At 68.1% G+C, this 56,189-nt stretch carries 48 protein-coding genes (2 of these 48 cut by a window edge); 29 read left to right on the top strand and 19 right to left on the bottom strand.

Going from position 1 to position 56,189, the window contains the following annotated elements:
* Positions 1 to 287, bottom strand: the 5' portion of a protein-coding gene (locus ACTJLF_RS09365; RefSeq protein WP_019655182.1) for a LysR family transcriptional regulator. The gene continues 736 nt to the left of window position 1, outside the view; only the first 287 of its 1,023 coding nucleotides appear in the window; its start codon is at positions 285 to 287; its stop codon lies beyond the left edge, outside the window.
* 340 nt (positions 288 to 627) lie between these two features.
* Here ACTJLF_RS09365 and ACTJLF_RS09360 point away from each other — a divergent pair, with 340 nt between their 5' ends.
* On the top strand, positions 628 to 816 hold the full coding sequence (locus tag ACTJLF_RS09360) for a hypothetical protein (protein ID WP_019655183.1): 189 nt from the start codon (positions 628 to 630) through the stop codon (positions 814 to 816).
* Here ACTJLF_RS09360 and ACTJLF_RS09355 read toward each other — a convergent pair.
* Positions 809 to 2,284, bottom strand: a complete 1,476-nt coding sequence (locus ACTJLF_RS09355) for an HD domain-containing phosphohydrolase (protein ID WP_019655184.1) — start codon at positions 2,282 to 2,284, stop codon at positions 809 to 811. The genes ACTJLF_RS09360 and ACTJLF_RS09355 overlap by 8 nt on opposite strands.
* Positions 2,285 to 2,493: 209 nt before the next feature.
* Between ACTJLF_RS09355 and ACTJLF_RS09350 the strand changes: the two genes are divergently transcribed.
* Entirely contained in the window at positions 2,494 to 3,069 is a 576-nt protein-coding gene (locus ACTJLF_RS09350) for a DUF308 domain-containing protein (protein ID WP_019655185.1), read from the top strand.
* A gap of 370 nt (positions 3,070 to 3,439) precedes the next feature.
* Here the strand turns inward: ACTJLF_RS09350 and ACTJLF_RS09345 are convergent, their stop codons facing one another.
* A complete protein-coding gene (locus tag ACTJLF_RS09345) occupies positions 3,440 to 3,673 on the bottom strand; it encodes a hypothetical protein (protein ID WP_019655186.1) in 234 nt (77 codons plus the stop codon).
* A gap of 59 nt (positions 3,674 to 3,732) precedes the next feature.
* The gene (locus ACTJLF_RS09340) at positions 3,733 to 4,299 is read right to left on the bottom strand and encodes a TetR/AcrR family transcriptional regulator (protein WP_019655187.1); all 567 of its coding nucleotides are present in this window, start codon (positions 4,297 to 4,299) and stop codon (positions 3,733 to 3,735) included.
* A 208-nt stretch (positions 4,300 to 4,507) separates the two neighbouring features.
* On the opposite strand from ACTJLF_RS09340, the gene ACTJLF_RS09335 reads away from it, so the two are divergent.
* Together ACTJLF_RS09335 and rrtA are read left to right on the top strand one after the other, a co-directional pair.
* Positions 4,508 to 5,074, top strand: a complete 567-nt coding sequence (locus ACTJLF_RS09335; protein WP_019655188.1) for a hypothetical protein — start codon at positions 4,508 to 4,510, stop codon at positions 5,072 to 5,074.
* Between the two features lie 152 nt (positions 5,075 to 5,226).
* Complete coding sequence (gene rrtA / locus ACTJLF_RS09330; RefSeq protein ID WP_020723112.1) at positions 5,227 to 5,820, top strand: rhombosortase; 594 nt, start codon at positions 5,227 to 5,229, stop codon at positions 5,818 to 5,820.
* A gap of 104 nt (positions 5,821 to 5,924) precedes the next feature.
* On the opposite strand, the gene ACTJLF_RS09325 is transcribed toward rrtA, so the two are convergent.
* Positions 5,925 to 8,819 (bottom strand): endo-1,4-beta-xylanase, encoded by a 2,895-nt coding sequence (locus ACTJLF_RS09325; RefSeq protein ID WP_080647847.1) that lies wholly within the window; start codon positions 8,817 to 8,819, stop codon positions 5,925 to 5,927.
* Positions 8,820 to 9,000: 181 nt separating this feature from the next.
* Here ACTJLF_RS09325 and ACTJLF_RS09320 point away from each other — a divergent pair, with 181 nt between their 5' ends.
* Positions 9,001 to 9,963 (top strand): LysR family transcriptional regulator, encoded by a 963-nt coding sequence (locus tag ACTJLF_RS09320; RefSeq protein ID WP_019655192.1) that lies wholly within the window; start codon positions 9,001 to 9,003, stop codon positions 9,961 to 9,963.
* A 179-nt stretch (positions 9,964 to 10,142) separates the two neighbouring features.
* Here the strand turns inward: ACTJLF_RS09320 and ACTJLF_RS09315 are convergent, their stop codons facing one another.
* The 5 genes from ACTJLF_RS09315 to ACTJLF_RS09295 form a co-directional block, all read right to left on the bottom strand.
* Positions 10,143 to 10,850, bottom strand: coding sequence for a VIT1/CCC1 transporter family protein (locus ACTJLF_RS09315; RefSeq protein ID WP_019655193.1), 708 nt, complete (start codon positions 10,848 to 10,850; stop codon positions 10,143 to 10,145).
* 32 nt (positions 10,851 to 10,882) lie between these two features.
* Positions 10,883 to 11,440, bottom strand: coding sequence for a cytochrome b (locus tag ACTJLF_RS09310; protein WP_019655194.1), 558 nt, complete (start codon positions 11,438 to 11,440; stop codon positions 10,883 to 10,885).
* Positions 11,441 to 11,714: 274 nt separating this feature from the next.
* Complete coding sequence (locus tag ACTJLF_RS09305) at positions 11,715 to 12,176, bottom strand: hypothetical protein (protein WP_019655195.1); 462 nt, start codon at positions 12,174 to 12,176, stop codon at positions 11,715 to 11,717.
* A 32-nt stretch (positions 12,177 to 12,208) separates the two neighbouring features.
* Positions 12,209 to 12,331 (bottom strand): hypothetical protein, encoded by a 123-nt coding sequence (locus ACTJLF_RS09300; RefSeq protein ID WP_279615605.1) that lies wholly within the window; start codon positions 12,329 to 12,331, stop codon positions 12,209 to 12,211.
* Between the two features lie 342 nt (positions 12,332 to 12,673).
* Positions 12,674 to 14,818: a glycoside hydrolase family 3 N-terminal domain-containing protein gene (locus ACTJLF_RS09295; RefSeq protein WP_019655196.1), complete on the bottom strand. Its 2,145-nt coding sequence runs from the start codon at positions 14,816 to 14,818 to the stop codon at positions 12,674 to 12,676.
* 132 nt (positions 14,819 to 14,950) lie between these two features.
* On the opposite strand from ACTJLF_RS09295, the gene ACTJLF_RS09290 reads away from it, so the two are divergent.
* From ACTJLF_RS09290 to ACTJLF_RS09275, 4 genes are read left to right on the top strand one after another with little or no spacing between them, the layout of a single operon-like run.
* Positions 14,951 to 16,246, top strand: a complete 1,296-nt coding sequence (locus ACTJLF_RS09290; protein WP_157773707.1) for a glucoamylase family protein — start codon at positions 14,951 to 14,953, stop codon at positions 16,244 to 16,246.
* On the top strand, positions 16,243 to 17,655 hold the full coding sequence (locus ACTJLF_RS09285) for a glycoside hydrolase family 15 protein (protein ID WP_440882944.1): 1,413 nt from the start codon (positions 16,243 to 16,245) through the stop codon (positions 17,653 to 17,655). The genes ACTJLF_RS09290 and ACTJLF_RS09285 overlap by 4 nt, the downstream gene beginning before the upstream one ends.
* Positions 17,652 to 19,412: an ABC transporter ATP-binding protein/permease gene (locus ACTJLF_RS09280; RefSeq protein ID WP_019655199.1), complete on the top strand. Its 1,761-nt coding sequence runs from the start codon at positions 17,652 to 17,654 to the stop codon at positions 19,410 to 19,412. The genes ACTJLF_RS09285 and ACTJLF_RS09280 overlap by 4 nt, the downstream gene beginning before the upstream one ends.
* The gene (locus ACTJLF_RS09275) at positions 19,409 to 21,712 is read left to right on the top strand and encodes a CocE/NonD family hydrolase (protein ID WP_019655200.1); all 2,304 of its coding nucleotides are present in this window, start codon (positions 19,409 to 19,411) and stop codon (positions 21,710 to 21,712) included. Before ACTJLF_RS09280 ends, ACTJLF_RS09275 begins: the two co-directional genes overlap by 4 nt.
* Here the strand turns inward: ACTJLF_RS09275 and ACTJLF_RS09270 are convergent.
* Both ACTJLF_RS09270 and ACTJLF_RS09265 read right to left on the bottom strand, forming a co-directional pair.
* The gene (locus ACTJLF_RS09270) at positions 21,694 to 23,337 is read right to left on the bottom strand and encodes an alpha-amylase family glycosyl hydrolase (RefSeq protein WP_132752668.1); all 1,644 of its coding nucleotides are present in this window, start codon (positions 23,335 to 23,337) and stop codon (positions 21,694 to 21,696) included. The genes ACTJLF_RS09275 and ACTJLF_RS09270 overlap by 19 nt on opposite strands.
* An 87-nt stretch (positions 23,338 to 23,424) precedes the next feature.
* Positions 23,425 to 24,015 carry an NADPH-dependent FMN reductase gene (locus ACTJLF_RS09265; protein WP_019655202.1) on the bottom strand — a complete coding sequence of 197 codons (591 nt, stop codon included), beginning with the start codon at positions 24,013 to 24,015 and terminating at the stop codon, positions 23,425 to 23,427.
* Positions 24,016 to 24,049: 34 nt separating this feature from the next.
* Here ACTJLF_RS09265 and ACTJLF_RS09260 point away from each other — a divergent pair, with 34 nt between their 5' ends.
* A complete protein-coding gene (locus tag ACTJLF_RS09260) occupies positions 24,050 to 24,775 on the top strand; it encodes a GntR family transcriptional regulator (RefSeq protein WP_019655203.1) in 726 nt (241 codons plus the stop codon).
* 16 nt (positions 24,776 to 24,791) lie between these two features.
* On the opposite strand, the gene ACTJLF_RS09255 is transcribed toward ACTJLF_RS09260, so the two are convergent.
* A complete protein-coding gene (locus ACTJLF_RS09255; protein ID WP_019655204.1) occupies positions 24,792 to 25,826 on the bottom strand; it encodes an alpha/beta fold hydrolase in 1,035 nt (344 codons plus the stop codon).
* Positions 25,827 to 26,084: 258 nt separating this feature from the next.
* Between ACTJLF_RS09255 and ACTJLF_RS09250 the strand changes: the two genes are divergently transcribed.
* The 5 genes from ACTJLF_RS09250 (at position 26,085) to ACTJLF_RS09230 (ending at position 30,248) form a co-directional block, all read left to right on the top strand.
* Positions 26,085 to 26,945: a fumarylacetoacetate hydrolase family protein gene (locus ACTJLF_RS09250; protein WP_019655205.1), complete on the top strand. Its 861-nt coding sequence runs from the start codon at positions 26,085 to 26,087 to the stop codon at positions 26,943 to 26,945.
* Positions 26,946 to 27,020: 75 nt separating this feature from the next.
* The gene (locus ACTJLF_RS09245; protein WP_026346438.1) at positions 27,021 to 27,992 is read left to right on the top strand and encodes a tripartite tricarboxylate transporter substrate binding protein; all 972 of its coding nucleotides are present in this window, start codon (positions 27,021 to 27,023) and stop codon (positions 27,990 to 27,992) included.
* Positions 27,993 to 28,060: 68 nt separating this feature from the next.
* Positions 28,061 to 28,639 carry an amino acid synthesis family protein gene (locus ACTJLF_RS09240; RefSeq protein ID WP_019655207.1) on the top strand — a complete coding sequence of 193 codons (579 nt, stop codon included), beginning with the start codon at positions 28,061 to 28,063 and terminating at the stop codon, positions 28,637 to 28,639.
* 20 nt (positions 28,640 to 28,659) lie between these two features.
* Complete coding sequence (locus ACTJLF_RS09235) at positions 28,660 to 29,649, top strand: zinc-dependent alcohol dehydrogenase family protein (RefSeq protein WP_026346439.1); 990 nt, start codon at positions 28,660 to 28,662, stop codon at positions 29,647 to 29,649.
* Positions 29,650 to 29,687: 38 nt separating this feature from the next.
* Positions 29,688 to 30,248 carry a VOC family protein gene (locus ACTJLF_RS09230; RefSeq protein WP_019655209.1) on the top strand — a complete coding sequence of 187 codons (561 nt, stop codon included), beginning with the start codon at positions 29,688 to 29,690 and terminating at the stop codon, positions 30,246 to 30,248.
* A 161-nt stretch (positions 30,249 to 30,409) separates the two neighbouring features.
* Here ACTJLF_RS09230 and ACTJLF_RS09225 read toward each other — a convergent pair whose 3' ends face one another.
* Complete coding sequence (locus ACTJLF_RS09225; protein ID WP_020723113.1) at positions 30,410 to 31,132, bottom strand: TetR/AcrR family transcriptional regulator; 723 nt, start codon at positions 31,130 to 31,132, stop codon at positions 30,410 to 30,412.
* Between the two features lie 138 nt (positions 31,133 to 31,270).
* On the opposite strand from ACTJLF_RS09225, the gene ACTJLF_RS09220 reads away from it, so the two are divergent.
* Genes ACTJLF_RS09220 through ACTJLF_RS09210 form a run of 3 tightly spaced genes read left to right on the top strand, consistent with a single transcriptional unit; the run spans position 31,271 to position 34,786 of the window.
* Positions 31,271 to 32,290 carry a tripartite tricarboxylate transporter substrate binding protein gene (locus tag ACTJLF_RS09220; RefSeq protein ID WP_157773708.1) on the top strand — a complete coding sequence of 340 codons (1,020 nt, stop codon included), beginning with the start codon at positions 31,271 to 31,273 and terminating at the stop codon, positions 32,288 to 32,290.
* Entirely contained in the window at positions 32,290 to 33,063 is a 774-nt protein-coding gene (locus ACTJLF_RS09215; protein ID WP_019655212.1) for a cyclase family protein, read from the top strand. Before ACTJLF_RS09220 ends, ACTJLF_RS09215 begins: the two co-directional genes overlap by 1 nt.
* Before the next feature lie 19 nt (positions 33,064 to 33,082).
* Positions 33,083 to 34,786 carry a CocE/NonD family hydrolase gene (locus ACTJLF_RS09210; protein ID WP_440882943.1) on the top strand — a complete coding sequence of 568 codons (1,704 nt, stop codon included), beginning with the start codon at positions 33,083 to 33,085 and terminating at the stop codon, positions 34,784 to 34,786.
* Between the two features lie 130 nt (positions 34,787 to 34,916).
* Here the strand turns inward: ACTJLF_RS09210 and ACTJLF_RS09205 are convergent, their stop codons facing one another.
* The 3 genes from ACTJLF_RS09205 to ACTJLF_RS09195 form a co-directional block, all read right to left on the bottom strand.
* Positions 34,917 to 36,125, bottom strand: coding sequence for a CaiB/BaiF CoA transferase family protein (locus ACTJLF_RS09205; RefSeq protein ID WP_440882942.1), 1,209 nt, complete (start codon positions 36,123 to 36,125; stop codon positions 34,917 to 34,919).
* A gap of 73 nt (positions 36,126 to 36,198) precedes the next feature.
* Positions 36,199 to 37,155, bottom strand: coding sequence for a Bug family tripartite tricarboxylate transporter substrate binding protein (locus ACTJLF_RS09200; protein ID WP_184606796.1), 957 nt, complete (start codon positions 37,153 to 37,155; stop codon positions 36,199 to 36,201).
* A gap of 152 nt (positions 37,156 to 37,307) precedes the next feature.
* Positions 37,308 to 38,219 (bottom strand): LysR family transcriptional regulator, encoded by a 912-nt coding sequence (locus tag ACTJLF_RS09195; RefSeq protein WP_019655217.1) that lies wholly within the window; start codon positions 38,217 to 38,219, stop codon positions 37,308 to 37,310.
* Between the two features lie 414 nt (positions 38,220 to 38,633).
* Between ACTJLF_RS09195 and ACTJLF_RS09190 the strand changes: the two genes are divergently transcribed.
* Entirely contained in the window at positions 38,634 to 39,998 is a 1,365-nt protein-coding gene (locus ACTJLF_RS09190; RefSeq protein WP_440882941.1) for a M20 metallopeptidase family protein, read from the top strand.
* A 16-nt stretch (positions 39,999 to 40,014) separates the two neighbouring features.
* Here the strand turns inward: ACTJLF_RS09190 and ACTJLF_RS09185 are convergent, their stop codons facing one another.
* On the bottom strand, positions 40,015 to 41,892 hold the full coding sequence (locus ACTJLF_RS09185) for a LamG-like jellyroll fold domain-containing protein (protein WP_440882940.1): 1,878 nt from the start codon (positions 41,890 to 41,892) through the stop codon (positions 40,015 to 40,017).
* Positions 41,893 to 42,671: 779 nt separating this feature from the next.
* Here ACTJLF_RS09185 and ACTJLF_RS09180 point away from each other — a divergent pair.
* Complete coding sequence (locus ACTJLF_RS09180; protein WP_440882939.1) at positions 42,672 to 44,672, top strand: phosphatase PAP2 family protein; 2,001 nt, start codon at positions 42,672 to 42,674, stop codon at positions 44,670 to 44,672.
* Position 44,673: 1 nt separating this feature from the next.
* Here ACTJLF_RS09180 and ACTJLF_RS09175 read toward each other — a convergent pair whose 3' ends face one another.
* The gene (locus tag ACTJLF_RS09175; protein WP_019655221.1) at positions 44,674 to 46,083 is read right to left on the bottom strand and encodes an aminotransferase-like domain-containing protein; all 1,410 of its coding nucleotides are present in this window, start codon (positions 46,081 to 46,083) and stop codon (positions 44,674 to 44,676) included.
* A gap of 355 nt (positions 46,084 to 46,438) precedes the next feature.
* Here ACTJLF_RS09175 and ACTJLF_RS09170 point away from each other — a divergent pair, with 355 nt between their 5' ends.
* From ACTJLF_RS09170 to ACTJLF_RS09130, 9 genes are all read left to right on the top strand, one after another.
* Entirely contained in the window at positions 46,439 to 46,921 is a 483-nt protein-coding gene (locus ACTJLF_RS09170) for an MSMEG_0572/Sll0783 family nitrogen starvation response protein (protein WP_019655222.1), read from the top strand.
* Positions 46,922 to 47,066: 145 nt separating this feature from the next.
* On the top strand, positions 47,067 to 48,110 hold the full coding sequence (locus ACTJLF_RS09165) for a Nit6803 family nitrilase (RefSeq protein WP_019655223.1): 1,044 nt from the start codon (positions 47,067 to 47,069) through the stop codon (positions 48,108 to 48,110).
* On the top strand, positions 48,073 to 49,155 hold the full coding sequence (locus tag ACTJLF_RS09160) for an MSMEG_0568 family radical SAM protein (protein WP_126185349.1): 1,083 nt from the start codon (positions 48,073 to 48,075) through the stop codon (positions 49,153 to 49,155). The genes ACTJLF_RS09165 and ACTJLF_RS09160 overlap by 38 nt, the downstream gene beginning before the upstream one ends.
* 2 nt (positions 49,156 to 49,157) lie before the next feature.
* Positions 49,158 to 49,742 carry an MSMEG_0567/Sll0786 family nitrogen starvation N-acetyltransferase gene (locus ACTJLF_RS09155; protein WP_440882938.1) on the top strand — a complete coding sequence of 195 codons (585 nt, stop codon included), beginning with the start codon at positions 49,158 to 49,160 and terminating at the stop codon, positions 49,740 to 49,742.
* The gene (locus tag ACTJLF_RS09150) at positions 49,739 to 50,746 is read left to right on the top strand and encodes a sll0787 family AIR synthase-like protein (protein ID WP_440882937.1); all 1,008 of its coding nucleotides are present in this window, start codon (positions 49,739 to 49,741) and stop codon (positions 50,744 to 50,746) included. Before ACTJLF_RS09155 ends, ACTJLF_RS09150 begins: the two co-directional genes overlap by 4 nt.
* Complete coding sequence (locus ACTJLF_RS09145; RefSeq protein ID WP_440882936.1) at positions 50,739 to 51,920, top strand: MSMEG_0565 family glycosyltransferase; 1,182 nt, start codon at positions 50,739 to 50,741, stop codon at positions 51,918 to 51,920. The genes ACTJLF_RS09150 and ACTJLF_RS09145 overlap by 8 nt, the downstream gene beginning before the upstream one ends.
* Positions 51,911 to 52,195 carry an MSMEG_0570 family nitrogen starvation response protein gene (locus ACTJLF_RS09140; RefSeq protein ID WP_019655228.1) on the top strand — a complete coding sequence of 95 codons (285 nt, stop codon included), beginning with the start codon at positions 51,911 to 51,913 and terminating at the stop codon, positions 52,193 to 52,195. The genes ACTJLF_RS09145 and ACTJLF_RS09140 overlap by 10 nt, the downstream gene beginning before the upstream one ends.
* 39 nt (positions 52,196 to 52,234) lie before the next feature.
* On the top strand, positions 52,235 to 53,539 hold the full coding sequence (locus tag ACTJLF_RS09135) for an MSMEG_0569 family flavin-dependent oxidoreductase (protein WP_440882935.1): 1,305 nt from the start codon (positions 52,235 to 52,237) through the stop codon (positions 53,537 to 53,539).
* Between the two features lie 727 nt (positions 53,540 to 54,266).
* Positions 54,267 to 56,189, top strand: partial view of a LamG-like jellyroll fold domain-containing protein gene (locus ACTJLF_RS09130; RefSeq protein ID WP_019655230.1) — the 5' portion only. Its footprint extends 294 nt past the window's final position; the window shows 1,923 of its 2,217 coding nt (coding positions 1–1,923); its start codon is at positions 54,267 to 54,269; the stop codon falls past the right edge of the window.

Raw genomic sequence — 56,189 nt, 5'->3', positions numbered from 1 at the left:
ATGCGCAGGCGCCCGCGCGGGTGGGCGCCGTGCGCCTGCAGGTCGTTGAGCGTGTTCTCGGCCATCGTCACCAGCTCGGTGCTGCGCTCCAGCAGCACCTGGCCCGCGTCCGTGAGGCTCAGGGCGCGGGTGGAACGATTGAGCAGCCGCACGCCGCTGCGGGTTTCGAGCTCGGCCACGTAGCGGCTCACGGTGGCCTTGGACATGCCCAGCGAGATCGCCGCGCGGGAGAAGCTGCGGCGGAAGGCGACTTCGCGAAATGTTTTGATGAGATCCAGACCGTCCATGGTGGCCGGATTGTTCCAGCTTCCGGGATGAGGCCGTCGGAAGTAGGGGCATCGACGGTTTGGGCCCGCTGCTATGAATACCTCCGTAGCTATACTGCGCCCCGTCACGTCAAAAAAAGGCGTGACCGGGCTTGGTCTCCCGAATCACCTCTGCGACGCCGCCGCAAGCGCCTCTTGGCCAGCGGCATTGTTTTTAATAACTGAACGTCTTGGAGGCCAATTCATGGCTGCATCCGCTCGCGCGTCCGCGCGTGTCTCTTCATTCCCCGACTCTTACGAATCCACCAGCGCCGAATCGCTTGCGCTGCAGGCCTGCGACGACGTCTAGAGCCTGCACGAGGTGCGGCACGCCTACGCCGGCCTCGAAAGGCTCATCGGCCCCCAGCGCGTGAACGATGCGGAGGAGGTCTGCTCCAGCCGCTCCGAACTCAGTGCGCTGGTGCGCGTCGTCAACGAAGAACTGCGCCGGCGCATCGAGGCGGCCGAGGGCACGCTGCGTTCATTGCGCGCCGCCGTGGCCGCTAGATGAGCCCCCGGGTCGCGGCCTTCAGCGTCGCGGCCGCGCGGGTCGTGCATCCGAGCTTCTGGAACAGGCGCTCGACATGGGTGCGCACCGTGCTCGGGCTGATGCCGAGCACGCGAGCGACTTCCTTCGTGTTGTGGCCCTGGCTGATGCAGCGCAGCACCTCCAGCTCCCGCTGTGAGAGGGAGGCATCGCCTTGCGCCTGCACGGCTGGCTTCGGCGACGTGCCCGGCATCGCGCATGCGAGCAGCGCGGTGACGACTTCCGCGTCGAAGCGGCCTGCCGCGGCATCTTCCTGCATGCGGTCGAGCGCCTGCGTCTGAGTGAACTCTTCCCGCCACGGGCGGCGGGTGCGGTGCGATTGCCACTGCTGCGCCGCCGCGACGATCTGCCCCTCCAGCGGCATCGTCGAACCCGAGCGGCCGCGGAAGTAGCCCGACCCGTCGCGCCGCTCGAAGGCGAAGGACGCGATCTCAGCCTCCGCCACCAGGCCGGCGATCTGCCCTGCCGCGCGGGAAGTCCAGTACGGCACGAGCCGCACGCGCTCCAGCGACGAGGCCGGCAGCGGCTCGGGCGCATTCCATACGGCATTGGGAACCGCAGCGCGCCCGATGCCATGGATCAGTCCGGCCTTGTAGGTGCGATGGCACGCCGCCTCGTCCAGTCCGAGCTGCGCGGCACAGTCGCGCGCCAGCCGGGCCACGCTGCGCGAGTAGCCCGTCATCCAGGGCAGCTTGAGGTCGATCACGTCGCCGACCAGTTCCAGGCCCATGCGCCGGAGCATCGAGGCAGGCTGCTCGGTGGGCTCGGCCCATGGCGCGACGGGGGCATCCAGCTCCTTCATCCATGCAGCGGCATGGGGCGCGCTCGCGTCGACGAGCAAGGCCGGGTAGAGGCTGTCCGCACGCCCGCGCGAGATCGTGAGCGCCTCGTCGATGCCATAGAGCCGGCCGAAGATTTCGAGATCGCTCGCCAGCGCCACCACATAGGTCGCGAGCGGAACCTCGTTGCCTTGCAGCACGCCGGGAATGCCGCTGCCGTCGTACGCCTCGAATACCGCGCGCAAGGCTGCTTCGGTCTCGCGGCTCAACCCCAGCGTGTTCGCGATGTCGCCCGCGATCTCGCAGTGGATGTCCGCCATGGCCAGTACCGCGTCGGGCACCGGGCCGCCGATGGGCGGCTGGCGCACGCGCGGTGCCGGCGACGCGAGCAGGGCGCGCCGGCCCTGCACGTCGTCTTCGAGGAAGTCGGCGAACTCCTGGGCATTGGCGGTGCAGCCCGACCAGCGCAGCAGCGCGACATGCCGCACCGCCTCGATCTGGTCAGCGTCGCAGCCGGCTTCTTCCGCGATCTTCCCGGCAAGCCAGGCCGTGCGCAGCGAATGGTCGGTCGGCTGGCCCATGCTCAGGTCACCGATGAAGGCCAGCGCGCGGACCGCGTCGAAAACGGTGATGGTCGTCGTGTCGTCGGGCATGGGAAGTGGGTCGCTGCGGGCGCAGGCAGACAGGGACGCAGCATCGCACAGTTCATGGACCCGTGTCGGTCATCCGACGGATACCGCGTGCGGCGACGACGCGGAAGAATCGTCGCATCCGTGCCGCTCGCTCCTTTTCTCGACGAGCGGCAATCCTTCGATCCGTGGCTCCTGCAGCCGTTCCGCCACAACCGCCATACACCGACGCCATGAAAACCGAATCCCAGCAAGCCGCCTGGCTGCGCAAGTACTACCTCGTCCGTGCCGCCTTCTCATTCGCGTGGGTCGCGGCGGTCTTCACCCTCGCGAAACAGTCGCCCGCATTGGCGGCGGTGCTGCTGATCGCCTACCCCGCGTGGGACGCCCTCGCGAACCTGCTCGACGTCAGGATGTCCGGCGGCGCGAAGGCCAACCTAACCCAGCTCTTCAACATCTGGATCAGCGCCCTCGTCACGCTCGCGATTGCAGCCTCGCTCGCGATGAACCTGCAGATCGTCCTCGCGATCTTCGGCACCTGGGCCATCGCCTCGGGCCTGCTCCAGCTCGCCACCGCCATCCGCCGCCGCAAGGACAGCGGCGGACAGTGGGTGATGATGCTGAGCGGCGCGCAGTCCGCGCTGGCCGGCGGTTTCTTCGTCGCGCAGCAGGGCGGGAGCGCACCTGTGCTGCAGACGGTTGCCGGCTATGCGGCAGTGGGGGCGGTGTATTTTCTGATCTCGGGGGTGGTTGTTTGGGTTCGGGAGGGGAGGCGTGGGGTGAAGGGGTTGGTTGCTGGCAAGAGTTGAAGTGGGATTGCCTGCCGGGGAGGACGGCTTGAGGGTGGCCGGGCTTCCGTTGTCGGCCCATAAGACGCATTGCCGCCAGTCTGTAGCAGCCATTCAGGATGCGGGTGAGGCAGAACGCCGCATGATTTCTTGGATGGCGGCTTTCGCGCAAAGCTTCACGTCCCTTTTGCTCGATTCAAGCCCGGCTTGAAGCGCAGGAATCGATTTCAGCGTCCCGATTCGATTCAATACGGAGTGGCAATGGACCTTGTCGTGAGGGTCGGTTGATTCCACACTTCGGAGTTCATGACCTTCTCTCGCATCGCCATGCGCGAAATGAGGTCCTGCAGGTATCTGCCGCATCCGGATATCGGCCGGCCATCCATCGCCTTCATGGGAGGGCCAGGTCCAGACCAAGCACCTTGCCAAGCCCGAAGGCGAGGAGCGAGATACCAAGGAGCGACAGCACGAAGACTGCGGCCACCTTGCTGCCCGCACGTAGAGCAGTGCTCTGCTTCTCCTTTCCCTTTCTCCCTCGCTCATAGTGCCACTTGATGGCGAAGAACATGCCCGCGCCGAACACGAGGACCTTGAAGGTAACGAAGACTACGGGGATCCAATCCATCTTTTTCAGTATCTGCAGGCCATCTCCTGGCCATGGTTCCAGGCATCAGTGGGCCAGCGTCAAGCTGCACCGGCCGCCTGGCGCACCTGGGCCATCAGCTGTTGCGCGACCGTCTCGAAGGGTTCGAGGCTCTGGTCGGCCCGGCTCAGCACTACCGCGCCTTCCGCCGAGGCGATCAGCATCATGGCGAGAGAGCGGGCGCGTGCCGGCGGGAGGCCTCCCTTTCTCAGCAGGTCCGCCAAAAGGCCATGCCAGGCGCGGAACACGACGGTGGCATGCGAGAGGAGCTCGGCCGAGTCGGTGGCCACCGTGACGGCCAGCACGGCGCAGCCGGCCTCGCACTGCGAACGCGTGAGCACGGCGCGCCAGATCGCGAGGAAACGCTCGGCCACTGCCTCGGCCGAGGCGCCTGCGACGGAGGTCAGCGCATCGGCCAGCACGGCACCGGCGCGGTCGACGGCCGCGGCCACGAGCTGGTCCTTGCCATCCGGGAAGTGGTGATAGAGCGATCCGCGCGGCGCTCCCGTGGCCGCGATCACCTCGGAAAACGAGGTGGCCTGCAAGCCGCGCTGTGCCAGCAGCGCCATCGCTCCTTCGACCATGCGGTCGCGCACGTCACCCGCCATGCCGTTGTTTCCTCGTTCGAGCCGTTCCCAAAAAATATGACAACCATCATAATTGGCGCTACTATGACGATCGTCATAGTTTCGGTCCGAGGAACACACCGTGCCCGCTCGTCGCCATGCTCTCCTCTGCGTACCCCTGGCTCTGGCCCTTGCCGCCTGTGGTGGGATCCCTTCCACTTCCCCTTCATCCTTTGCAGGAGCTTCACCCATGACCGTTGAACAGACCAGGCAAGCCATCGCGGGCGACTGGATCAGCATCGCCCCCGAGATCCGTCCCAGTGCGCAGAAGGCCCCCGACGGCACGCTCAAGCCCTTCTATCTGAAGCGCGAGTTCAAGGCGTTGGCGGGCGATCGTTTCGAGCTGGCCATCGCCAACTCGGCCGATCCCTACGGCAAGGTGCTGCTGGCGAGGATCCTGATCAGGGGCCACATGCACTGGCAGGGCGAGCACCCCATCGCCCCCGGCGCGCAGAAGGTCGACTTCGTGGCCGACGAGGCTTACGAGGTCACGCCGCTGCTGCAGGCCTTTGCCGATGTGCTCAACCAGGTGGCCGCCCAGGGCTACGCCAAATGGGAGGTGGGGCAGACGCAGAGCGTCTTCGGCAAGAACTTCGCCCCCTTCGGGCTGAGTGCTGGCAAGAACTTCATGGAATACGACCTGGTGTACGTCTCGCACGGCCTGCTGTTCTGGGGGGCGCGCCACGTGGACGGCCGAGGCTTCGACACCGAGCAGAACCGGCCGACCAATCTGCAGATACCGCTGGCACGCAAATAGGGCCGCGTACGCGGCCATCGTCGACGCCCGCAGGGGCAGGTGCCATGCGCCAGCTTCGCCGCGCTCGACCGGAGCGCTGGCAGCCGGCGCAGGCCAAGGGCAGAATTCGGCCACAACAAGGTTTCACCGAATCCCCGACTGGGCTGCGCCCCGTGCAATCTCTCCCACAGCGGTCCTTCGCCAACTGGCTCGTCCCCATCGTCGTCGCCTGCCTGATGCTGGCCTTGCAGGCGGGCGGCGAGCCCGTGTACGAAGCGCTGCGCTACGAGCGCGCCGCTGTGCTCGGCGGTCAGCCTTGGCGCCTTGTCTCGGCGCACGTGGTGCATCTGGGCTGGGCGCACTGCCTGATGAACGCTGGCGGGCTGGCCCTGTGCGCCGCGTTCGCGGCCGGCACGCTCGGCTGGCGCGCCTGGGCCATCGCGATCGTCGTGCTGGCCCTCGGCGTGGGAATCCTGCTGGTGGTCGCATCGCCTCGAGCCACGAACTATGCGGGCCTCTCGGGCGTGCTCTACGGGCTCTTCGTCTGGGTGCTGGCGCCACGCGCCTGGCGCGGCGATCGCGTGGCCTTGATCGTCCTGCTTGCCGTCATCGCACGCATCGGCTGGCAGATGCTGCATCCGCCTTTGGAAGCACAGCGCGCGCTGATCGGCGGCGACGTGCTGGTCGAGGCGCACCTGTACGGCGCGCTGTGCGCATTGGTGCTATGCCTCTGCCAGTGGGCGTGGCCGCACTTGCGGAGGGCCTGAGCCGGCGGCCCTCCATCGAGATCCGGCTCACCTTGCTGTCGAGGCCGTCCATGAGGGCGCGCTTGCGATGTAGCCGCGGCCGAGGCCCGACCGCGGCGCCCGCTTTATCGCCGGCGGCGGCGGGCTACCGCGAGCGCGGCGAGGCCGGCCAGCGCCAGGATGAGGTCGCCCGCGTCCAGCGATCCGCCGCTCCTGCGGAACGGAAAGGCGATCGGCATTGCCGGTGGCGGCGAGGAGGGAGGCTGCGTCGTCGGCGGGGTCGTCGTCGGCGGCTGTTCGTCGTCCGGCGCGTAGGACTCGACGTCGTAGGCGTAGAGCCTGACGCTCGTGCCCTCCGTGGGGCTCTCCGCCTGCATGGCGACGAACCCGCCGACGGAGCCCTGCCGCTGGCTGATGGCGTTCCCGGCGTCCCTGTTGGGCGTCTCGCCATCGTTCACTTCCTTCAGAACATGATGCTGCTTGATGCCGTCCTTCTCGGTGTAGAGGAACATCTTCATCGCGCCGGTCTTCGGGTCGATGGGCGTGTTGAACCACACCGCCTGATCCAGCGCTCTTTCGGCTATCTGCGAGCCCTCCTGGCCGTTCGTCTGCCGCGTGATCAGCGAGTTCTGACCTGCCACGACGGTGCCTGTCGCACCGTTGCCTCTGAAGACGATGTGCGGGTAGGCGTTGGTGCCATGGATGAAGCTCTGCATCGTGTGCCCTTCCTGGACCGCGTACGGTCCTGCGGCAGGGCTCTTCGCCTCCTCGAAGACGAACTTGAGGTTGTCCTGGGCCAGCGCAGGCTCGCTCGCGGGCGCATTCGAATTGCGCAAGGGCACGAGGACATCGCCACGCAGCACGACGGGCGTGCGCGACAGCGATTCGGGTGAGGCCGTGGTCGCGGGCTTGCTCCTGTTGGTCAAAGCAGCGGCCTGCGTCTGTCCGTTGGAAGCCGACTCGCCGGACACGACCATGTACGTCCTGCCGGGCTCGAATCTGGTGACGAGTCGCCAGGCTTTCTCCGTCGACGCATCCTTCTGCAACCTCAGCCCGAACGGGCCGGCGATCGGGTCTTGCGGCTGCAGCACGAGCGTGGCGCGGCCATGTCTAGGCACAGCCTTCGTTTCCACGACGCCGGACGCTCTCGCCATCCCGTCGCTTCCATACGAGGTCTTGTACTGCTTGAACGCGGTCACGCCGTCGCTAAAGCGAACATCCGCATAGGAGAACGGTGCCTCCAGGGCGTTGGCGGCATCCATCCACCCGACGGTCATCTTGCCGAAGGACAGGACGAAGGTCGCCGTGTTCTCCACGGAGGCCGTTGCCGGTGCGGGTCCCCGCGCGGTCACCGTCACATGGCAAGGCTTTCCGGGCATCACGGCGCAGTCGGGCGGGTTGAACTTCATGCTCTCGACGGCAAACCCCGCGGGCAGCGAGACGTTGGCAGCGGTGAAGATGACGTTCTTCGTTCCGACCGGCACGTTGATGTCGAGCATCGCCTGGGCGTTCTTGCCGCCCCAGGTCCGGGCCTTGAAGCTTTCTCCGCCATAGCTGAAGGTCGCTGTGACCCCGTTCGGCGGCAGGCCCGCATCGATGAGGTACTGCTCGGGGTTCGTCGTGGCCCAGTACGCCTCCTTCGGCTGGCCGACGCCGGACCACGGATATCCGTTGGTGTGATAGCCCGGGTCCGTCATGCCCCACCAGGTCACCCGGTGCACGCCGCCCTTGTACTCGGGGTGACGACCTCCCGGTCCGGCGGCGTACTCCTTGAGCAGGCTGAAGAGCTTCGCGTACTGGATGCCCTGCTCCTTGAACAGGGCATCCATCTCGGGGCCGTTCTGGATCCGCTGGCCTTTGTCCAGGCCCAGGGTCGGTGCGAGATCCAGCTCTGTCAGGTCGACGTTCACCCCGGTCTCGAGATAGGTCCTGATGGTCCGCTCGAAGGCGTCGAGGTTGAGCCTCATGTCCCAGTGCCCCTGCGTGCCGATGACGTCGACCAGCGGCCTCGGATTTCCCTTGGCATCCAGCAGGACCCGCCCCTTGCCCGCGGCCGATTCGGCGGCGTACCGTTCATTGAACTCCTTGACCATCGAAGCGATCGCGGTGGCCTTCGAGGCTCGCTCGTTGTCGTTGAAGTCGTTGTAGTTCAGGATCGCGGTCGTGTTCTGGCGCGCGGCGTAGAAGGCGTCATACATGTAGTCCCAGCTCTTCCCGCCTTTGGCGTAGGCCTGGGCCCATCGGGAGGGACGCTCCTCCGGGCTGTAGCCCGTTCGCAGCGCGTTCCTCCAGTCGGCAGGGTTGTCGGGGTTGTCCTTGAACGCCTCGTTGACGACGTCCCAGGCGTAGGTCTTGAACGGTGCCTGATCGAAATGGCCGGCCACCGTCCGGATGTAGTACTCCAGGTTCGTCTTCGCCGTTGCGTAGTCCCACGGGGTTTCCCATCCGCCGTTCGCAGTCAGGACATTGGGGGCGGGCCATTGGGCCGACTGGTTGTGCCAGACCAGCACGTGCCCCGTGACCTTGACGTCGCGCGCATTGGCCGCGCTGATGTCGGCGTTGATGCCCGAGGTCAGGTTGGTGAGGAAGTTCGGGGTCGGATTGCTGATTCCCCCGTTCCAGAACTCCGGCTTCATCGCGTTGCCGGGCGTCACCACGTTGAAGTGTTTGACGGTCATGGCAGCGACCGAGTTCTCGCCCGGCACCACGTCGGCGCCGAAGTTGCGCGCGTCGAGATTGGTGCTTCCGATCAGGAAGTGGTTCTTGTAGACGTCCTTCAGCGCCGGCCAGTCGGCGGGATTCGTTGGCCGATCGGCCGCCAGAGCGGCGTTCGCGATCGCGAGTGCGCTCGGCAACGCAATCAGGAGGCTCTTGATGCGAGGCCTTGTGAACATGGTCCCGATCCTCCTGGCGGTCCTGAGGATCGGAGGGTTCGTGCTGCGCGTGTTCCTCGATCTGAAGGCGGGGCCGTTCGATGCGGCCGGCCGTGCGGCCGCCAGACCCGATGATCTGATTTGCATGATGTCTCCGGAATGGAATATGCGGGGTGCGGCGAAGTTGCCGCGACTCGCCGGCTCTCTGCGGAGCCCTGGTTGACCGACCCGAAGGCTAGGTGACGGCCCCCTGCCGGTCCACTGACTTTTTCGCTAGCATCCATTCCAAATGCTGATGAGTTCGGGCAAGACCTCTGGTAAACCCCTGATGCTGGCGCAAGTCTCGCGTCTGCGTTTCCGGCATCTGCAGTTCCTCGACATCCTCGGAAAGACGCGCAACCTGCGCCTGACTGCCGAGCAGATGTACATCACGCAGCCGGCGGCCACCAAGGTGTTGATGGACATCGAGGAGATGCTGGAGGCGCGCCTGTTCGACCGCCTGCCGCGCGACATGCAACCGAACGAGCTCGGACTCTTCACGTTGCGGTACGCGCACTCGGCACTCGACGGCTATCGCAAGTTCGTGGACGAGTTCAGCGCCCTGAAGCAGGGAGGACACGGCCATCTCTCGATCGGCGCCATCTCGGGTGCGGCGCACGTGCTGACTGCCGCCGTGGCCGAACTGCAGCGCCTGCGGCCGCTGCTGGTGGTGAAGGTGCTGGAGCAGAGCAGCGACCAGCTCATCGTGTGGCTCGCCGAGCGCAAGATCGACGTGATGATCGGCCGCTTCACCGACGAATCCCGGCGCGACCAGTTCCACTACGAGAACCTGACCGGTGAAAGGCTGCAGATCACCGCAGGCGTGCACCATCCGTTGCGCGGGCCGAACGCCCCCGGGCTGAGGGAGCTGTCGAACTGGCCTTGGATCCTGTATCCGGCATCCACCGCGCTGCGCAAGGTGTCGGACGACATCTTCCGCAGCACCGGCCTGTCGCTCACCTCGGGCATCGTCGAGACGCCATCGTTCCTGTTCGCGCTGGAGCTGTTGCAGAGCACGACCATGCTCTCGCTGCAGCCCGCTGCGCTGGTGGAAAAGTATGTGAGGCGCGGACTGCTGACGCGCATCGCCACCGAGCTTCCCACCCGCATGCCCGACTTCGGCCTGATCACGCTGCAGGGCGAGCCGCCCACCACGGCCGCGCTGGCGTTCATGGACGTGATCCGCAACATGGCGGACCACAAGCGAGAAGCGGCGTCATTGGAAAGAGCGACGCCCGGTCCGCTGGCCTAGACGGCAGGACGCACGATCACTCGTGGCGGCCCGATGCGAGGTCGGTCGATTCGCAAGCCGACATCGGGTGAACGCAAGGGGAATGCCGTTGATAGAACCCATCCCCAATCTGCATCCGCCTGCAAACGCAGTCATCCTCCGTCGCATGCGCCATGCCTTGCCGAGGCTTGCGTCGCCCCTCATGCAGACGCGCCGAAGAGAAGCCCCGCGCCAGCGGTGACACCCATCGCGAGCGTCCCCCAGAACACGATCCGCCAGACGCTCTTGCCCACGGAGGTGCCGCCGATCTTCGCGGCCGCAGCGCCCAGCAGTGCAAGGAAGCCCATGGCAGTCGAGACGGTCCATGGCAGCAGCGATGCGTGTGGAGCCAGTGCCACCACCGCCAGCGGCATCGCCGCGCCCGTGGCGAAGCTTGCGGCCGATGCCAGTGCAGCCTGCAGCGGGCGGGCACTGGATGCGTCGGAGATGCCAAGTTCATCGCGAGCGTGCGCGCCGAGCGCGTCGTGCGCCATGAGCGCAGCGGCGACATCGCTCGCGAGATGATGGTCCAGGCCGCGGCGCATGTAGATCGCGGTCAGCTCCCGGTGTTCAGCCTCAGGCTGCTTGTCCAGTTCGGCGCGCTCGCGTTCCAGGTCGGCCTGTTCGGTGTCCGCCTGCGAGTACACCGACACGAACTCGCCCGCGGCCATCGACATCGCGCCGGCCACGAGGCCGGCCGCCGCCGTGGTGAGGATGCTCGCGTGGCTGGCGTTGGCCGCGGCGACGCCCGCCACGAGGCTGGCCGTCGAGATGATGCCGTCGTTGGCACCGAGCACGGCGGCGCGCAGCCAGCCGACATGCTCGGTGCGGTGGCGTTCGGGGTGGGCGCGGTAGTGGAATGTCTTCATAGTCTCTCGTTGTGCGTCGGCTGTTCCTGCTCTCAGCGGGAAGCGCGTCCCGGCAGCATTCGCAGGAGTGTGTTGTCACGGGTGATGTAGTGGTGCGCGAGTGCGGCAGCAGCATGCAGGCCGATCAGGAAGTAGCCGGCCGTGGCCAGCGCCTCGTGCAGGTCCTTGAGCTGCCTCGAAAGCGCCTTGTCCGCGCCGACGAGCGCAGGCACGTGCAGGCCGAACAGCGTGATCGGTGCGCCTTGCGCGCTCAGCGTCAGCCAGCCCAGGACAGGGGTTGCGATCATGAACACGTAGAGGGCGAGGTGCATGAGTTGTGCGGTCCTGTCCTGCCACGTCGGCACTGGCGGTCGGATCGCAGGTGCCGCTCCCGCACTCCATCGCACGATCAAGCGAAGCATGACGAGCGCGAGCACGGCCAGCCCCAACAGAAAGTGCAAGGGCTTGAGGCTGGCGCGCAGATCGCTGCCCCTTGGAGCGAGTCCGCGCAGTTCCATGCAGGCGTACACGGCCGCGAGCAGCAGCAACATCAGCCAGTGCAGACCGATCACCCACGAGCCGTAACGGCTCTCGGAATTCTTGAATGCCATGGCGTTCCCCTTCAGAAATGCCCATCGGCAAACGGTGGGCCCGCCGCAAGGTCGGCCCGATGTGTCGGGCGCCTGCTTCGGTACTGCATGGAAGAGAAGACATGCGAGCGCTCGCGTGCCTCTAGCGGTGTGGACGCGCCCTGAAGACGAGCGCGTGCCTGAGTCGAGTCAATCATGTGTGACCTCCGGATCCGAAAAACGACTGGGAGCTGCCGCCCGCGCTCTGGGCGGACAGCAGACGGCCGCCGTCTGCGCTGAGCGGAGACGGCGCTTTTCAGGTCGCCGGAGGCGGGGCGGTTCGCGGCGGCGAGCGCCGCCAGGGTGAGGACAGGGGAGGCGCGCGGATCGCAGCGCGGCCCCGGCCGAGGGGCGCACACGTAGCGAGCCTGGGAAAGTTGCGCAGTGCCACCACGAGCGGCAGCATCGCAAGCACCATCGCCATCAGTCTTTCCAACCCGTGACGCAGGATGTCAGGCAGGTCGGTGCCTGCACTGGAGGGGACGAACAAGGTCGTTTCCCTGCTGCTGGCATGTTCCGGCCGCTCGTCGGGTTCGAACTGCACGATCGCGCTCGCTGCGCGGATACGCAAGCCCGGCTCGTCTTCCCAGCCGTCCTCGCGGAAGTGCACTGCGATGAACGGCTGCAACGCTGCGAGCAGCACGAAAGCGATGCACCACCATGCCACCTGCAGGTCGACGAGATGCCGGACGACGCGGCGAAGGTGGAGGGGCAGCATGTGGAGATGGAGGCGAACGTCTTATCCGGTGCTCAGGCCATGTCGAACCAGAAGACGAGCCATGCGCCCAGTGCCAGCAGCACTGCCGCCAGTGCAAGGTATTGGCGGCGATCTCGGGAAATCCAGTGTCGTTCTTGTTCGATGCTTCTTGACATGGAAAGCCTCGGCCTGAAGAGGGTGCATCGGGACGTATCGGCCGTCATGCTTGCCCGAGGGCGCAGCGTTGCAGCGTGGCGCGAGCTTAGGCAAGCTGGCCGCTCAACGCAACATCGTGGGCGATTTGAACCCGGCCTGAAAAAGAGAATTGTTGTCGTTCGCCATTCAGAGAAGCGAAGACACGAACCGCGGTCTTTGGATCGAGCCGAGGCGTCGACATGAAACATGCGTCTGCAGGGCCGCCTTCGTGCCCGGGCGTCGGTCGAGGCGAGAGGTTCTCAGCTACGGCGCCTTTCTCCAGCAATGCCTCCGCACCCGCCGCGCGGCGCGACTGCGAGTACTCAGCGCAGCTCGATGCTCTGGCGCAGCAGGCCTGACGGCTCCGCGCTCGGTCCCACCAGAATTTCCACCTCGCCCTCGTCGAACAAGGGCTCAAGGTCGGGTCCGAGATAACGCAGTTCGGACGCGGGTAGCGCCAGTTCGACGCGGCTTTCTTCACCAGGCTTCAATCGCAGCTTCGCAAAGCCCTTGAGCTCCAGGAGCGGCCGGGTGACGCGGCTCACCTTGCGGCGGGCGAACAGGAAGACCGTTTCCTCGGCCTCGCGCGCGCCGGTGTTGCGCAGGGCGACGCTGATCTTCAGCGTGTCCTGCGCCTGCACGCGGCGCGGCTCGACCTGAAGGTCGTCGTAGCCGAACCGGCCGTAGCCCAGGCCGTGGCCGAAGGCATACAGCGGCGAGTTGTCGACGTCCTGGTACCTGCTCGTGAAGTAGTCGCCGGGATTCATCGGCCGGCCGGAGGGGCGCTGGCCGAAGTAGATCGGTACCTGCCCGACCGCGCGCGGCCAGCTCATCGGCGTGCGGCCGCTGGGGCTCTCCCGGCCCGTGAGCACGTCGGCGATCGCATGGCCCGCCTCGACGCCGAGGAACCATGCGGCCAGCAGCGCGTCGCTGTGTTCGGCCAGCCAGGGGATGACGAGCGGGCGCCCGGAGAACACGATCGCGATGACGGGGATGCCCGCTGTCTTCGCGCGCGCGATCACGGCCTCTGCCAGGGCCTGCTGCCGGCCGGGCAGGGCGGGCGTCGCGCGGCTGGCGGCCTCGCCGCTCATCGTGGCGCGCTCGCCCAGGCACAGCACGACCGCATCGGCGCCATCGCACAGCGCCGCCGCCGCTTCGATGCCGCTGTCGTCGTCGCTCTCGATGGCGACACCCGGCGCGTGGCGCACGTCGGCCTGCGGCAGCGCGGCGCGCAGGCCGGCCAGCACGGTGACGGCCGGCTCGTGCTCGCCCGCACCCCACCACGGGCCTTTCATCTCGGTGTTCGCGTCGGCCAGCGGGCCGATGACGCTAAGTGTCTTCGCCGCAGCGGGCAAGGGCAGGGTGTCGCGCTCGTTCCTGAGCATGACGATGGACTTGCGCGCCGCGTCGCGCGCCACCGCACGTCGCTCGGCGACGGCCTGGGCGGGCTCCTGTGTCGAGCCGCGGCGGTAGGGGTCGTCGAACAGGCCGAGCTCTTCCTTCAGCCGCAGCACGCGGCGCACGCTCGCGTCGATCTCCTCGATCGTCACGCGGCCCTGCTCGAGGGCGACGGGCAGGCCCTTGCGGTAGGCATCGGCCATCATGTCGATGTCGACGCCGGCCTTCAGCGCCAGCACCGCGGCATCGACGAGGTCGGCGGCGACGCCGTGCTTGATGAGTTCCGCGATCGCGTTGTAGTCGCTGACGATCACGCCCTCGAAGCCCATCTCGCCGCGCAGCCAGTCGCGCAGCAGCGGGATGTGCGCCGTCATCGGCACGCCGTTGAGATCGGTGAAGGCGGGCATCAGCGTCGCGACGCCAGCGTGCACGGCGGCCGCGAAGCCCGGCAGGTGCACCTCGTGCAGGGTGCGCTCGGAGATGTCGACGGCGGCGTACTCGCGCCCCGCGTTCACGCCGCCGTATGCGACGAAATGCTTCGCGCAGGCCGCCAGCGATTCGGCAGAGGAGAGGTCGGTGCCCTGGAAGCCGCGCACCTTGGCCTGCGCGATGCGAGCGTTCAGCCAGGGGTCTTCGCCGGGGCCTTCGGCGGTGCGGCCCCAGCGGGGGTCGCGCGACACGTCGAGCATCGGCGCGAACGTCATCGCCAGGCCGTCGGCCGCGCCTTCGCGCGCTGCCTCGCGCGCCGTGCGCTCCCACAGCGCCTCGTCGAAGGTGCCGGCTTCCGCGAGTGGGATCGGGAAGAGCGTGCGGTGGCCATGGATGATGTCCAGGCCGATCAGCAGCGGAATGCCGAGTCTCGATTTCTCGACGGCCAGCCGCTGCATCTCGTGCGTCGGCCCGGGGCCGACCATGTTCAGCAGGTTGCCGACGGTGCCGTCGATGATCGACTGCGTGGAGTCTCCCGCGAGCACCGGTCCGGTGACCGTGTAGCTGGAGGCAGTCATCGTGAGCTGGCCCAGCTTCTCGGGCAGCGTCATGCGGGCCAGGAGGGTGTCGATGCGACTCATCAGGGATTTCGAATAGAACCCGGGGGCCCAATGATGGCATGCTGCGGGGCAGGGCCGCCGATACTTGTTGTGCGGCCGACGATCCGGTGAAACCAAACGTGACACCCTGGGCCACAACGAAAGGAGCCGTTCGTGTTGAAGGATGAGAGGAACCCGAAGGAACTGGCAGCGCTGCCCGACGAAGCCTTGATCGAGGCGGTGCAGCGGCAGACCTTCCGCTATTTCTGGGACGGCGCAGATGCCGCCAGCGGCCTGGCGCTCGACCGCCGCACGCTGGTCGCCGCCACGGGCGAGGACCTGGCCGACGCGAGGGTCGCGATCGGCGGTACCGGCTTCGGCATCATGGCCCTGATCGTCGCGGTGGAGCGCGGCTGGGTCACGCGCGACGCGGCGCTGGAACGCCTCGGCCGCATGCGTGACGCGCTCCTTCGCGCCAGGCGCTACCACGGTACCTTCCCGCACTTCATGGACGGCGCGAGCGGCGAGACGATCCCGATGAGCCCCAAGGACGATGCGGGCGACCTGGTCGAGACCTCGTTCCTGTGCATGGCCCTGCTTTGCGCGCGCCAGTACTTCGACGACGACACGGCCATGGCGCGCCGGCTGCGCGCCGACTTCGACACGCTGTGGCACGAGGTCGAGTGGGACTGGTTCACCCAGGGCGGGCGCGATGTCCTGTACTGGCACTGGAGCCCGAACCACGGCTGGGCGATGAACCACGAGGTGCATGGCTGGAACGAGTGCCTCATCACCTACTTCATGGCCGCGGCATCGCCCACCCACCCGATCGATCCGCGGGTCTACCACCGCGGCTACGCCTCGGGGCCCGACTTCCTCAACGGCCGCTCGTACCACGGCATCGAACTGCCGCTGGGCCCGCCCAACGGCGGCCCGCTGTTCTTCGCGCACTACTCGTTCTGCGGCCTCGATCCGCACGGCCTGAAGGACCGCTACGCCGACTACTGGGACCTCAACACGCGCCACGTGCGGGTCAACCGCGCGCACTGCATCGCCAACCCCCGGGGCTTTCCCGGCTATGGCGAATCGTGCTGGGGCCTGACGGCCAGCGACGATCCCGACGGCTACCTCGCGCACGACCCGAACAACGACAACGGCACCATCTCGCCGACGGCCGCATTGGCCAGCCTGCCGTATGCGCCCGCCGAGGTGCTGAAGGTGCTGCGGCATTTCCTCACCGTGCACGGCACGCGCGTGTGGCGCGACTACGGCTTCGTCGATGCGTTCTGCGAGGCGCGAGGCTGGTTCGCAGACACCTTCCTGGCCATCGACCAGGGCCCCATCGTCGTGATGATGGAGAACCACCGCACCGGCCTGCTGTGGAAGCTCTTCATGAGCGCGCCCGAGGTGCAGGCCGGGCTGCGCCGGCTCGACTTCAGCAGCCCGTACCTGGGATCGCCCGCACCGTGAGTTCCGGCGCGGCGAACGCCCAAGACCCCGCCTTCGAGTCCTGGCTCGAGGCACAGCTGGCCCACTCGGCAAGAGGAATGCTGGCCAGCGTCTCGCCGACCTCGATCGTCAAGCTGCGAGCGGGCTTCGGCCAGACCGTGCGTCCGGTGGCGGGCGCCATCGTCGCCTCGCCCGTGCTCGGCGACTACAACCCCGATCCGGACTACTTCTTCCACTGGTTCCGCGATTCGGCCGTCGTCATCGACGCGCTGCGTCTGCTCCACCTCGACGGCCGCATCGGCGCCGAGGCGCTGCGGCATCTGCGCGACTTCACCCGCTTCAGCCTTGCCCTCAACGGGTTGGACGGTCACGTGGAGGCCGCGGCGAAGGGCCGCAGGGACCGCGTGGCTCCCGCGTTGCAGCAATACCTGCGCGAAGACGACGACCTGTCGCGCATCCACGGCGATGCGGTCGCCGCCGAGACGCGGGTGAACCCCGACGGCACGCTCGACATCCTGCGCTGGGCGCGTCCGCAGCACGACGGGCCGCCGCTGCGTGCGCTCGCGTTGCTGCGATGGGTGGCCGGCGGGCATCTCGACGCGCAACTGCTGGCCGAAGTCGCGCCGCTGATCCGCTTCGACATCGAATTCACGCTGCGCCGCTGGCGCGAACCGTCGTTCGACATCTGGGAAGAGGAGAGCGGCCATCACTACTACACGCTGCGCGTGTCTGCGGCCGCGCTGGCCGAAGGCGCGGCATGGCTCGAGGGCCTGGGCGAGACGGCGCAGGCGGCCCGTTGCAGGGAAGAGTCGCAGGCCGTGCTGCGGATGCTCGACGACTACTGGGTGGACGAAGGAAGTGGCGGCAATGAGGGCAAAGAGGGTGAAGAGGCGCGCGGCTACTACCGCTCGCGCGTGCTGGCCGATGGCGCCAGCAGCCCGAAGGCGCTGGACATCGCGGTGATCCTGTCGGCGATCCACTGTGCCGGCACGGGGTCGGCACACGTGCCGGCCGACCCGCGCATGCAGGCCACGCTGGCGCGCCTCGATGCCCTCTTCGATGCGGCCTACCCGATCAACCACGGCCGTACGGCGGGTCGCGGCGCGGCGATGGGGCGGTACGAGGGCGACGTGTACTGCTCGGGCGGCGCGTACTACTTCTCGACCCTCGGTGCCGCCGAGTTCTGCTTCCGCGCGGCTGAGCGCGGCGACGAATGCCATCGCGACGCGTGGATCGCGCGCGGCGATGCCTATCTCGCCACCGTGCGCGCCTACACGCCGGCCAGCGGCGATCTGTCGGAGCAGTTCGACCAGCGCAGCGGCGCGCAGACCTCCGCGAAGCAGCTGGCGTGGAGCCATGCGGCGTTCATTTCTTGCGTCTTCGCGCGCCGCGCCGCGCTCGCCGGCCGCGAGGAGCCGCGCGGACGATGAGCACGAGCGCCGAGACCCGCGACGAGCCGGTGGCAAGGGTCGGTGTCTTTCGCCAGGTCGGCGAGCTGGTGGGCGCGCTGCGGGTCTCTCCGGTCGGGAAGAAGCTCGCCGCGCTCATCGCCGCCATCGTCGTGGTCGTGGCGCTCACCGCCTACGGGCAGATCGAGCTCAACAGCTGGAACAAACCCTTCTACGACGCGATCTCGCGCCGCGACTTCAAGGAATTCATGGTGCAGGTCGGCGTCTTCGCGATGATCGCGGGCGCGCTGCTGGTCTTGAACGTCGCGCAGCGGTGGCTGAGCGAAACCCTGCAGATGAGGCTGCGCGAGGCGGTGGTCAGCGACCTCGTCGGCCTGTGGCTGCAGCCGCGCCGCGCGTTCTGGCTCCAGGCCAGCGGCCCGATGGGGGCCCATCCGGACCAGCGCATGCACGAGGACACGCTCAAGCTGTGCGACCTGTCGGTCAACCTGGGCGTGGGCCTGCTGCAGGCCACGATGCTGTTCGGCAGCTTCGCGAGCGTGCTGTGGGTGCTCTCCAAGGACTTCACCATCTTCTTCAACGGCGAGGACCATGTGCTGCCCGGCTTCATGCTGTGGGCGGCGATCGCCTATGCGGTGGCCGGCTCGCTGTTGGCCTACTGGGTCGGCAACGGCCTGATCTCGCGCAACGCCGAGCGCTATGCGCGCGAGGGCGAGCTGCGTTTTTCGCTCACGCGCATCAACGAGCATCTCGACGGCATCTCGCTGGCCGGCGGAGAGGCCGACGAGAAGCGCCGCGTCGCGGCGCACTTCGCGGACGTGCTGCAGGCCACGTCGCGCGTGGTGCTCGGGCTGACCAACCTGACCTGGGCCACGGCGGGCTTCGGCTGGATCACCGTCATCGCGCCGACGCTGGTGGCAGCGCCGCTGTATTTCTCGGGGAAGGTGTCGTTCGGCGGCCTGATGATGGCCGCGGCGGCCTTCACACAGGCACAGTCCTCGCTTCGCTGGTTCGTGGACAACTTCAGCATCATTGCCGACTGGCGCGCCACGCTGCTGCGCGTGACCGACCTGCGCCGGAAGCTGGCGTCCGACCTGGAGGCGCAGTCCGGCGGCAGCCGCATCGCCTACGAGGAGAGCGATGACGGCACGCTCGCGCTCGAAGAGATCGAGGTCCGTTCCTGGAGCGGCCACGACCGGCTCGACGTGCCGGCGCTCGTCGTTCAACCGGGCCAGTGCGTGCTGATCCTGGGGACGCCGGGCACCGAGAAGACGCTGCTGTTCCGGGCGCTCGCGGGCCTGTGGCCGTGGGGCTCGGGCACCTTGCGCCGGCCCGCGGGCGAGACGATCCACTTCATGCCGCGCGGTACGCCCTACATTCCGCGCGGCACGCTCGCCGAGGTGCTGTCGTATGCGATGGAGCCCACCACCTATCCGAGGGAGGCGATGGTGGCCGCGCTGGAGAGCGTCGGCCTGCAGCGCCTGGAGTCCCTGCTGGACAGGACCGCGCGCTGGGAGAGCGAGCTGAGCATGGACGAGCAGCTGCGCCTGGGCTTCGCCCGCGTGGTGCTGCAGGCGCCGCCCTGGCTGGTGATGGACGAGGCCTTCGGCGCGTTCGACGACGACACGCTCGAACTCGTCATCGGCGCGCTCGGCAAGCTCGCGCACACGGGCATCATCCACATCGGCTCGGCCGGCGGGGCGCACGACCGGCTGTTCACGCAGGTGGTTCACCTGGTCAAGGCGCCGCACGACCTGCCCGAGGAGCCGCGACCATGAGGCGTACCGTGTCGACCGTCAGCCGCGTGCGCCGCGCGTTGACGCGGGTTGTGCTGTCGCTGCCCGTCTGGCCGACCTGGTCGCGGGCGGCGGATTTCGGCTTCCGGCCGCCGCGCGATCCAGATGACCCCGCCGCTGCGGAGCTCATGCGCGACCTGGCCGAGCGCATCCTGCCGGTGTACCAGGACGCGGACAAGGACGCCTTCCTGGCCAACGTGACGGCACTGCAGATCGTGAGCGGCGCCTACCGCGCGGCCCTGGACAGCAGCCGCCTGCTGCGCGAGCGCCGCCAGGGCAAGCCCTTCGACGCACTGGTCGAGCGTGCGACGCTCGACGGCATCTACGCGCGGGCGCGGCTGCTGGAGGCCGAGGAGCGCGTCGCCTTCGCACAGGCCTATGCACGCGCCTTCCAGGAGCTGGTCTCGCCGCTCGACAACATGCAGGCGCAGGCCGTCATGGCCCGGCTGGAGATTCCGCCGGACGTGTTCGCGCAGCAGCTGCGCCAGGCCTTCGACCTCTGGCGCGACAAGGGCAGCCTGCCCGAGGCCGATGCGCTGGCGCTCGTGCGGGCCTGGCTGTCCTACCAGTCGCGCCGCAGCTTCAGTGCCTTGCTGCCCGAACTCTTCGCCGCGGAGAACCGCATTCGCTACGTGGCGGAGGCGGGCATCCGGATCCCGGTGCGCGGCGGCGTCATCCACGCCACCATGGTGCGGCCCGGCCGCGCCACCGGGGCGCTGCCGGCGCTGCTGCGCTTCACGCTCGACCCGGGCGAGGATGATGCCCGGCGCAGCGCGGCGAGGGGCTATGTCGGCATCACCGCGTACGTGCGCGGACGCACGCCCGACGGCAAGGGGGCGGTGTGGCCCTTCATGCACGACGGCGAGGACGCGGTGGCGGTCATCGAGTGGATCACCCACCAGCCATGGAGCGACGGCCGCGTGGTCATGCTCGGCGAAGGCTATTCGGGCTACGCGGCCTGGGCCGCGGCGCGCAGGCGGCCGCCAGCGCTCAAGGCCATCGCCACGATCGCGCCGATGGCGCCGGGCATCGACTTCCCCATGGCCGGGCAGATCTTCCGCAATGCGATGGTCCGCTGGGCGCAGGAGCATGCGCTGGCCGAACCCCCGCCCGGACCCCAGTCTTCAGGCAGCCCCGCAGGGGCCGACCAGGACGCGGTCTGGCAGGCGCTCGACGCACGCTGGTATCGCGGCAATCGTCCCTACTGGGACATCGACCGCGTCCTGCTCGGCAAGCGAAGCAGGCTGATCCGCACCTGGCTGACGCACCCGAGCCACGACCGCTACTGGCAGAAGTTCCTGCCATCGGCCGAGCAGTTCGCGCGCATCGACATTCCGGTGCTCAGCTTCGCCGGCTACTTCGGCGGCGACGCCGGCGCGCTCTACTTCCACCAGGAGCACCTGCGCAACCGGCCGCAGGCCGACACGACGCTGCTGCTGGGCCCCTACGACGCGACGACGATCCGGCGCGGCGCCGCGGCCGAGCTGCGCGGCTACGCGCCCGACCCCGTCGCGCGCATCGACCTGCCCGAGCTGCGCTACCGCTGGATCGACCACGTCCTCAAGGGCGCGAACAAGCCGGCGCTGCTGCTGGAGCGCGTCAACTATCAGGTGATGGGTGCGGACCAGTGGCGCCATGCGCCGGCGCTGGAGTCGCCGCAGCGCACGCAGCTGCGCCTCTATCTCGACACGAGCGGTCGCGACGAGCCGCGTCGCCTGCTGGCCTCGCCGGCCGAGGGCGGCGGCAGCGCGCGGCTGTCGGTCGACCTGGCCGACCGGCGCGACGTGCGCACGCCGTGGGCGGACGCGCTGCGCGTGAACCAGCTGCCGATGCGCAACGGCATCGGCTTTGTGAGCGAGCCGCTGCCCGAGGGCACCGAGATCGCCGGCAGCCTGCGCGGCGTGTTCGACATCACGCCTTCGCGGCAGGACGTGGACTTCAGCGTCTCGCTCTACGCGCAGACCGAGGGCGGCGAATGCCAGCTGCTGTTCGAGCCTTACGACTTCCGCGCGAGCTATGCAGGCCACCGCGTGCGACGCCGGCTGCTGCGGGCCGGCGAGCGCCAGCTGCTGGCCTTCACGGTCGAACGCTTCACCGCCTGCAGGCTCGCAGCGGGCAGCCGCCTCGTGCTGGTGGTGGGCATCAACAAGCGGCCCGATCGGCAGATCGACTACGGCAGCGGCAAGGACGTGAACTCGGAAACCGTCACCGACGCGAAATGGCCGCTGCGCGTGCGCTGGCACGCGCGCAGCTACATCGAGATTCAGACCGGCGGGTCCTGATTTTCTTCCGCACCTTCGTTGCCGATCACGACGCCCTCGCCGGGTGAGAGCACCAGGGCGCCATCGACCGGTCCGGCGCGTGCGGGATCGGTCGATGCCAGCACCAGCGGGCGCCGCGGCAGCAATGCCTGCGGCACCGGGGCCGCGGCGGCTCCGAAGTTCAGCAGCACCACCAGCCGCCGTCCTTCGCCGATGCGCGCATAGGCGAGCACATCGTTTCCGGCTTCCAGCGCTTCGTAGCTGCCCCGATGCAGCGCGGGTTGCGCGCGGCGCAGCGCGATGAGGCGCCTGTAGAGCGCGAGCATGGAGTCCGGATCGCGCGACTGCGCCTCGACGTTGCAGGTACGCCAGTCCGATGCAAGGCGCAGCCACGGGCGCCCGGTCGTGAAGCCGGCGTTGGCGTCGGCGCTCCACTGCATGGGCGTTCGCTCGGGGTCGCGGCCCAGGCCCATGCCGGGCCTGTTCTTCTCGAACGGGTCCTGCACTTCGTCGGCGGGAATGGGCACGTCCGTCATGCCGATCTCGTCGCCGTAGTAGAGCGTCGGCGTGCCTCGCAGCGTGAGCAGCAGCATGGCCGCGAGGCGCGCCATGCGAGGCCCGACGCGGCTCGCGATGCGGGCCCTGTCGTGGTTGCCGAGCACCCAGTTGGGCGCTGCACCGGCGGGCAGGGCGGCTTCGTAGTCGCGCACCAGCCGGTCGATGTGCGCGGCCTGCCAGTCGGCCCCGATCAGCTGGAAGTTGAAGGGCAGCTGCACGCCTTCGAGCACGCCCTGGGCATTGAGGCCGTAGTAGGCGACCAGGCGCGGCAGGGGCAGGTAGAGCTCGCCGATCAGCACGCGCGACGAATGTGCGTCGCTGAACTCGTCGACCACGCGGCGCATCTCGGCCACGATGGGCTGTACTTCCGGCAGGTCGGTGTTGTGGAGCATCGTCCAGCGCAGGAACGTGTCCTGGCCTTCGACGTAGTCGGGGTTGAGCGGGTTGTCGCGGAACTGCGCGTCCTTGACGATCTGGGAGAGCACGTCGACGCGGAATCCGTCCACGCCGCGCCGCAGCCAGAAGCGCATCACCTCGTACATCGCGGAGCGCACCTCGGGGTTGCGCCAGTTGAGGTCGGGCTGTTCCTTCAGGAACGAGTGAGCGTAGTACTGGCCGGTGGCTTCATCGAAGCTCCAGGCCGGCCCGCCGAAATTGCTGAGCCAGTTGTTGGGCGGCCCGCCGTCGGGTGCCGGGTCGCGCCAGATGTACCAGTCGCGCTTTGCATCGCTGCGCGCGCTGCGGCTGTGCACGAACCACGGATGGTGCTCCGAGGTGTGGTTGGGCACGAAGTCGAGGATGAGCTTGAGCCCCTTCGCGTGCGCCTCCTTCACCAGCGCGTCGAAGCCCTCCAGCGTGCCGAAGCGCGGATCGATGTCGCAGAAGTCGCTGATGTCGTAGCCGAAGTCGGCCATCGGCGAAGGGTAGACCGGCGAGATCCAGACCGCGTCGACGCCCAGCGACACCAGATGGTTCAGCCGCGCGCGGATGCCGTCGAGGTCTCCGATGCCGTCGCCGTTGCTGTCCTGGAACGAGCGCGGGTAGACCTGATAGACGATTCCGTGCTTCCACCAGTCGTCGGCTGACATCGTGATCCCTTCATGGTCGGCTTGGAGCGGATCATTGTCGCCAGAAAGCGGGAGCGCGGCGCAGCGCAGTGCGGTTCCCGCGCCGCCTCAGGCCGCGGGCCGCCGGCGCGCGCCGGCGAGCATCGCGATCTCCGCCAGCAGTTCATCGAGTGCCACGCGGATGAAGTCGAGCGTCGATGCGTCGACCAGCCGGCCGTCCTGGATGCGCGAGGCCACGTTCGCGATGGCCACATGCTGGCGCACGAGCGGCCGCGCGAGCGTGGCTGCCAGCGCGTCGCGGATCTGGGCCTGTGCCCGCACGCCGCCGGCGGTGCCGGGCGAGGCCGTCATGATCAGCGCGGGCTTGCCCTTCAGCGGCGATGCGAAGCCGGGCCGCGATGCCCAGTCGATCGCGTTCTTCAGCACGCCGGGCATGCCGTAGTTGTATTCGGGCGAGCACAGCACGATGCCGTCGGCGGCGGCGATGGCGCGCTTGAGTGCAGCCACCGGCTCGGGCGGCGCATCGCCATCGAGGTCGGCGTTGTAGGGCGGGATGGCGTCCAGCGGCGCGATGTGCAGCGTCACGCCTGCGGGCAGCAGCGGCTGCAAGCTGCGCAGCACGGCCGTGCAGTTGGAGGCCCGGCGGATGCTGCCGGAGATGGCGACGAGTTGTACGGTGGGTTGGTGGTCGTTGTTCAAGGTGTGCTCTTGTCGATTTCTGGGCGGCGAGTTTATGCATAAAATCGAAAACATGTACAAAAAAGATCCGTCCCAGGAGCGGACGCTCCCGCTCGTGGACCAGGCCTTCATGCGGCTGCGCCAGGACGTGCTCTCGGGCACCTACGGCGCGGGCATGAAGCTCAAGCTCGACGAGCTGCAGACGGCCTACGGCTTCTCGAGCAGTCCCTTGCGGGAGGCGCTGAGCCGGCTGGCGCAGGAGGGGCTCATCCGTTCCGACGAGCGGCGCGGCTTCCGCGTGGCGGACATATCGCCGGAGGACCTTGCGGACATCAGCCGCATGCGTCTCATGCTCGACCTGCCGGCGCTGCGGGAGTCGATCGCGAACGGCGACGACGCATGGGAGGCGACGGTGGTCGCCGCCTTCCACCGCCTGGAGAAGATCGAGAGCCGCATCGGCGACGGCCCCGTGGTGCTCGACGACGACTGGACCCAGGTCCATTCGGCCTTCCACGCATCGCTGCTGGCCGCATGCCCTTCGGAGCGCATGCGCAACTGGAGCGCGAGCCTGTTCGACCAGGCCGAGCGCTACCGCCGCTACTCCGCGCGCTTTCGCAAGACGGCGCGGCGCAAGTCGAGCGAACACCGAAAGATCATGGACGCCACGCTGCGCCGCGATGCGGACACGGCCTGCGCGCTGCTGGAGGAGCACATCCTCAGCACGCAGCGCAACGTGATGGCGGTGCTCGGCACGGCTGCCGAGCGGGTCGGCAAGAGCTAGAGCGCCGCGGGCTTCTTCAGTTCTTCAGCCCCTGCTTCGCCAGCCACCGGTCGATCAGCGTGGCGATCTGGTCGGAGTTGCGGTCCATCATCAGCATGTGGCTGTTGCCCGTGATGCCCAGCTCCGGCAGCACGATGCGGTCGCCCGTGCCGCCGGCGCGCACCAGGTTGCCGCGGAATTTCTCCTGCTGCGCTGCGATGCGCTCCCAGAACGGGAACCTGCCGAGGTTGTCGCCCCAGACCCAGAGCATGGGCACGCCCTTGACGCGCGCGAAGTCGTAGGTGTCGGGGTCGGGTGAGCCCGAGGTCTCGACAGCCACCAGCGCCTTGACCTTCTGCGGGTACTTCAGCGCCGAGTTGAACGCGAAGTTGCCGCCCTGGCTGTGCACGACGATGACGCAGGGGCAGACCTTGTCCACATAGGCGTCGTAGGCTGCCTGCGTGGCCGCGTCGTTGGTGCCCCAGCGCGGGATCGCCTGCTTGGCGAACTGGTCGAACGCGGCCACCGGGAACTGCGTGCCCGGCAACGCGCGGCGGCTGGCGGGATCGGTGGCGTAGGAGCCGGTGTCGCCGATGCGGAACAGCTCCCATGCCTCCTTCTTCGGCCGGAAGAAGGGCTCGCTCTTGAAGATCTCCGGATAGCGCGCCCAGGACGCGCGGCCACGCTCGACCGCGTCGCTCACGTACACGTCATGGCCCGCGCGCAGGAAGAAGTCCTCCCAGCCGGGTTGGCCGTCGGGCTTCGTCTCGAAGGTGGTGCCCGCCAGTCCACCGCCGTGCCACAGCAGCAGCGGGTACCTGGCCTTGGGGTTGGCGAGCCGGGTGTAGCGCGCGTACAGCGCCTCGACCTCGAAGTCGCCATTGGGGTCGAGCTTGAGCGGCGGCGCGCCGGGCGTGAACACCAGCTCCTTGGGAGGCAGGCCCGAGAGCGTCACGGCTCGCCCTCCGACATGAAAGCTGCCCATCTCTGCCACCTGTAGCGAGGGGCTCGCGCAGCCGAACAGCGCCGCCATACCCAGGGCGGCGGCCGCGCGGAACATCGTCTTCAACATGTGTCGTCTCCGTTTGTCTGTCGTTCCTGCTTCGCAGTTTAGGAAGCCGAACCCGCGCGATGCATCGCGATTGGCGATGGCGGCGTTCTTGCCTCGCCATCGCCCGGCCATCGCTCGGCGACCGGATCCCTTCGTGGAAACCACTATGCATTTATCTGATTTTGTGCATAAAAATATCTTCGTGCATTAAGCTGTGCATCGAGACGGAGCCCGTGCCGGGTCCGTGCAACGCAACGTCCCATCCGAAAGAAGCAACGCATGAAACTGATGTCCTACTCACTCGCAGGCCGCGAAACCTGGGGCGCCGTCGTCGACGACGGCGTGGTCGAACTGGCCGGGCGCACCGGCCACGCCACGCTGGCCGACTTCATCGGCAGCCCGGAGTTCGCGCGCCGCGACGCGCTGGTCGCGGGGCTCGCCGCCGACGTGCCGCTGTCGGACGTGCGCTACCTGCCGGTGATCCCGAAGCCCGAGAAGATCGTCTGCGCGGTGCGCAACTACATGGACCACCACCAGGAGGTGCTGGCCGCCGGCATGCAGCGGGAGCTTTCCGAGCAGCCGCCGATCTTCCTGCGCGTGTGGCGTTCGCAGACGCCGCACGAAGGGCCGATCGTGCGCCCGCGGGTGTCGGAGTCGCTCGACTGGGAAGGCGAGCTGGCGGTGATCATCGGCAAGCCTGGCCGTGACATCCAGGAAGCCGAGGCCTGGAACCATGTGGCCGGCTACAGCTGCTACAACGACGCGAGCGTGCGCGAATGGCAGTTCCACGCCAAGCAGATAGCCTCGGGCAAGAACTTCGAGGCGACCGGCGGCTTCGGTCCCTGGATGGTCACGGCCGACGAGATCGCGCCGGGGCGCGAACTGAAGCTCGAGACCCGCCTCAACGGCGAGGTGGTGCAGTCGAGCCATACGGGCCACATGATCTTCTCGGTGCCGCGCCTCATCGCGTACGCCTCCACCATCTTCACTCTGGTGCCGGGCGACGTGATCGCCACCGGCACGCCGGCCGGCGTGGGCTGGAGCAAGAAGCCGCCGCGCTTCATGAAGCCCGGCGACGTGGTCGAAGTCGATATCGAAGCCGTCGGCGTTCTGCGCAACCCGGTGGTCGCGCAGGACTGACCGCCGCACCCGGGCCTTCGACCGACACGCATCGCGCGAGACGTCCGCAAAGGGCGCCGCCTCAGGAGACAAGACTTGAAACGCAGACATCTTCTCGCCGCATGCGCGGCGTCGGCCGCCGCATGGCCGGCCTTGCAGGCCTTCGCACAAGGCTACCCCGAGCGGCCCGTGAAGCTCTACCAGGGCTTCGCGCCGGGCGGCAACGCCGACGCGATCGCCAGGGCCATCGGCATCGAGATGAGCAAGACGCTCGGACAACCGGTGGTCGTGGAGGCGCAGGCGGGCGCGGGCGGCACGATCGCCGCGGCCACGGTGGCGCGCGCCAGGCCCGACGGCTACACGCTGCTGCTGGCCACCGGCGGGCACGCCGTGGCGGGCGCGCTGTACAACACGCTGCCCTACAAGACCGTGGCCGACTTCGAGGCGGTGTCCACCGTCACCTATTTCCCGTTCCTGATCGTCGTCAACGCGAATTCGAAGGCACAGGGCCTCGCCGAGATCCTCGCCACGGCGAAGGCCGCGCCGGGCACCGTCGCCTACGGCACGGCCGGCATCGGCTCGACGCACCACCTTGCGGGCGAGCTGCTCACCAAGATGGCCGGCGTGTCGATGATGCACGTGCCCTACCGGGGCGACGCCGCCTCGGTGACCGCGCTGCTGGGCGGCGAGGTGCCGTTCATCATCGCGCCGCCCACCGCGGTGCTGTCGAACATCCAGGCGGGCAAGCTGCGCGCCGTGGCGGCGACGGGCCCGCAGCGCTGGCCCGGCCTGCCGAAGGTGCCGACCGTCGCGGAGCAGGGCGTCGCGGGGTATGACGTGCGCTCCTGGGCGGGCATCCTGGCGCCGGCGGGCACGCCGCGGCCCATCGTCGACCGGCTCAATGCCGAGACGCTGCATGCGCTGCAGGCCTCTTCGGTGCGCCAGCGCCTGGAAGACATGGGCGGCGAGGCGCGCGGCAGCACGCCCGAGGAGATGAGGGCCCTCGTGGCCCGGGAGCTCGAGAAGTGGACCCAGGTGGTGGCCGACGCGAAGATTCCCCGGCAGTGAATCAACGAATGAATGAACGAACGAACCGATGAACGGACAAGCGAGATGAAGAACGAAGGAGCCGCACCATGTCACTGATCGCCCTGCGCAAGAGAAGCCTCACCGTGGAGACCGTGTTCCACGAGGGCGGCCCGCCGCCCGCGAAGCCGTTGCGCATCGCGGCCGCCTGCGCGGTGATCCGCAACCCCTACGCCGGGCGCTACGAGCCCGACCTGCTGCCCTTCATGGCGGAACTGCGAAGCCTCGGCACCTCCCTGGCCGAGGAACTCGTCGCGACGCTCGGCAAGGACAAGGTCGAGGCGTACAGCAAGGCGGCGATCGTCGGCGTCAACGGCGAGCTCGAGCACGGCGCCGTCTGGCACGAGGCGGGCGGCTGGGCGATGCGCCAGGTGCTCGGCGACCCCAAGGCGATCGTGCCGGCGGCCAAGGTCGTCGCGGCGACCGGCTATCGCCTCATGGTGCCGCTGCACTACATCCATGCGGCCTACGTGCGCAGCCACTTCAACACCTTCGAGGTGGGCATCCAGGATGCGCCCCGGCCCGACGAGATCCTCTTCGCCCTGGTGATGGCCGACGGCGGCCGCGTCCACTCGCGCCTCGGCGGCCTCGCCAAGGAGCAGGTGTCGGTGCACGACGGGCAGCGCTGAACATGGCGGGCCTTCACACCATGCGCGCCGTGCAGCTGTCCGAGACCGGCGGCCCCGAAGTCCTGCGGCTGGTCGAGCTGCCGCTGCCCGAGCCGGCGCCGGGCCAGGTGCGCGTCAGGGCCGCGGCGATCGGCGCGGGCGGGCCGGACGTGCTCATCCGCAACGGCACCTACAAGTGGATGCCGCCGCTGCCAGCCATTCCCGGCAACGAGATGGCGGGAACGGTCGATGCCGTCGGCGCGGGCGTCACCCGCTTGTCGGTGGGCGATCGCGTGCTCGTCAGCGCGCGCGAACTCGCGCAGCGCGGAGGCTGCTATGCGGAGCACATCTGCGTGAGCGAGCAGGCCCCGTTCGTTCTGCCATCGGCGCTGGGCTTCGACGACGCGGTGAGCCTGGGCAACTTCCAGCTCGCCATCGCGCTGCTGGCGAGCAACGGCAACCTGCCGGCACGGACCATCCTCGTGCCGGGTGCGGCAGGCGGTGTCGCGACCGCGCTGGCGCAGGTCGCGCGTGCGCGCGGCCTGCGCGTGATCGGCACCGCTTCGTCGCACGAGAAGCGCGCCTTCGCGCTGGAGAACGGCGTGAGCGAGGTCATCGACGGCGATCCCGCGACGCTGCCCGAGCGCGTGATGGCGCTGACCGACGGGCGCGGCGCGGACCTCGCGTTCGACCATGTCGGCGGGGCGCTCTTCATCGCGTGCCTGCGCTCGCTGGCGCCCTTCGGCATGGCGGTGTCGTACAACATCCTCTCGGGGCCGCCCGCGAGCGATGTCTTCGACGAGCTGCGCAAGCTGCTCGGCAAGAGCCTGGCGATCCGCACCTTCTCGATCCACACCGTCGACAGCGACGTCGCGCACCGCCGCGGACTCATGGAAGAAGCCATCGCCCTCATGGCGGCGGGCAAGGTGCGCGCCCCACGCGCAACCCGCATGCCGCTGGCCGAGGCGCGACGCGCGCACGAGCTGCTGGACAGCGGCGGCTCGCTCGGCAAGCTGGTCCTCGCCCCCTGAACCGGCGCGCGCTCCAACGAACACTCCCGAGGCCCATCGTGACCGCTCCCTACATTCCCAATCTCTCGCACTGCGGCATCTTCTGCCGCGACCTCGCCGTGATGAAGCGCTTCTACACCGGCGTGTTCGACATGCAGGAAACCGACCGCGGCGTCGGCGGCACCTTCCGCTACGAGCTCGTCTTCCTGAGCGGGCGGGATGACCAGCACCACCAGCTGGTGCTTGCCGGCGGCCGCGCGCCCGAAGCGCCGAGCACCGTGATGCAGCTGTCGTTCAAGGTCGCCACCATCGACCATCTGCGGGAGGCGCGCCGCCGCGCACTGTCGCTGGGCGCGACGAAGATGCGTGGCCTGAACCACGGCAACGCACTGTCGATCTACTGCATGGACCCGGAAGACAACACGGTCGAGGTCTACCTCGACACGCCGTGGTACGTGAGCCAGCCGCACGGCGATCCGCTGGACCTGGAAGATGCCGACGAGGCGATCTGGGCCCAGACCGAGCGGGTGGTGCGCTCCGACCCGAGCTTCATGCCGGCGCAGGAGTGGGCGGCGCGGTTCGCCCAGCGCAGCGAGGCATGGCGCACGGCGGGCCGCTGAAAAGACAGGCGGCCGGGGCCGAGGTGGCCTGCTCTCTCGCGTCAACTGGTGCGCCGACATGGCGCAGACGCGTCGACGAGCCGTTCGCTTCGAGTGGCGGCGCCACCCTGGCTATTGCGGCCTCGCTGCGTAGCGGGCCGCATGTGCCGATGGATGCGGCCCTATCTGGACGCAGGCGCGCGCATGCCCCCCACGATGAAGTCGACGAGCGCCGTTCGCACGGCCTGACCATCGGGCGCCGTGGCCTTGCTTCCCGAGAGGCGCTGCAGGCGGTTGGTTCTTCCCCTGTCGCTCAATGAGAGAACGACGGTGCTGACCATCAGCATGTAGCGCAGGTACATCAGCTCCATCGGGATCTCCGGCATCGCGTCGTGCAGCGCCGCGACGAACTGCTTCGCCATCGGATCGAAGTGTTTCTTGATCACGCGCTCGGTCATGGGCGACGGCGACAGGCGATGCTTGAGGATCAATTGCGCGAGCAACTGGCCCTCGGTGGCGGCATCGGGGCCGACATAAGGGTCCACGAACGTGGACACGATGTTCTCCACATCCGGCTTGCGGCCCGCCGCCTTCGCAGCCGAAATGATTTCTTCCAGGGCGCGTATGCGGCGCTTGTTGACGCGCGCGGAGAGCTCTCCGAAGACGGCCTCCGCCAGCGCTTCCGTGCCGCCGAAGTGGTAGTGGATTGCAGCGACATTGACACCGGCGTGGCTCGTCAGGGCCCTGACGGGAACGCCGTCGATGCCTTTCTCGGCATACAGCGCCAGCGCCGAATCGATGATCTTTTGCTGGGTGAGGCGATCGGGTGAGGGGGGCGGTCGTCCTGGCATGTCCACGGAGGGGAGGGAAAGAAGTCTGGTGCCGGCAGCCGCGATGCGGCGCATGGCGTCCTTGGCCGATTCTGCATCACTTCGGGACGGGAAGACATCCGATCAATCAGTCGTTTGAATCGTGCGATTGGAATTCAGTCACTGAAAAAACGACCGATTGAAACAAGCGTTTTATTTGTCTAGAATTTGCCTGTGGCCGAACCTGGCGAGCACATCGCAGCAGGCGGCGCCTCAGGAGACAAACCCATGTTGAGTAGAAGAACGGTCCTCGCCGGCGCTGCGGCCACGCTCGCGGCGCCATTGGTGAAAGCCGCAACGCCCCTGCCTGAAATGCTCAGGATCGTGATGCCGTTTCCCGCGGGAGGTGCCCTGGACGGATTGACGCGCATCTTTGCCGACACCTACCAGAAGGTGACGGGCCGCACCTGCATCGTCGACAACAGGCCCGGGGCGGCAACGACCATCGGTGCGGCCGAGGTTTCGCGCGCGAAGCCCGACGGCTCGGTCGTGCTGTGGACGACCGGCGGACATCTGACCAACGGCGTGCTGATGAAGAAGCTGCCCTACCACCCGATCGAGGGTTTCACTCCCTTGTCGATGGTCTACACGACCTACGGTTTCGCTCTGCTGCACAGGGCGACCGGGCCATTCCACTCGCTGGCCGACTTCATCGCGGCCGCGAAGAAGCAGCCGGGCAGTTTCAGCTACGCCTCGGCCGGCAACGGCAACACCACGCACGTGGTGGGGGCCCTCTTCGCGAAGCAGGCGGGCATCGAGCTGATCCACGTGCCCTACAAGGGCACACCGCTGACGGACCTGATCAGCGGTGTGGTCGATGTGTCCTTCATCGCGCCATCGTCGGTGATGCAGTACATCGACGCCGGCAAGATCAGGGCGCTCGCGATCACCGGCGCGCAGCGCGCGGATACGCTGCCCAACGTGCCCACCTTCGCGGAGCTGGGAATGCCGGACATCGACATCCCCGCATGGATCGGGATGCTTGCGCCGCCGAACATGTCGCCCGACGTGCTGGCCGCCCTGTACGCCGGCGTCTCGAAGACACTGGCAGACCCGGGCTTCAAGGCCAAGATGGTGACGTTCGGCAACCAGGTCTCGGGCATGCCGCCGCAGCAATTCAAGGCCTATCTGGAGAAGGAGTTTGCGCGCTATCAGCGCATCCTTCCTCCCCTCGGCATCGAAATGGATTCGTGATGTTCAAGAAGATCGTGGACCTTTCCATCTTCCTGGAGAACGACGTGATCTCCGATCCGCCGGCCTTCGCTCCCAGGATCCACTACATGGACCACTCGCAGAGCTTCGGCCGCCTGGCCCAGTTCTTCCCGGGGCTGAAGCCGGAGGATCTGCCCGACGGCGAGGCATGGGCGGTCGAGAAGGTCGAGCTCAGCACGCACAACGGCACGCACCTCGATGCCCCCTGGCATTTCGCCTCGACGATGAATCGCGGGGAGCCCGCGATCACCATCGACCAGGTGCCGCTCGAATGGTGCCTGCAGCCTGGCGTGAAGCTGGATTTCAGGCACTTCGAGGATGGCTACGTAGTGCAGGCCGCGGACGTCGAGGCGGAACTACGGCGCGTCGGCCACACGCTGCAGCCGCTGGAGATCGTGATGATCAACACGCGTGCCGGCAGTCGCTACGGTCGATCCGATTTCGTGCAGTCGGGTTGCGGCATGGGCTACGACGCGACCATGTATCTCCTGGAACGCGGCGTGCGTGTGACCGGCACGGACGCCTGGAGCTGGGATGCCCCTTTTCAATACACCGCAGAGCGCTACGGGCGCGACAAGAACCCGGCGGTGATATGGGAAGGCCACAAGGCGGGCCGCGACATCGGGTACTGCCATCTGGAGAAGCTGCACAACCTCGAAGCCCTGCCCGCGGACGGATTCTTCGTGTCCTGCTTCCCGGCGAAGGTCCGCGGCGGCTCGGCGGGGTGGACGCGCGCAGTGGCGCTGTTCCAATGAAAAAGGAAGAGACGGGAAAATGATCTTCGAAAAGAACGTGCCCATCCGCCTGAGCGATGGCACGGTGCTCAGGGCCAATGTGTTCAGGCCCGACGATGGTGTGCCCGCACCTGTTCTCATGACGCACGGGCCCTATGGCAAGGACGCGCATTTCGAGGATGCGTTCAAGCCGCAATGGGACGAGCTCAAGCGGTTGTACCCGGGCATCGACACCGACGGCAGTTCGGGCAGGTACCTGCGCTGGGAGGTGGCCGACCCGGAGCGCTGGATTCCGTGGGGCTATGCGATCGTGGTCGTCGACAGCCGCGGCGCCGGGGAGTCGCCCGGCAAGCTCTGGGCCTGGTCACCGCAGGAGACGGACGACTATGCCGAATGCATCGAGTGGGCCGGTACGCAGGAATGGTCGAACGGCAAGGTCGGGCTGCTGGGCATCTCCTACTACGCGATGAACCAGTGGCAGGTCGCCGCGCGCCGTCCCGCCCATCTGGCCGCCATCTGTCCGTGGGAGGGCGCCAGCGACCTGTATCGAGACGCCAGCCACCATGGAGGAATCTTCGGCAACTTCTTCTTCGAGTACTGGTTTCCCAAGCAGATCCTGTCGGTGCAGAACGGCAATTCCGGCAGCCCCTACATCGATCGGGAAACGGGTGGGACGAGCACGGGCACGGCCCTGGATGAAGACACGCTTCGCGGCAACCGTGTGGACGTGATCGAGGAGTTCCGGTCGCATCCGTTGATCGATGGCTGGTACGACGCCCGGACGGCGAAGCTCGCGGACATCGAGGTTCCGGTGCTGTCCGCCGGCAACTGGGGCGGGATGGGACTGCACCTTCGCGGCAACGTGCAGGGCTTCATGGGCGCCGGCTCGCGGCAGAAGTGGCTGCAGATGCATGGCGGGACGCACTGGGAGTCGTTCTACCTGCCCGAGTACGTGCAGCTGCAGAAGCGCTTCTTCGACAGGTTCCTCAAAGGCGAGTCCAACGGCTGGGACGCGCAACCGCCCGTGATGCTGGAGGTGCGCCATCCCGACCGGTTCGAGCAGCGATCCGAACACGAATGGCCCATCGCCCGCACGCAGTGGACGCGCATGTACCTCGACGCGGGACGCCGCGCCTTGGCGCCCGAACCGCTCGGTGCCATCGCTTTTGCTACTTACCGGGCGCCGGGGCGTGGCGTGGAGTTCCTGAGTGCGCCCATGGAGGCGCAGACGGAATTCACGGGACCTGTCGCGCTGGTGCTGTGGGTTCGGTCCAGCACGGAGGACATGGATCTCTTCGTCACCCTGCGTGCCTACGACCCGGAGGGCAGGGAAGTGCTCTTCCGGGGAGCGACCGATCCGCAGGTGCCGATCACGCAGGGGTGGCTGAGAGCTTCGCATCGCAAGACGGACCCCCGACGCTCGCGGCCGGGGCAGCCATTCCACACGCACACGGAGGTCGAGCCGCTCAAACCGGGCGAGGACTATCGACTGGAGATCGAGGTCTGGCCCACTTCCATCGTGTTGCCGCGCGGGTACCGCCTGGCGCTCAGGATCGATGCGCAGGACTTCGAGCGCGAAGGCGCGGCAGGTCCGCGCAAGGGGTCCGGCCCATTCCTGCATACCGATCCGCAGGACCGACGGCTGGACGTCATCGGGGGCGAGAACACCATCCTCGCCGGCGGACGCTACGACTCGCACCTGCTGCTGCCCCTGATTCCACCCGCAGGGCATCGCCGAGGCTGAGCCTCGGGCCGGGGACGGTCGAGCGCGACGACGAGGCCCTTGTCGGCCTGGCTGACGGGACGGCGCGCCGCGGCGGGCTTTCGGCTGAACGACAAAGGGGGCGGGCGCGCACCGCCGATGCGATGCCGCGCTAGCGGACGACCTTCTTCTCGCCGAGCGCCTGCAGCCGCTCGCGGGTCATGCCCAGCAGCTCGCCGAGCACCTCGGCCGTGTGTTCGCCCAGGTGCGGCGGCGGGTGTCGAACGCCGGCGCGCGTGCCGTCGATGACGTAGGGCGGCGCATGCACGGCCTGCGTGCCCGCTTCCGCGTCCTCGAACTCGTGCCAGACCTGGGCCTGACGCGTGCGCGGCGACTGCAGGGCCTCGTAGAGACCCAGCACCTCGCCGCAGGGAATGCCCGCGCGCTCCATCCGTTCGATGAGGTCGGCCCTCGCGTGCTTGCGGATCTGCGCGAGCAGGAGCGGCAGGAGCTCGCCGCGGTTCTTCGAGCGTTCGGTGTTCTTCTCGAAGCGGGGGTCGAGCGGCAGCTCGGGGCAGAAGATCACTTCCTCGCAGAACTTGCGGAACTGGCTGTTGTTGCCCACCGCGATCACCACCGGCCCGTCCGCGGCGTCGAACACGCCATACGGAACGATCGAGGGATGCGAGTTGCCGAACTTGGCCGGATCGCGCTTGTTCAGCCAGGCGGTCAGGCCGTAGTAGGACGTGATCATCATGCCGCTGTCGTACAGCGACATCTGGATGTGGCGTCCCTCGCCGGTGCGCGTGCGCGCGTACAGCACCGCCAGGATCGCCTGCGCTGCGTACATGCCGGTGAACATGTCGACCGCGGCGACGCCGAACTTCAGCGGCCCCTGGCCTTCCTCGCCGTTCATCGCCATCAGCCCGGTCTCACCCTGGATCACGAGGTCGTAGCCGGGGCGGGCCTTCTCGGGGCCAAGCACCGGGTAGCCCGAGATCGAGCAGTAGACGATCGCCGGGTTGACCTTCTTCATGTCGTCGTAGCCCAGGCCCATCTTCTGCGCGCCGCCGTACTTGAAGTTCTGGATCACCACGTCGCATTTCGCGGCCAGCTCGCGCACGAGGTCGCGGCCTTCCTCGGCCTGCAGGTCGACGCAGATCGAGCGCTTGTTGCGGTTGCAGCTGTTGAAGTAGGAGGTGTTGTGGCTGCCGATGCGCACGCCCCAGTCGCGCGTGTCGTCGCCGCGCTCGGGATGCTCCACCTTGATGACCTCGGCGCCGAGGTCCGCCAGCGCCATCGCGCACAGCGGCCCGGCCATGACGCGGGAGAGATCCAGGACGCGGACACCGGTCAGCGGCAGCGGAGAGGGGTGGTTCATGCGGGGCGGGAGATTCGGGGAAGGAAGAACGAAGGGCGCGGGCAACGCGCCGCGCCCTTCCGGGAGACGTCGATCAGTTCGACTGCTTGGGCAGGTTCAGGCTCTGCAGCACCGGCAGCCAGCGGTCCGACTCGGCCTTGACGAACCTGTCGAGGTCCTCGGGGCTGCCGCCGCGCGGCTCCATGCCGATGGCGCGGGCGCGCGTCACGAAGTCGGGGTCGGCGATCACCTGGTTGACGGCCTTGTTGAGCCGCTCGATCGCCGCCTTCGGCGTGCCCGCAGGCACCGACAGCGAATACCACAGCGTGGCCTCCATGTCGTAGCCCTGCTCCTTGAAGGTGGGGGCATCGGGCACCTGGGGCAGGCGCTTGCCGTCCATCACGCCGAGCACGCGCAGCTTGCCGGCTTTCACGTAGGGCAGCGCCCCGGTGATGGAGGTGCCGTGGATGTCGATCTGGCTGCCGAGCAGCGCCTGCAGCGCGGGGGCGTCGCCGTTGAACGGGATGTGGGTGGTGCTGAAGCCCTGGGCCTTCTCGAAGGCAGTGGGCGCCAGGTTGGTGAGGATGGCCGCGCCCGGTGAGGCGCGGTTGATCTTGCCCGGATTCTGCCTGGCGTAGGCGACCATCTCCTTGATGTTCTTGTAGGGCAGGTCGGTGCGCCCGACGATGATGGCCGGCTGGTAGGCGATCTGCGTGACCGATGCGAAGTCCTTCGCCGGGTCGTAGGGCAGCTTGTCGTAGAGCACGCTGTTGCTCGCCAGCGTGCCCAGCGAGGAGACGAGCACGGTGTGCCCGTCGGGCCTGGCGCGCGCGACGTAGTCGGCCGCGAGGATGCCGCTGGCGCCGGGCTTGTTCTCGATGATGACGTTCAGCCCCTGCTTGTTGAGTTCCTGCGCGAGGATGCGGCAGTACTGGTCGGTGCCGCCGCCGGCGGCGAAGGGCACGACGATGCGCGTGACTTGCTGCGCGAAGGCGCTGCCGAGCGTGCTCGCGCCGATCGCCAGCCCCACGATGATGTTGCGGAAGCTCACTTTGTCTCCTGGTTCTGGTCCCCATTGGACTCGCGGACCAGTCTAGATGGCGGGCGGCGAGGCAGCGCTGCAGGGTGTGAAAAGCAGCTTTGCACGCGGCGTCGCGATGCCGCCTGGAATGGGCGGCGCCAGGCGCCGGGTGCCGACAGGCGCTAGCGCTGCCCTTCGTCCTTCAGCGCCTCGGCCACGAAGTCGACGAAGGCGCGCACCTTCAGCGGCAGGGTGCGGTTCTGGCGGAAGACGGCGAAGATGCCGTTGGAGTAGGCCCGCACCGCGAAGCGGTAGTCCGGCAGCAGCCGCACCAGCGCGCCCGAACGCAGGTCGCCGCGCACAGTGGCTTCCGACAGCAGCGCGATGCCCATGCCGCCGATCGCGGCCAGGCGCAGCAGTTCGCCGTTGTTGGCGCTGAGCACGCCCTGGATCGGGATCTCCTGCTGCTCGCCGGCTTCGTCGAGGTACTTCCAGATGGTGGCCTCGCGCTCGCGCTTGTAGGTCAGGCAGCGAACGTTCGGCAGGTCGGTGGGGTGCTTGATGCGCGAGTACGTCTTCACGAAGGCGGGGCTGGCCACCAGCACCTCGTCGCTGGACAGCAGCCGCTTGATCACGAAGCCGGAGTCGTTCGACTCGCCGGTGCGGATGTCGACGTCGAAGTCGTGCTCCACCAGGTTGACCGGGTGTTCCGAGAGCTCGATCTCCACCTGGATGTCCGGATAGAGCTGCGCGAATCGCGGCAGCAGCGGCGCCACCACCCGCAGCCCGATGTGGGTGCGCGAGTGCACCCGCAGCCGGCCCTCGGGCCGCTGGCGGGCGTCGCGTGCGGCCTGCTCGGCCTCGGCCATCGATTCGAGCACGACCTCGGCGCGCTCCAGGAAGGCCTGGCCTGCCTCGGTCATCCGCAGGTTGCGGCTGGTGCGGTCCACCAGCTGCACGCCCAGTTCCTCCTCGAGCGCGCTGATGCGCCGCGAGATGGTGGCCGGCGAGAGGCTGAGGCTGCGCGCCGCAGCCGAGAGGCTGCCCTTCCTCTGGGTGGTGACGAAGATGCGCAGCGAGTCGAGGGCCTTCATTTCAAGAGATGCAAACAAGCTGTGCGCACATTGCCGATCCGCATCCGGCTGCGCCTTCTACGATGCGTGCCCGCAGGCACCGGGAGCACGGTCGGCATAGTCAACGGACTTCGGAATCTTCACTCTGATGCAGCAGCGGAACAAGCATGAAAACCTCCAGCAGCGAGCCGGTCGGGGCGCCAGCGCGGGCGGGAGTATCCGTCGGGCTGCCTGCATTGTCGTCGCAGCGCTGCGTGCACCCGCAGGCGCGTACAGACGCAGGCGGTCGATCGCCCAGGCGCGTTCGCCGCGATGAAGCCGGCGCGTCTCCTCGGTGACTCTGCACAGGAGCCCGGCACGAAGCGGATCTCCACCGGGCGATAGATTCGGCAAGGTGCCATCCAGCCCAACCACCCAGCAACTCTCGCAATCACCATGAAGCTTCGACACCACGCTTGCGCATTCCTCCTTGCAGCCGCCTTCGCCGGTGCGCATGCGCAGGGCGCGGCACCCGTCACGCCTGCCGCTTCCGCCTCGCTGCTCGCACAGGCGCTGGCCCTGTCCGACGGCGTGCAGCCGCAGGTGGTCGAATGGCGCCGGCACATCCATCAGAACCCCGAACTCGCGTACCAGGAGACCGGCACCGCGAAGTACATCGCCCAGGCCCTTGCCGGCATGCCCGGCGTGGAGATCAGGACCGGCATCGCAGGCACGGGCATCAAGGCCGTGCTGCGCGGCGCACTGCCCGGTCCGGTGGTGGCGCTGCGGGCGGACATGGACGCCCTGCCCGTGGAGGAGCGCAACGACCTGCCTTTCCGGTCCTCGGCAAAGGGCGACTGGCTCGGCAAGCAGGTTCCGGTGTCGCACGTCTGCGGCCACGACACGCACGTCGCCATGCTGCTGGGCGCGGCCAGGGTGCTGTCCTCGCTGCGCGGGCAGCTGACCGGCACGGTGGTCTTCATCTTCCAGCCGGCCGAGGAGATCGGCCCCGGCCTGGGCAAGTCCAGCGGAGCCATGGCCATGGTGCGCGAGGGCGTGCTCGACAACCCGAAGGTCGACGTGGTGCTCGGACAGCACATCAGCAACCAGGCGCCCGCCGGCGCGATCCGCTACAGGCCGGGTCCGATGCTGGCCAGCATCGACGTGTTCAACATCAAGTTCAAGGGCGTCGGCGGCCACGGCGCCGCGCCGTGGGCCTCGAACACGCCCATGCTCGCCGCGGCGGAGACCGTGCTCGGCCTGCAGAACATCGTGAGCCACCGGCTCAACCCCACCATCGACGGTGGGCCGACCATCGTGACCACGGGCATGCTGCAAAGCGGCAACCGCTTCAACGTGCTGCCCGAGACGGCCGAGATCTCCGGCACGATCCGCGCGCTTTCGGCGACGAACCAGAAGATCGCGCAAGAGGAGATCCGCCGCCGCGCCACCGGCATCGCGGCGAGCTACGGCGTGCAGGCCGAGGTCAAGATCGACAGCGGCGATGGCTACGAGGTGCTCGTGAACGACCCGCAGGCCACGCTCTCGCTGGTGGGCGCCTTCGGCGCCGCCGCCGGCGGTGCCTCGAAGGTGAGCCAGATGCCCGCCTCCATGGGGTCGGAAGACTTCGGCGCATTCGGCTCGACCGGCGTGCCGGTGGTGTTCTGGATGCTCAACGCCTCGCCGATGGGCGACAAGGACGGTCCGGTGAACCACTCGCCGCTGTTCCAGGTGGACGAGTCGGCGATGCGCGTGGGCGTGCGCGCGCTGGCCGCGGCCACGCTGTCGCAGCTGGCCAGCGCGAAGTCCGCGGGCCGCTGAGGACCCGCGTCAAGTTTCAGGCGGCGCGCGCCGTCAGCCACTTGTCGGAGCTCAGCGGTGCGCCGACGATGCGGATCTCGCCGATGCTGCCGAGGAAGCCGGTGGACATGTCGCCGGCCCACTGGGCGCAACCGATCGCGACCTGCTGCGTCGCCGACACGAACTGGATGCCCTTCATGTTCGTGTTGTTGCGCAGCACGGGCGCGCCCTCGACGTACATCGTCGTCGCGTAGGACTTCGAGGGCTCGTTGACGATGGCGACGTGCAGCCACTGCCCGGCGGACACGCCGCCCGACCAGCAGGGCAGGCTGGTCGCCTGGCCCACCGGAACGATCTCCCACTGGAACTCCATCAGGTTCGAGAAGGCGAACATCAGGGCGCAGTCGCCGTCGCCCGAACCGAAGCCCGGCAGGTTCGACTGTGCGCCCAGGCGGTACATGATGCCCATCCAGCCGTTCCTGGTGGCGTCGAAGCCCGGGTCGATGTAGACGAATGCCTCGATCGTGTAGCCGTTCTGGAAGGTCTCGACGTTCAGCGCCGAGTTCTGGTCCGTCGTGAAGTAGGAGAACCTCGCCTTCACGGCGCCGACGGCATTCGTCGCGTTCAGGAAGCGCAGGCTTCCCGGTGCGGCCGACAGCGGATGATGGCTCTTCGACCAGACCAGGTCGCCCGACTGCCCCGCCCAGGTGTTGACCGAGATCGGGTTCTTGCCGCCGGGCGCGCTGTCCTGGATCTGCTGCCCGGGCTGGTAGGGAAAGAGATCGCCCTCCGCGGCCGATGCGTTGAAGAAGCGCCAGTGCGCGAGCGTGTTGTCGACCTTGGGGTAGTCGTCGGGGCTCTTGGGCAGCGCGGCCGCCTTCTGCGGCGGCTGGCTGAAGTTCGTCAGGATGAGCTTCCTGGCCGCGTCGGTCAGGCTGCTGTCCGAGGAGCCGGCGGGCACGGAGAAGCCGGGGTTGAAGGAGGCGAAGCGCTGGACGAAGTCGATGTTCAGCGTGAACGACTGGTTCGAATCCGACAGCCATGCGGCGTCGAACTCGTTGAGCATCGCGGCCGGCTTCAGCGGCACCCAGGGCGAGAACGAGCTCGCGACGATCTTCTTGTTCGTCAGGTCGAACTCGAACATGCGCATGAGGCCGTTGCCGCCCATGTAGGCCATCTGGTAGTCCACCACCATCAGGTGCACGTCGTTGCCGCGCGAGTTCTTCTTGGTGCTGACGCACGAGCCGTGGTAGTGGCCGCTGACCGCCATGAAGATCTGGTCGTTGTCCTTGATCAGCTTGTCCCACAGGTAGTTGGAGTAGGCGGTGTCGGCGGCCGTCTTGCCGTCGCTGCCGATGCCCACCAGCTGGTGGTTGACCAGGATCACGGGGATCGTCCTGTTGGCCTGGATCACCTTGTTGGCCCAGGCGATCGCGTCGTCGGACGCGCGCCACGACATCGAGAGCACGAGGAACTTGTTTCCCTCGGCCTGGAAGACGTGGTACTCGTGGAAGCCCGAGGAATGCCTGCCGCCGAAGGTCGCCTGCCGCTGCGCGCGCTCCGGCGGGAAGACCTTGAGGTACGGCTCCAGCAGACCGACGCGGTGGCTGCCGCCGTCCTGGTAGCCGTCGTCGTTGGCGAATCCGGTGACGCCCACGCCCCAGTCGGGGCCCCACTGCATGTCCGAGTTGATGGCCCCGACGTCATGGTTGCCTGCGCAGATCGAATAGGGGCACTTGGCGGCCTCGAGCACCTGCATGGCCTGGCTTGCGAGCTCCCATTCCTTCGTGACCTGCCCGTTGCTGAGCTGGCCATTGCCCACGAGGTCGGTGGTGGGGCTCCACGGTGCCGAGTTTTCAGCCGTGTAGTACCACGACTGGTCGACGATATCGCCCAGGTGGATCGTGAACGGCATTTTCAGCTGGCTGGCATTCTGCGCGATCCATTGCGTCTGGGATTTGAATGGATTGTCGAATTTCGGGTCGATGCCGGCATACAGCTTCTGATAAAGCCCGTGCATCTTTTCCGAGGCGTATCGCGGATAGAACTGGGTGTCCGGCAGCACCGAAATCGTGAAGCTCGAGATTTTCTGTGCCGGAGTTCCCGGTGCCGCGGGCGGCGGTGCGCTGGCGGGCGTGCTGCCCGTACCCGTCGCGGGAAATGGGAAAGCGGCTGCGCCGCCGCTATTGCCTCCGCCACCGCAACCGGGCAGCGCAGCCGCGGCCACGCCAGTGACGGAGCCAGCCAGCATCAGCTTCAGCAATTCGCGGCGTCTGTTTTCCGGCACGCGAGCCAATTGATCGAGATATGAGCCTTCCCTGTCGGGAAATGAATTTTTGGACATGGTAATTGAATTCGGAATGGATCAAATTCTTTTTCCGGCATTTGCAAATTCCGGATGACGCAGACTTTATGTGGCGAATATGATGATTCCGTGAATTGATTGCCGCGGAAATCAAGGTATTTGGGCTCGATTGACTCAATATTCCATGCAATCGGCAAATCGCATTGAGCGCCAATTAGGATGCCAATCTGACCTGCGCCTGACCCGTGGAAAAGCCCGTCAATTCGGCTGTGCAATGCAGCGGAATTCGCGGCGATTCACAAGGATGACTTCTTGCATCCCTAGATTCCCGGGGCCGCGGCGGCTGTTTGTGCAGCGCCGCGTCTTCTTTTTCCTCCCTTCTTTTCTTCATGCCCCATCTGCTTTCCCCCGTCCGTCCCTTCGCCATCACCCTCGTCGCAGCCCTGTGCCTCTCGGCCTGCGGCGGTGGCGGCGGGGGAGGCGGCTTCTCGTTCCCGATCGCCGGCACGCCGCCCGCCACGGCCAACCCGCCCGCAGTGGCCGTCGCCGGCCCGCCGAAGGACCTGGGCTTCACCGACACCGCGCCCGTGCCCGATGCGGTCGCGGTCCCGCCCTTCGTCGACAACGTGGCGACCAACCAGCGCGGCGATGCGCGCTTCGCGACCAAGGAAACCAATGCCGGCGTGCGCGTGGTGGCGGGCTTCCTCGACTTCTGGCAGCCCAGCACGCTGCTGGTGGACGCGGGCGTCTCGGCACCCGCGCAGGGCAGCTTCCCGGCCGTGACCGCATCCACCTGGAGCGGCATCCCCGGCGATGCCACCGATGGCAAGATGCTCAACACCAACGTGCTGAACCGCAACATCCAGTACGTCGTCGACGCCACCAACGCGCGCACCCCTGCGCAGGAACTGGCCGCCTACCTGGACGACCGCCGCGGCAAGGGCTACAGCATCAGCGACGGCATGGGCCCGCTCACGACCGCCTGGCGCGCGGCCACGCAGCAGGTCACGACGATCACGGGCATCGCGGCGGACGCCACCACGGTGCTCTACAGCGACGGCGGCAACGACGTCGGCGTGGGCGGTTCCGCCAACCCGGGCTTCGGCACGGTGGTCGACCTGCTCAAGAACATCGGCGAGAACGGCTCCACCGAGCCCGCCAAGCGCTTCTACAAGTACGCGCGGCCCTGGCGCTGGAGCAGCAGCGTGAAGGTGGTGCCCGCGCTGGAGCCCGCCAAGAACCCCACGCCTGCCATCGACGGCGGCTTCATCAGCGGCCACACGGCAGAGGCGGTGCGCGACTCCATCGCCTCCGCCTACGTCGTGCCTCAGCGCTTCCAGGAGATGGTGGCGCGCGGCCTCGAGCTCGGGGAGAACCGCATCCTCGCGGGCATGCATTCGCCGCTGGACGTGGTCGGCGGGCGCGTGCACGGGCAGGCCGTGGCCGCCGCGAGCCTGGCCACCGGCGCCAACGCAGCGCGCAAGGCCGCAGCCTTTGCCCAGGCGCAGAGCGTGCTGATGGCCGCCGTGGGCGCGAGCGATGCCGTCGCCTTCAACGACTTCGCCCATTCGCAGGGCACCACCGCCGACCGCTTCGCGGACCATGCCGCGAGCAAGGCCGACTACCTGCGCCGGCTGACCTTCGGCTTCAAGCCGGTGGGCGACACCACCAGGCCTGCGGTCGTGCCCAAGGGTGCCGAGGTGCTGCTCGAAACGCGCCTGCCCTACCTCGACGCGATGCAGCGCCGCGTGGTGCTCAAGACCACGGCCGTGCAATCGGGCTATCCGGTGATGGACGACCCCGAGGGCTGGGGCCGGCTGAACCTGTTCGATGCGGCCGACGGTTACGGCGCCTTCAACGGCGACGTGGTCGTGACCATGGATGCCGGCCGAGGCGGCTTCAATGCGCTCGACAGCTGGCGCAACAACATCGCCGGCTCCGGCAAGCTGACCAAGAAGGGCAGCGGCGCGCTGGCGCTCGGAGGCAGCAACAGCTACGCGGGCGGCACGCAACTCTCCGAAGGCACGCTGCGGGCCGACTCCGCCGCCGCCTTCGGCACGGGCAACGTCTACGTGGGCGGCGGCACGCTGGTGTGCAACGCGTCCTCGATGGTCACCATGGCCGGTGCCTACACGCAGGTGGCCGGCACCACGCTGCAGCTGAACCTGGGCGCCAACGGCGCCGGCCGGCTGAACGTGGCCGGTGTCGCCGCCGTGGATGGCACGCTGAACCTGAGCTTCAAGCCGGGCTTCGCACCCAGCGCCGGCGACACGCTCACGCTCATCAGCAGCGGCACCCTGACGGGCCGGTTCTCGGCGATCAACGCGCCGGGCTTCAAGGTCACGCCGACCTACACCGGCACCCAGCTCATCGTGCGCTTCGACGCGTGAGTCACCGGCCGCCGCCGCGATCCCCCAGGGTCGCGTGCGGATGCAGCGGATGCGCCAGCGTGTCCGCGATCAGCCGCAGCGCCTGGTCGCACTGCTCGCGGGTCATCGGGCCGCCCAGGCAGATGCGCACTGCGTCGGGCGGATCGCCGTCGGTGGAGAAGGCGGCGCTCGCGACCACGCCGACGTTCTGCGTGCGCAGGTAGGACGCGAACTCCACCGGGCTCCAGCCGGGCGTGAGCGGCAGCCACGCATGGAAGCCTTCGGGATGCGCCTGCAGGCCGCTGTCGCCCAGGTGGCGTGCAGCCAGCACCTGCCGGGCCGCCGATTCGGCGCGCACCGCCTGCAGCATCTCGTCAGCGGTGCCGTCTTCGACCCACAGCGTCGTGAGCGCGTTGGTGATCGGGGAGGCCATCACGGTGGTCGCGCGCATCGCACCTGCCAGCCGCTGCGACTGCACCACCGTCGGCGAGCACACGTAGGCGCTGCGCAGCCCCGCGCCGAAGCACTTGGAGAAGCCGCTCACGTAGTAGGTGAGCCCCGGCGCGAGCGTGGCCAGCGACGCGGGCGTCTGCCGCGGCAGCATGCCGTAGGCGTCGTCCTCGATGATCGGCACCGCGTAGCGCAGCGCCACGTCGGCCAGCGCCTCGCGCCGCGCGCGCGACACGGTGGCCGAGGTCGGGTTCAGCAGGGTGGGGTTGCAGTACAGCGCCTTGGGCTTGAGCGTCTTGCAGGCGTGCTCGAAGGCATCGGCGATGGGGCCGTCGTCGTCCATCTGCAGCGCATGCAGCTGCACGCCGAGCTGCGCCGCGATGGCCTTCACGCCGGGGTAGGTGAGCGACTCCACGCAGACCAGCTCGCCGGGCCGTGCGAGCTGCGAGAACAGCGCGGTCAGCACGCCGTGGATGCCGGGGCACACCAGGATGCGATCGACGCTGGCGTCGGGCACGAAAGGCCGCAGCCAGTGCATCGCGGCAGCGCGGTCGTGCGCGGTGCCGCCGAAGTCCTGGTAGCGCAGCAGGTCGTGGAAATCGACCTGCGCGAAGGCGCGGCTGGCGCTGTCGTGCAGGCGTGCCATCAGGTGCTCGTCGTCGGGCTCGGGCGGCATGTTCATCGTCATCTCGGCGCCGCTGCCACCGCGCAGCCGCAGGCTCGGGCTGCCCGAGCGGATGAAGGTGCCGGTGCCCGCGCGCGAATCGATCAGCCCGCGCTTGCGCGCCTCGGCATAGCCGCGCGCCACCGTTGTGTAGTTGAGGTCGAGGTCCGCCGCCAGCTCGCGCAGCGTGGGCAGGCGGTCCCGCACGCCCAGGCGGCCGGTCTTGATGTCGTCGGCGATCAGGTCGGCCAGCAGCAGATAGGCCGGGCGGGCGGTGTTGCGCAGCTGCTTGCGCCAGTGGGCGGTGATGGTGGTCATCGGGCGTGTTCCGGCGGAGTTGATTGCATCCATTGATTGCATCTGGCCACCGATCAACATGCAGGAACCGCGCCCGCGCCAGAGGGGGCGAATGCTTCGATCAGGTGCGATCAACCCCATTGATCGGGTGCATTGATCGCATGCGGTGTGCGTCGTCGCGGTGCGGAAATGGCCGCCCCGGCCTGCTTCGTCGGTGCCTTTGCAGGCCCTGAAAAAAATTTTGCGCTCGCGCACGCCGCGCTGCTTCGCGTTGATCGCGCATTGATCGCACGAGCCCGGCCGGCCGCTGGCACAACGCCTGCGAAGAAGAAGGCACGCAACACCTGCGTACCCCTTCACCCAACCGGAGTACCCCATGCCCAAAGTCACCCGCCCCCGCAACGAAAAAGGCGAGTTCCTCGTCGACTACGAAGAGAAGGTGTTCGAAGACGTCAAGGCCGAGCCCGGAGAGAAGGCGCTCGTCACCTTCCACACGGTGGCCTTCGAAGGCTCCATCGGCTTCGTGAACCTGCTGCAGGCCACGCGGCTCAAGCGCAAGGGCTACGACACGTCGGTGCTGCTGTACGGCCCCGGCGTGACGCTGGGCGTGCAGCGCGGCTTTCCGACGCTGGGCGACGAGGCCTTCCCGGGCCACCAGAACTTCAACAAGCAGATCGCCAAGTTCATCGAGGAGGGCGGCAAGGTCTACGCCTGCCGCTTCGCGCTGCAGGCGCTGTACGGCCATGGCGAGGGCGCGCTGATAGAGGGCATCAAGCCGATCAACCCGCTGGACGTGCTCGACCTCGTGCTGCTGCACAAGAAGGCCGGCGCCGTGGTCATCGACACCTGGACGCTGTGAACATGTCTTCCCCCAGTCTTCGCGCACTTCGTGTCGCTTCGCCAACCCCCTCACCGGGGGCAACACCGGCAGCCCGGCAAAGCCGGTTCTGCGGCGTTCCCCGAATTGGCTTCGCTTCGCTTGCCGCTGCGGACGGGGGACGACCATGAGCTCTTCACCCCGCATCGTGCGTGCCGCGGCGATCCAGATCGCGCCCGACTTCGAACGGCCGGACGGCACGCTGGAGCGCGTGTGCAGCGCCATCGACGCGGCCGCCGCGAAGGGCGCGCAGATCGCGGTCTTTCCCGAGACCTTCGTGCCCTACTACCCCTACTTCAGCTTCGTGCTGCCGCCGGTGCAGCAGGGCGCGCCGCACCTGCAGCTGGCCGAGCGCGCGGTGGTGGTGCCCGGCCCCGTCACGCAGGCGGTGGCCGAACGGGCAAGGGCGCGCAGCATGGTGGTGGTGCTCGGCGTGAACGAGCGCGACCACGGCAGCCTCTACAACACGCAGCTGGTGTTCGACGCCGACGGCACGCTGGTGCTCAAGCGCCGCAAGATCACGCCCACGTACCACGAGCGCATGGTCTGGGGCATGGGTGACGGCGCCGGCCTCAAGGTGGTCGACACCGCGGTCGGCCGCGTGGGCGCGCTGGCCTGCTGGGAGCACTACAACCCGCTCGCGCGTTACAGCCTGATGGCGCAGCACGAGCAGATCCATTGCGCGCAGTTCCCCGGCTCGCTGGTCGGCCCGATCTTCGCGGAGCAGATGGAAGTGACCATCCGCCACCACGCGCTGGAGTCGGGCTGCTTCGTGGTCAACGCCACCGGCTGGCTCACCGACGAGCAGATCCGCTCGGTCACGCCCGACGCCAACCTGCAGAAGGCGCTGCGCGGCGGCTGCCATACCGCCATCGTCTCGCCCGAGGGCAAGCACCTCGCGCCGCCGCTCACCGAGGGCGAGGGCATGGTGGTGGCCGACCTCGACATGGCGCTCATCGCCAAGCGCAAGCGAATGATGGATTCGGTCGGCCACTACGCGCGGCCGGAGCTGCTCTCGCTCGCCATCAACGACCGGCCGGCGCAGACCACCGTGCCGATGGATCGCACGCAACCCCACGTTCAACGGAGTGCAGAACATGACCACGACGACACAGCAAGACAGCCGGCAGCTGATGACCGAGCTCCAGTCCTTCGGGTTGCGGCTGGCTGACCCTTCGGCCGGCGTATCGAGCCGCCGCGGCGGCGCGGGCCCTTCGGACCACAAGGCCGTGACGGTGGATGGCCACACGATCATGGTGCCGGTCCACACCTCCACCGCCTGGCACTCGCCCTTCACCGCCGAGGCGCCCGACGCCGCGGGCGTGAGCCGCGTGATGCGCGGCAGCATTCCGATCGCGAGCATCAGCTTTCCGAAGCAGCCGCGCTTCTACGCGATGCAGACCTTCGACGGCGTGCCGTATTCGCACATCGCCACGCTGCACGGCAGCGACGTGCTGGCCACCACCGTGCTGCAGACCTGCATCCGCTACGAGAGCCGCAGGAAGAGCTGCAAGTTCTGCGCGATCGGCCAGTCGCTCGCGGCCGGGCGCACCGTCGCGCGCAAGACGCCCGAGCAGCTCGCCGAGGTGGCGCGCGCCGCCGTGCTGCTCGACGGCGTCAAGCACATGGTGATGACCACCGGCACGCCCAATGCCACCGACCGCGGCGCGGCCGTGCTGTGCGAGAGCGCCTTCGCGATCAAGGCCGCGGTCGACATCCCGATCCAGGGCCAGTGCGAGCCGCCCGACGACGACCAGTGGTTCCATCGCATGAAGGCCGCGGGCATCGACACCCTGGGCATGCACCTGGAGGTGGTCACGCCCGAGGTGCGCGAGCGCATCATGCCGGGCAAGGCGAGCGTGCCCGTCTCGCGCTACATGAGCGCCTTCGAGGCGGCCGTGGGCGTGTTTGGGCGCGGACAGGTCAGCACCTACATCCTGGCCGGCCTGGGCGACACGCGCGAGGCCATCCTCGACACCTGCGACCAGCTGCTGGCGCGCGGCGTTTATCCCTTCGTCGTGCCCTTCGTGCCGATCAGCGGCACACCGCTGGAAGACCACCCCGCACCCACGCCCGAGTTCATGAAGTCGCTGCTCGCGCCGCTGGGCGAGCGCGTGGTGGCGGCCGGCCTGCGCTCGGCCGACATCAAGGCCGGCTGCGGCAAATGCGGCGCGTGTTCGTCGCTCTCCATCTACGAAAAAGAAGGCGGGAGCTGACCATGCTGTGCCTCGACGACCTCTGCGAGATGGGCGACCGGATGGGCGATCACTATGCGCCCGTCGAATACCTGGTGCGCGAAGTCGCGCAGCAGTGGGAGCGCGACGAGGCCATGGCGCTGCGCCGTGCGGTGTTCTGCATCGAGCAGGGCATCTTCGCGCGCGACGACCGCGACGCCATCGACGATCGCGCGCAGCTGCTGGTGGCTATGTCCTGCAACGGCGGCATGCCGGAGCAGGTGGTGGGCACCGTGCGCATCCATCGCGCCCAGGGCGAGGGTGCGGGCAAGGACGAATGGTGGGGCTCGCGGCTGGCCGTGCATCCCGCGTTCCGCAGCCAGGGTCACCTGGGCGTTACGCTGATCCGGCTGGCGGTGTCGCGTGCCAATGCGCTGGGTTGCGAGACCTTCCTGGCGCAGGTGCAGCTGCAGAACGTGCCGCTCTTCCGCAAGCTCGGCTGGCAGGTGCTCGAGGAGACCAGCGTGCACGGCCGCCCGCATGCGCGCATGCAGGCCGACCTCGGCTGGTATCCGCCCTGCCACGATCCCGTGAGCGGCTTCGTCACGCGTGCGCGGGTGGCGTCATGACGACCGGGGTCCACGACATCGCCGAGGCCCTGCGCGCCACGCGCGGCTTCGCCCACAAGCGCGACATCAGCGACGTGGTGTCGGCACTGGGCCGCTCGCTGCCCGGCGGACACGATGCGCTCGCGCAGGCCGTGCCGGTCGGCGACGACTGCGCGGCCATTCCCGACGGCCGCGGCGGCTACCTGCTGTTCGCCATCGAGGGGCTGGTGGAAGACTTCATCGTGCGCATGCCCTGGTTCGCGGGCTACTGCGGCGTGATGGTCAACGTGAGCGACGTCTACGCCATGGGCGGACGCCCGACGGCCGTGGTCGACGCGCTGTGGAGCACGGGCATGAACCCGGCCCACGACATGCTGCGCGGCATGGCCGAGGCCTCCGCGCGCTACGGCGTGCCCATCGTCGGCGGGCACAGCAACAACCGCAGCGATCGGCCCCAGCTCGCCGTGGCCATCCTCGGCCATGCCCGCAGGCTGCTCACCAGCTTCGACGCGAAGCCGGGTGACCTGCTCTTGATGGCCGCAGACCTGCGCGGCGCCTACGAAGAACCCTTCCCATACTGGAACGCGTCGACCCGCGCGCCTGCCGCACGTTTGCGCGCCGACCTCGAACTGCTGCCCTCGATCGCCGAGAGCGGCCTGTGCCGCGCCGCCAAGGACATCAGCATGGCCGGCGCCGTGGGCACGGCCATGATGCTGCTCGAATGCTCGGGCGTTGGCGCCCGCATCGACCTCGACGCGATCCCGCGGCCCGACGGCGTGCCGCTGCTGCGCTGGCTGTCGTCCTTTCCGAGCTACGGCTTCGTGCTGAGCGTGTCGTCGGCGCAGGCGGCGGCAGTGACCGCCCGGTTCGCCGCGCGCGACATCGCCTGCGCGGTGGTCGGCCAGGTCGATGCCACACGGCAGGTGCGGCTGCGCGCCGGCGGCGAAGAGGCGCTGCTGTGGGACTTCGGCAGCGATGCCTTCATCCAGCCGGCGGCCCACACCCGGGAGGCGACCTATGTCTGATCGCCCGCTGCGCATCGCACTGCTGACGCATTCGGTCAACCCGCGCGGCGGCGTGGTCCACACGCTGGAACTCGCCGCGGCGCTGCACGAGGCCGGCCACGCGGTGACCGTGCTCGCACCCGCCGCGCCGGGGCAGCGGCTGTTCCGTCAGCCGCCCTGTGCGGTCGAACTGGTGCCGGTGCAGACGACACCGCGCGACACGGTGGAGATGGTGCGGTCGCGCATCGAGGCCTTCGTGCAGCACCTGCGCGGCATGCTGGCGCGCGAGCGGTTCGACGTGCTGCACACGCACGACTCCATCGGCGGCAATGCGCTCGCCCGTCTGAGCGATGCAGGCGACATCGACGGCTTCGTGCGCACCGTCCACCATCTCGACAGCTTCGACGTGCCGCAGCTCACGCAGTGGCAGCACACGGCCTTCGCGCGTGCGAGCCAGGTGCTGTGCGTGAGCCGGCTGTGGCGCGAGCACCTGGCGAGCGAGTACGGCATCGCCGCGCACGAAGTGCCCAACGGCGTGGACACCACGCGCTTCTCGCCGCAGGCGCGGTCGTCCGATGCCGCGCTGGCGCAGCGCCTGGGCATCCGGCGCGGCGCGCCCGTGGTGCTGGCGCTGGGCGGTGTCGAGGAACGCAAGAACACCGCGCGGCTGCTGTCGGCCTTCGCGCTGCTGCGTGTCTCGCACCCGCAGGCGCAACTGGTCGTGGCGGGCGGCGCGAGCCTGCTCGATCACTCGGCCTATGCCCTGCGGTTCCGCGTGCTGATGCAGGAGCTGGGGTTCGACGACGATCCGGCGCAGCCTGTGCGGCTGACCGGCCCGCTGCCTGACGAGGACATTCCTTCGCTCTATAGGCTGGCCGATGTCGTCGCGATGCCTTCGCTGCGCGAGGGCTTCGGGCTGGTGGTGCTCGAGGCGCTGGCGAGCGGCGTGCCGGTGGTCGCTTCGCGCATCGCCCCGTTCACCGAGTACCTCGCAGAGGACGACGTGAGCTGGGCCGACCCGTCCGATGCCGGCGCCATCGCTGCCGCCCTGCGGCATGCGCTCTCGACGCGCGACGCGCAGCGCATCGCGCGTTCGGCTTCGCGGCTCTCGGGGCATTTCAGCTGGCAGGCCAGTGCCGAACGGCACGCGGCGCTGTACCGCGCCGCCATCCAGGAGACCGAAGCATGCCCGTGATGCATTTCCACGTGCGCTGGCCCGACGCCAGCGAGACCCGCTGCTACTCGCCTTCGCTGGTGGTGCGCGACTTCCTCGTGCCCGGCGAGCGCTACGACCTCGACGACTTCCTGCTGCGCACGCGCGAGGCGCTGGGCATCGCCTCGGAGCGGGTGCGCGCGAAGTACGGCTTCGCCTGCTCGCAGGCGATGGACCAGCTCGCGGAGATCGAAGGCATCGCCGCGCGATTCGGCAGCACCCCCGATGCGAAGGTCACCGTCGTCGCCTTCGACTGACCGGCCCCGCTACATCCAGAGAGAGAAAGAGAGACCCTCATGTCACATCCCTACGGCGGACGCAGCCACTACAGCGTCGTCATCGTCGGCGGCGGCCAGGCCGGCCTGTCGCTGAGCTACTGCCTGCAGCTGCGCGGCATCGACCACCTCGTGATCGAGAAGCGCAGCCTCGTGCACACCTGGCGCACGCAGCGCTGGGATTCGTTCTGCCTCGTCACGCCCAACTGGCAGTGCCAGCTGCCGGGCTGGGGCTACAAGGGCGGTGATCCGCACGGCTTCATGGTCAAGGACCAGATCAACGAGTGGCTCGCCGGCTTTGTCGAGCATGTGAAGGCGCCCGCCATCGAGGGCGTGACCGTGGAGCGCGTGGCGCGCGACGGCGAACGCGAGCGCTTCAACGTGCAGACCGACGTCGGCCTCTACACCGCCGACCAGGTGGTGGTGGCCTCGGGCGGCTACCACCGTCCCATCGTTCCGCGTCTGGCGGAGAAGCTGCCGGCGGGCGTCGCGCAGTTCCATTCGGCGCAGTACCGCAACCCGGCGCAGCTGCCCGAGGGTGCGGTGCTGGTGGTGGGCTGCGGGCAGTCGGGCGCGCAGATCGCCGAAGACCTGCACTTGGCCGGCCGCAAGGTCCACCTGGCCACCGGCAATGCGCCGCGCTGCGCGCGCTTCTACCGCGGCCGCGAGGTGGTCGACTGGCTCGCGGACATGAAGTACTACGACATGCCCGTCACAGAGCACCCGCTGCGCGAAGGCGTGCGCGACAACACCAACCACTACGTTACGGGCCGCGACGGCGGCCGCGACATCGACCTGCGGCGCTTCGCCCTCGAAGGCATGGAGCTCTACGGCCTGCTCGGCGGCTTCGACGGTGGCGCCTTCGAGTTCCAGCCGAACCTGCGCGACAACCTCGACCAGGCCGACGACACCTACAACCGCATCAACGCATCGATCGACAGGTACATCGCCGCGCAGGGCATCGAGGCGCCGCCGCCTTCGGTCTACACGCCTGTGTGGGAGCCGGCGCAGGAGCGCACGAAGCTCGACCTTGCAGCAGCCGGCATCACCAGCGTGATCTGGTGCATCGGCTTCTCGCCCGATTTCGCGTGGGTCGACGCGCCGGTGTTCAACGGCCGTGGCGCGCCCGTGCATCTGCGCGGCGTGACGCGGGAGCCGGGGCTCTATTTCCTCGGGCTGCCATGGCTGCATACCTGGGGCTCGGGGCGCTTCTCGGGCGTGGCGCGCGACGCGGAGTTTCTCGCGGAGGCCATCGAGGGATATCGAGTTCAGCTGCGTGGCATGCGGGCCGATACCGGCGCGCCGATGAGCCTGCAGGCGGCATAGCAAGCGTCGTTCAATCGAGCGCGGACTGACGCGCTCGAGCGTGATGACGCGTCCGCGCGCGGGTGCGTCTGCGGCGATGTCCTTGAGCGGGCCGCGTACCTCGTTCGTTCTGCAGCGTGAACGGGTCAATCTCTTGCTTGCGCAGTTGCAGCACCCGTTGCAACGAAGCGCTGGCGCGTCTGCGCGCCAGCGCTTCCAGTCATTCTGAAAATGAAATTCAGCCGCTCATTTTCAGAGGCAATCCGACGCGCGATTTCTTCATCTTGTGGGCCACACTAGGCGCCCAATGGAGGTTCCCTCCAGCCACTCCGGTTCGACTTCAGGATCGGGTCTTTCCTCAGACAAGCAGGTGCCGGCGCAAGTCGAGCCCTGCCCGAACGTGGGAGTGAACTCCGCAACCTGATCGAGCTGCGAGCTGGCGATGCGATCCGAGGCCCGCAGTGCGGCAGCCATGCGCTGCCGTGCGTGTTCGCGTCTGTGTGCTGCATGGCGAGGTGCTGCTCGTGTATGTCGAACATGCACGGACAAGGCAGCGAGCGATGACATTCAGTGGCGTTGCCGCGCATCGCATGTGACAACGAATGTCACTTCCTGTCGTTACACGTCGCTCGTGTTGCGCGCAATGTATCCATCGGTTTTACCGATTTGATCGCGCTGAGCGATCGAGCAATGTGGCACGCAGTTTGCGGAATCACTTCTTTACACATTCACGAGAAATGACACACCCATGAGCGATGAGAAGAACGCAAACCTGCTGGATCGACGCACTTTCTTCCTCGGTACCGCAGGTGCCCTGGCACTGGGCACGACGGCATGCGGTGGAGGAAGCGGGGGCAGCAGCTTCTCGCCCATAGGCGGCGCAGCCGCGCAGCAGGCGCCGCAGCAGCAGACCCCCGCTGCGGTCGCCGGTGCCGATTCCCCCGGCACCCCCGATAGCCCTGCACCCGAGCCGACGACCCCCGAGCCCACAGTGCACAAGATCGTGCACCCCGGCCTGCTCGTGACGGAAGACGACCTACAGCGCATCCGCGACAAGCTGGCCGCCAATGCGGAGCCCTGGGTGGGTGGCATGAACATGATGCTCAAGACGAACAACACCAACCTCGACGCGAATCCGCGTCCGCTGGCGTTGGTGACGCGCGGCGTCGATGGCGAGAACTACTGGCAGATGATCGGCGACATGGTGCGCGCCCTTCATCTCGCATTGCGCTGGAACATCTCCAAAGACGAGCGCTATGCGAAGAAGGCGGTGGAGTTCCTCAACGCATGGTCGTCGACCTTGACCGAGCTGGGCGGCAACTCCAACGTCTTCCTCGCCTCGGGCCTCTACGGCAACCAGTGGGCCAACGCCGCCGAACTGATGCGCAGCTACTCCGGCTGGGCGAAGGAAGACGTCGCGCGATTCCAGACCATGCTGCTGAACGTGTTCTATCCGAAGGCCCACGACTTTCTTGTCAACCACAACGGCACCGAGATCAGAAAGGTCACCCACTACTGGGCCAACTGGGACCTGGCCAACATCTGCGCCGTCTATGCGATCGGCGTGTTCTGCGACCGGCCCGACCTGGTCGCCGAGGCGAGCAACTACTACAAGAGCGGACGTGGCTGCGGCGCGAGCGCCAACAACGTCTACTACGTGCACCCCGGTTACCTCGGTCAATGGCAGGAGAGCCATCGCGACCAGGGCCACTCCACACTCGGCATCTCGCTGGCCGGCATGCTGTGCCAGATGGCCTGGAACCAGGGCGAGGACCTCTTCGGCTACTGGAACAACCGGCTGCTGGCCGGTGCGGAGTACGTGGCCAAGACGAACCTCGCGGATGCCAACGGCAACGCGCTGTACACGATGCCGTTCGCCCCCTACGACGGAGTCCACGGAGCGGGGACCGCTGCGGCGGGCACAAATCAGTTGCGGCCCAACTGGGACCTCATCTACAGCCACTATGTGAGCCGCAAGGGACTCTCGGCCCCCTGGACCAAGGCGATGCTCGACAAGATCCGGCCCGAGCGCGTCGACGGCGGAGACCAGCCGGGCATCGGCACGCTGCTCTATGCACGCGATCCGGTTCCTGCTGCCAGGCCCAGCGGCCTGAGCGCATTCCTGAGCGATGGAAAGGTGCAGCTGTCGTGGTGGGGCACCGCAGGCGCTTCGCAGTACCTCGTGCAGCGCGCGGCGTCGCCCAACGGTCCGTTCACGACCCTCGCGCCGGTCACCGACCCGCGCACCTACACCGACGATCCCGACCAGGGCACCTGGTACTACCGGATCGACGCGGTGACCGACGCCGGAGAGATGACCGGTGCGGACACCCTGCGCGTGGCGGTCCCGGGCGAGCTGTGGCTGCACCTGCCGCTCAACGGCGATGCCAACGACGCCAGCGGCCGCGGCCTGCACGGGCAACTGATCGGCGGCACGAGCTGGGGCGAAGGACGCAACGGCGGAAGCGCCGTGCAGCTCGACGGCCGCAGCGGTCACATCCAGCTGCCCGACGGAGCCGTGTCGGCCCTGGGCGATTTCACGGTCGCGGTGTGGGTCTACTGGGATACGGCGTCGGTCATCGCACGCGTTTTCGACTTCGGTTCCAACGACGTGGCCTACATGATCCTCATCCTTCGCGACGGCAACAAGCAGCTGCGTTTTTCAGGCTCT

Source organism: Variovorax sp. 22077 (genome assembly GCF_052044195.1).
Taxonomy (GTDB): Bacteria; Pseudomonadota; Gammaproteobacteria; order Burkholderiales; family Burkholderiaceae_C; genus Variovorax; species Variovorax atrisoli.
Note: the sequence above shows the minus strand (reverse complement) of the source record. Positions and strands in the feature narration are given on the sequence as shown.

What these genes read in the sequence shown, in the direction of transcription:
- ACTJLF_RS09355 (WP_019655184.1), bottom strand. Translation starts at nt 2,284, where the DNA reads ATGCCCGACGACACGACGACCATCACCGTTTTCGACGCGGTCCGCGCG.
- ACTJLF_RS09350 (WP_019655185.1), top strand. Translation starts at nt 2,494, where the DNA reads ATGAAAACCGAATCCCAGCAAGCCGCCTGGCTGCGCAAGTACTACCTC.
- ACTJLF_RS09345 (WP_019655186.1), bottom strand. Translation starts at nt 3,673, where the DNA reads ATGGATTGGATCCCCGTAGTCTTCGTTACCTTCAAGGTCCTCGTGTTC.
- ACTJLF_RS09340 (WP_019655187.1), bottom strand. Translation starts at nt 4,299, where the DNA reads ATGGCGGGTGACGTGCGCGACCGCATGGTCGAAGGAGCGATGGCGCTG.
- ACTJLF_RS09335 (WP_019655188.1), top strand. Translation starts at nt 4,508, where the DNA reads ATGACCGTTGAACAGACCAGGCAAGCCATCGCGGGCGACTGGATCAGC.
- ACTJLF_RS09325 (WP_080647847.1), bottom strand. Translation starts at nt 8,819, where the DNA reads ATGCAAATCAGATCATCGGGTCTGGCGGCCGCACGGCCGGCCGCATCG.
- ACTJLF_RS09320 (WP_019655192.1), top strand. Translation starts at nt 9,001, where the DNA reads ATGCTGGCGCAAGTCTCGCGTCTGCGTTTCCGGCATCTGCAGTTCCTC.
- ACTJLF_RS09315 (WP_019655193.1), bottom strand. Translation starts at nt 10,850, where the DNA reads ATGAAGACATTCCACTACCGCGCCCACCCCGAACGCCACCGCACCGAG.
- ACTJLF_RS09310 (WP_019655194.1), bottom strand. Translation starts at nt 11,440, where the DNA reads ATGGCATTCAAGAATTCCGAGAGCCGTTACGGCTCGTGGGTGATCGGT.
- ACTJLF_RS09305 (WP_019655195.1), bottom strand. Translation starts at nt 12,176, where the DNA reads ATGCTGCCCCTCCACCTTCGCCGCGTCGTCCGGCATCTCGTCGACCTG.
- ACTJLF_RS09300 (WP_279615605.1), bottom strand. Translation starts at nt 12,331, where the DNA reads ATGTCAAGAAGCATCGAACAAGAACGACACTGGATTTCCCGAGATCGC.
- ACTJLF_RS09295 (WP_019655196.1), bottom strand. Translation starts at nt 14,818, where the DNA reads ATGAGTCGCATCGACACCCTCCTGGCCCGCATGACGCTGCCCGAGAAG.
- ACTJLF_RS09280 (WP_019655199.1), top strand. Translation starts at nt 17,652, where the DNA reads ATGAGCACGAGCGCCGAGACCCGCGACGAGCCGGTGGCAAGGGTCGGT.
- ACTJLF_RS09275 (WP_019655200.1), top strand. Translation starts at nt 19,409, where the DNA reads ATGAGGCGTACCGTGTCGACCGTCAGCCGCGTGCGCCGCGCGTTGACG.
- ACTJLF_RS09270 (WP_132752668.1), bottom strand. Translation starts at nt 23,337, where the DNA reads ATGTCAGCCGACGACTGGTGGAAGCACGGAATCGTCTATCAGGTCTAC.
- ACTJLF_RS09260 (WP_019655203.1), top strand. Translation starts at nt 24,050, where the DNA reads ATGCATAAAATCGAAAACATGTACAAAAAAGATCCGTCCCAGGAGCGG.
- ACTJLF_RS09255 (WP_019655204.1), bottom strand. Translation starts at nt 25,826, where the DNA reads ATGTTGAAGACGATGTTCCGCGCGGCCGCCGCCCTGGGTATGGCGGCG.
- ACTJLF_RS09250 (WP_019655205.1), top strand. Translation starts at nt 26,085, where the DNA reads ATGAAACTGATGTCCTACTCACTCGCAGGCCGCGAAACCTGGGGCGCC.
- ACTJLF_RS09240 (WP_019655207.1), top strand. Translation starts at nt 28,061, where the DNA reads ATGTCACTGATCGCCCTGCGCAAGAGAAGCCTCACCGTGGAGACCGTG.
- ACTJLF_RS09235 (WP_026346439.1), top strand. Translation starts at nt 28,660, where the DNA reads ATGCGCGCCGTGCAGCTGTCCGAGACCGGCGGCCCCGAAGTCCTGCGG.
- ACTJLF_RS09225 (WP_020723113.1), bottom strand. Translation starts at nt 31,132, where the DNA reads ATGCGCCGCATCGCGGCTGCCGGCACCAGACTTCTTTCCCTCCCCTCC.
- ACTJLF_RS09215 (WP_019655212.1), top strand. Translation starts at nt 32,290, where the DNA reads ATGTTCAAGAAGATCGTGGACCTTTCCATCTTCCTGGAGAACGACGTG.
- ACTJLF_RS09210 (WP_440882943.1), top strand. Translation starts at nt 33,083, where the DNA reads ATGATCTTCGAAAAGAACGTGCCCATCCGCCTGAGCGATGGCACGGTG.
- ACTJLF_RS09205 (WP_440882942.1), bottom strand. Translation starts at nt 36,125, where the DNA reads ATGAACCACCCCTCTCCGCTGCCGCTGACCGGTGTCCGCGTCCTGGAT.
- ACTJLF_RS09195 (WP_019655217.1), bottom strand. Translation starts at nt 38,219, where the DNA reads ATGAAGGCCCTCGACTCGCTGCGCATCTTCGTCACCACCCAGAGGAAG.
- ACTJLF_RS09190 (WP_440882941.1), top strand. Translation starts at nt 38,634, where the DNA reads ATGAAGCTTCGACACCACGCTTGCGCATTCCTCCTTGCAGCCGCCTTC.
- ACTJLF_RS09185 (WP_440882940.1), bottom strand. Translation starts at nt 41,892, where the DNA reads ATGCCGTTCACGATCCACCTGGGCGATATCGTCGACCAGTCGTGGTAC.
- ACTJLF_RS09180 (WP_440882939.1), top strand. Translation starts at nt 42,672, where the DNA reads ATGCCCCATCTGCTTTCCCCCGTCCGTCCCTTCGCCATCACCCTCGTC.
- ACTJLF_RS09175 (WP_019655221.1), bottom strand. Translation starts at nt 46,083, where the DNA reads ATGACCACCATCACCGCCCACTGGCGCAAGCAGCTGCGCAACACCGCC.
- ACTJLF_RS09170 (WP_019655222.1), top strand. Translation starts at nt 46,439, where the DNA reads ATGCCCAAAGTCACCCGCCCCCGCAACGAAAAAGGCGAGTTCCTCGTC.
- ACTJLF_RS09165 (WP_019655223.1), top strand. Translation starts at nt 47,067, where the DNA reads ATGAGCTCTTCACCCCGCATCGTGCGTGCCGCGGCGATCCAGATCGCG.
- ACTJLF_RS09160 (WP_126185349.1), top strand. Translation starts at nt 48,073, where the DNA reads ATGACCGAGCTCCAGTCCTTCGGGTTGCGGCTGGCTGACCCTTCGGCC.
- ACTJLF_RS09155 (WP_440882938.1), top strand. Translation starts at nt 49,158, where the DNA reads ATGCTGTGCCTCGACGACCTCTGCGAGATGGGCGACCGGATGGGCGAT.
- ACTJLF_RS09150 (WP_440882937.1), top strand. Translation starts at nt 49,739, where the DNA reads ATGACGACCGGGGTCCACGACATCGCCGAGGCCCTGCGCGCCACGCGC.
- ACTJLF_RS09145 (WP_440882936.1), top strand. Translation starts at nt 50,739, where the DNA reads ATGTCTGATCGCCCGCTGCGCATCGCACTGCTGACGCATTCGGTCAAC.
- ACTJLF_RS09140 (WP_019655228.1), top strand. Translation starts at nt 51,911, where the DNA reads ATGCCCGTGATGCATTTCCACGTGCGCTGGCCCGACGCCAGCGAGACC.
- ACTJLF_RS09135 (WP_440882935.1), top strand. Translation starts at nt 52,235, where the DNA reads ATGTCACATCCCTACGGCGGACGCAGCCACTACAGCGTCGTCATCGTC.